Source organism: Undibacterium sp. WLHG33 (assembly GCF_049544815.1).
In the GTDB taxonomy this organism is placed as follows: Bacteria; Pseudomonadota; Gammaproteobacteria; order Burkholderiales; family Burkholderiaceae_D; genus Undibacterium.
The window spans coordinates 3,628,799-3,685,269 of the sequence record NZ_CP186697.1; the positions used below are offsets into that span (position 1 = coordinate 3,628,799).

General features: G+C 56.4%; 54 protein-coding genes and 8 pseudogenes (2 of these 62 running past the window's edge). 30 read left to right on the forward strand and 32 right to left on the reverse strand.

From position 1 onward, the window contains the following. Positions 1-1,039, forward strand: partial view of a DEAD/DEAH box helicase gene (locus ACOTSW_RS16375; protein WP_423680151.1) — the 3' portion only. 803 nt of this gene lie to the left of the window's left edge; only the last 1,039 of its 1,842 coding nucleotides appear in the window; its start codon lies off the left edge, out of view; it ends in the stop codon at positions 1,037-1,039. A gap of 47 nt (positions 1,040-1,086) precedes the next feature. Here the strand turns inward: ACOTSW_RS16375 and ACOTSW_RS16380 are convergent, their stop codons facing one another. After that, entirely contained in the window at positions 1,087-1,341 is a 255-nt protein-coding gene (locus ACOTSW_RS16380) for a hypothetical protein (protein WP_423680152.1), read from the reverse strand. A gap of 2 nt (positions 1,342-1,343) precedes the next feature. Between ACOTSW_RS16380 and ACOTSW_RS16385 the strand changes: the two genes are divergently transcribed. The 3 genes from ACOTSW_RS16385 (at position 1,344) to ACOTSW_RS16395 (ending at position 4,491) form a co-directional block, all read left to right on the forward strand. Beyond that, entirely contained in the window at positions 1,344-2,969 is a 1,626-nt protein-coding gene (locus ACOTSW_RS16385) for an ATP-binding domain-containing protein (protein WP_423680153.1), read from the forward strand. Between the two features lie 79 nt (positions 2,970-3,048). After that, entirely contained in the window at positions 3,049-3,630 is a 582-nt protein-coding gene (locus ACOTSW_RS16390; RefSeq protein WP_423680154.1) for a hypothetical protein, read from the forward strand. A gap of 588 nt (positions 3,631-4,218) precedes the next feature. Next, on the forward strand, positions 4,219-4,491 hold the full coding sequence (locus ACOTSW_RS16395) for a hypothetical protein (protein WP_423680155.1): 273 nt from the start codon (positions 4,219-4,221) through the stop codon (positions 4,489-4,491). A gap of 15 nt (positions 4,492-4,506) precedes the next feature. On the opposite strand, the gene ACOTSW_RS16400 is transcribed toward ACOTSW_RS16395, so the two are convergent. From ACOTSW_RS16400 to ACOTSW_RS16415, 4 genes and pseudogenes are all read right to left on the reverse strand, one after another. Continuing rightward, a complete protein-coding gene (locus tag ACOTSW_RS16400; RefSeq protein ID WP_423680156.1) occupies positions 4,507-5,091 on the reverse strand; it encodes a hypothetical protein in 585 nt (194 codons plus the stop codon). Positions 5,092-5,186: 95 nt separating this feature from the next. Continuing rightward, the gene (locus ACOTSW_RS16405) at positions 5,187-5,384 is read right to left on the reverse strand and encodes a hypothetical protein (RefSeq protein WP_423682354.1); all 198 of its coding nucleotides are present in this window, start codon (positions 5,382-5,384) and stop codon (positions 5,187-5,189) included. Between the two features lie 187 nt (positions 5,385-5,571). Further along, positions 5,572-7,728, reverse strand: coding sequence for a tyrosine-type recombinase/integrase (locus ACOTSW_RS16410; protein ID WP_423680157.1), 2,157 nt, complete (start codon positions 7,726-7,728; stop codon positions 5,572-5,574). Positions 7,729-7,821: 93 nt separating this feature from the next. Then, positions 7,822-7,968: pseudogene (locus ACOTSW_RS16415) on the reverse strand (type I restriction enzyme endonuclease domain-containing protein); the annotation flags it as partial. A 203-nt stretch (positions 7,969-8,171) separates the two neighbouring features. On the opposite strand from ACOTSW_RS16415, the gene ACOTSW_RS16420 reads away from it, so the two are divergent. Beyond that, positions 8,172-10,265, forward strand: a complete 2,094-nt coding sequence (locus ACOTSW_RS16420; RefSeq protein WP_423682355.1) for a type I restriction-modification system subunit M — start codon at positions 8,172-8,174, stop codon at positions 10,263-10,265. 9 nt (positions 10,266-10,274) lie between these two features. Here ACOTSW_RS16420 and ACOTSW_RS16425 read toward each other — a convergent pair whose 3' ends face one another. The 11 genes and pseudogenes from ACOTSW_RS16425 to qac form a co-directional block, all read right to left on the reverse strand. Continuing rightward, the gene (locus ACOTSW_RS16425; protein WP_423680158.1) at positions 10,275-10,781 is read right to left on the reverse strand and encodes a hypothetical protein; all 507 of its coding nucleotides are present in this window, start codon (positions 10,779-10,781) and stop codon (positions 10,275-10,277) included. Further along, complete coding sequence (locus tag ACOTSW_RS16430; RefSeq protein ID WP_423680159.1) at positions 10,778-13,144, reverse strand: DUF3141 domain-containing protein; 2,367 nt, start codon at positions 13,142-13,144, stop codon at positions 10,778-10,780. The genes ACOTSW_RS16425 and ACOTSW_RS16430 overlap by 4 nt, the downstream gene beginning before the upstream one ends. 85 nt (positions 13,145-13,229) lie before the next feature. After that, positions 13,230-13,976, reverse strand: coding sequence for an acetoacetyl-CoA reductase (gene phbB / locus ACOTSW_RS16435; RefSeq protein ID WP_423680160.1), 747 nt, complete (start codon positions 13,974-13,976; stop codon positions 13,230-13,232). Next, the gene (locus ACOTSW_RS16440) at positions 13,966-14,427 is read right to left on the reverse strand and encodes a phasin family protein (RefSeq protein ID WP_423680161.1); all 462 of its coding nucleotides are present in this window, start codon (positions 14,425-14,427) and stop codon (positions 13,966-13,968) included. The genes phbB and ACOTSW_RS16440 overlap by 11 nt, the downstream gene beginning before the upstream one ends. A 49-nt stretch (positions 14,428-14,476) precedes the next feature. Beyond that, positions 14,477-15,607, reverse strand: coding sequence for an ABC transporter permease (locus ACOTSW_RS16445; RefSeq protein ID WP_423680162.1), 1,131 nt, complete (start codon positions 15,605-15,607; stop codon positions 14,477-14,479). A 1-nt stretch (position 15,608) separates the two neighbouring features. Continuing rightward, the gene (gene rbbA, locus ACOTSW_RS16450; protein WP_423680163.1) at positions 15,609-18,371 is read right to left on the reverse strand and encodes a ribosome-associated ATPase/putative transporter RbbA; all 2,763 of its coding nucleotides are present in this window, start codon (positions 18,369-18,371) and stop codon (positions 15,609-15,611) included. Between the two features lie 3 nt (positions 18,372-18,374). Beyond that, positions 18,375-19,454 carry an HlyD family secretion protein gene (locus ACOTSW_RS16455; RefSeq protein WP_423680164.1) on the reverse strand — a complete coding sequence of 360 codons (1,080 nt, stop codon included), beginning with the start codon at positions 19,452-19,454 and terminating at the stop codon, positions 18,375-18,377. Between the two features lie 14 nt (positions 19,455-19,468). Then, a complete protein-coding gene (locus ACOTSW_RS16460) occupies positions 19,469-20,956 on the reverse strand; it encodes an efflux transporter outer membrane subunit (protein ID WP_423680165.1) in 1,488 nt (495 codons plus the stop codon). A gap of 334 nt (positions 20,957-21,290) precedes the next feature. Next, positions 21,291-21,605 (reverse strand): hypothetical protein, encoded by a 315-nt coding sequence (locus ACOTSW_RS16465; protein WP_423680166.1) that lies wholly within the window; start codon positions 21,603-21,605, stop codon positions 21,291-21,293. Between the two features lie 107 nt (positions 21,606-21,712). Continuing rightward, positions 21,713-22,369, reverse strand: a pseudogene (locus ACOTSW_RS16470) (AadA family aminoglycoside 3''-O-nucleotidyltransferase); the annotation flags it as partial. Positions 22,370-22,442: 73 nt separating this feature from the next. Then, a complete protein-coding gene (gene qac / locus ACOTSW_RS16475; protein WP_423680167.1) occupies positions 22,443-22,775 on the reverse strand; it encodes a quaternary ammonium compound efflux SMR transporter QacL in 333 nt (110 codons plus the stop codon). A 244-nt stretch (positions 22,776-23,019) separates the two neighbouring features. Here qac and intI1 point away from each other — a divergent pair. After that, positions 23,020-23,439 (forward strand): annotated as a pseudogene (gene intI1 / locus ACOTSW_RS16480) (class 1 integron integrase IntI1); the annotation flags it as partial. A gap of 52 nt (positions 23,440-23,491) precedes the next feature. On the opposite strand, the gene ACOTSW_RS16485 reads toward intI1, so the two are convergent. The 3 genes from ACOTSW_RS16485 to tetR(C) all read right to left on the reverse strand — a co-directional run bounded on the left by ACOTSW_RS16485 (position 23,492) and on the right by tetR(C) (position 25,688). After that, positions 23,492-24,196, reverse strand: a complete 705-nt coding sequence (locus tag ACOTSW_RS16485) for an IS6-like element IS26 family transposase (protein ID WP_001067855.1) — start codon at positions 24,194-24,196, stop codon at positions 23,492-23,494. Positions 24,197-24,727: 531 nt separating this feature from the next. Next, a complete protein-coding gene (locus tag ACOTSW_RS16490) occupies positions 24,728-25,042 on the reverse strand; it encodes a helix-turn-helix domain-containing protein (protein WP_061342203.1) in 315 nt (104 codons plus the stop codon). Next, positions 25,029-25,688, reverse strand: coding sequence for a tetracycline resistance transcriptional repressor TetR(C) (gene tetR(C) / locus ACOTSW_RS16495; protein WP_001038045.1), 660 nt, complete (start codon positions 25,686-25,688; stop codon positions 25,029-25,031). The genes ACOTSW_RS16490 and tetR(C) overlap by 14 nt, the downstream gene beginning before the upstream one ends. Before the next feature lie 92 nt (positions 25,689-25,780). Between tetR(C) and tet(C) the strand changes: the two genes are divergently transcribed. Continuing rightward, positions 25,781-26,971, forward strand: a complete 1,191-nt coding sequence (gene tet(C) / locus ACOTSW_RS16500) for a tetracycline efflux MFS transporter Tet(C) (protein ID WP_001297013.1) — start codon at positions 25,781-25,783, stop codon at positions 26,969-26,971. 91 nt (positions 26,972-27,062) lie between these two features. Here the strand turns inward: tet(C) and ACOTSW_RS16505 are convergent. After that, a pseudogene (locus ACOTSW_RS16505) lies at positions 27,063-27,152 on the reverse strand (type VI secretion protein); the annotation flags it as partial. Positions 27,153-27,217: 65 nt separating this feature from the next. On the opposite strand from ACOTSW_RS16505, the gene ACOTSW_RS16510 reads away from it, so the two are divergent. Both ACOTSW_RS16510 and ACOTSW_RS16515 read left to right on the forward strand, forming a co-directional pair. After that, a complete protein-coding gene (locus ACOTSW_RS16510; protein WP_009873362.1) occupies positions 27,218-27,409 on the forward strand; it encodes a hypothetical protein in 192 nt (63 codons plus the stop codon). Between the two features lie 11 nt (positions 27,410-27,420). Next, on the forward strand, positions 27,421-27,699 hold the full coding sequence (locus tag ACOTSW_RS16515; RefSeq protein ID WP_000015696.1) for a tyrosine-type recombinase/integrase: 279 nt from the start codon (positions 27,421-27,423) through the stop codon (positions 27,697-27,699). Between the two features lie 357 nt (positions 27,700-28,056). Here ACOTSW_RS16515 and ACOTSW_RS16520 read toward each other — a convergent pair whose 3' ends face one another. After that, a complete protein-coding gene (locus ACOTSW_RS16520; protein ID WP_001067855.1) occupies positions 28,057-28,761 on the reverse strand; it encodes an IS6-like element IS26 family transposase in 705 nt (234 codons plus the stop codon). A 65-nt stretch (positions 28,762-28,826) separates the two neighbouring features. Between ACOTSW_RS16520 and ACOTSW_RS16525 the strand changes: the two are divergent. The 8 genes and pseudogenes from ACOTSW_RS16525 to ACOTSW_RS16560 all read left to right on the forward strand — a co-directional run. Next, positions 28,827-29,048, forward strand: a pseudogene (locus ACOTSW_RS16525) (tyrosine-type recombinase/integrase); the annotation flags it as partial. A gap of 308 nt (positions 29,049-29,356) precedes the next feature. Next, positions 29,357-29,647 carry a nucleotidyltransferase family protein gene (locus tag ACOTSW_RS16530; protein ID WP_001247892.1) on the forward strand — a complete coding sequence of 97 codons (291 nt, stop codon included), beginning with the start codon at positions 29,357-29,359 and terminating at the stop codon, positions 29,645-29,647. Continuing rightward, positions 29,644-30,030 (forward strand): DUF86 domain-containing protein, encoded by a 387-nt coding sequence (locus tag ACOTSW_RS16535; protein WP_003100872.1) that lies wholly within the window; start codon positions 29,644-29,646, stop codon positions 30,028-30,030. Before ACOTSW_RS16530 ends, ACOTSW_RS16535 begins: the two co-directional genes overlap by 4 nt. A gap of 236 nt (positions 30,031-30,266) precedes the next feature. Then, positions 30,267-30,623, forward strand: a complete 357-nt coding sequence (locus tag ACOTSW_RS16540; RefSeq protein WP_003465043.1) for a cupin domain-containing protein — start codon at positions 30,267-30,269, stop codon at positions 30,621-30,623. 254 nt (positions 30,624-30,877) lie between these two features. Further along, complete coding sequence (locus tag ACOTSW_RS16545; protein ID WP_003100858.1) at positions 30,878-31,204, forward strand: hypothetical protein; 327 nt, start codon at positions 30,878-30,880, stop codon at positions 31,202-31,204. Continuing rightward, positions 31,201-31,701 carry a hypothetical protein gene (locus ACOTSW_RS16550; RefSeq protein ID WP_003100856.1) on the forward strand — a complete coding sequence of 167 codons (501 nt, stop codon included), beginning with the start codon at positions 31,201-31,203 and terminating at the stop codon, positions 31,699-31,701. The genes ACOTSW_RS16545 and ACOTSW_RS16550 overlap by 4 nt, the downstream gene beginning before the upstream one ends. Then, complete coding sequence (locus ACOTSW_RS16555) at positions 31,698-32,069, forward strand: hypothetical protein (protein WP_003100853.1); 372 nt, start codon at positions 31,698-31,700, stop codon at positions 32,067-32,069. Before ACOTSW_RS16550 ends, ACOTSW_RS16555 begins: the two co-directional genes overlap by 4 nt. Further along, positions 32,063-32,368, forward strand: a pseudogene (locus ACOTSW_RS16560) (recombinase family protein); the annotation flags it as partial. The gene ACOTSW_RS16555 and the pseudogene ACOTSW_RS16560, both read left to right, overlap by 7 nt. 101 nt (positions 32,369-32,469) lie before the next feature. On the opposite strand, the pseudogene ACOTSW_RS16565 reads toward ACOTSW_RS16560, so the two are convergent. The 8 genes and pseudogenes from ACOTSW_RS16565 to ACOTSW_RS16600 form a co-directional block, all read right to left on the reverse strand. Then, positions 32,470-33,027: pseudogene (locus ACOTSW_RS16565) on the reverse strand (cation diffusion facilitator family transporter); the annotation flags it as partial. Positions 33,028-33,036: 9 nt separating this feature from the next. Continuing rightward, positions 33,037-33,249: a hypothetical protein gene (locus tag ACOTSW_RS16570; protein ID WP_423680171.1), complete on the reverse strand. Its 213-nt coding sequence runs from the start codon at positions 33,247-33,249 to the stop codon at positions 33,037-33,039. A 116-nt stretch (positions 33,250-33,365) separates the two neighbouring features. After that, on the reverse strand, positions 33,366-36,533 hold the full coding sequence (locus tag ACOTSW_RS16575; RefSeq protein ID WP_423680172.1) for a CusA/CzcA family heavy metal efflux RND transporter: 3,168 nt from the start codon (positions 36,531-36,533) through the stop codon (positions 33,366-33,368). A gap of 14 nt (positions 36,534-36,547) precedes the next feature. Next, the gene (locus ACOTSW_RS16580; protein ID WP_423680173.1) at positions 36,548-37,750 is read right to left on the reverse strand and encodes an efflux RND transporter periplasmic adaptor subunit; all 1,203 of its coding nucleotides are present in this window, start codon (positions 37,748-37,750) and stop codon (positions 36,548-36,550) included. Beyond that, positions 37,747-39,066: a TolC family protein gene (locus tag ACOTSW_RS16585; protein ID WP_423680174.1), complete on the reverse strand. Its 1,320-nt coding sequence runs from the start codon at positions 39,064-39,066 to the stop codon at positions 37,747-37,749. Before ACOTSW_RS16585 ends, ACOTSW_RS16580 begins: the two co-directional genes overlap by 4 nt. 111 nt (positions 39,067-39,177) lie before the next feature. Then, positions 39,178-39,537: a hypothetical protein gene (locus ACOTSW_RS16590; protein WP_423680175.1), complete on the reverse strand. Its 360-nt coding sequence runs from the start codon at positions 39,535-39,537 to the stop codon at positions 39,178-39,180. A 171-nt stretch (positions 39,538-39,708) separates the two neighbouring features. Beyond that, the gene (locus tag ACOTSW_RS16595; protein ID WP_423680176.1) at positions 39,709-41,733 is read right to left on the reverse strand and encodes a heavy metal translocating P-type ATPase; all 2,025 of its coding nucleotides are present in this window, start codon (positions 41,731-41,733) and stop codon (positions 39,709-39,711) included. 78 nt (positions 41,734-41,811) lie between these two features. Continuing rightward, positions 41,812-42,168 (reverse strand): cobalt-zinc-cadmium resistance protein, encoded by a 357-nt coding sequence (locus ACOTSW_RS16600; protein ID WP_423680177.1) that lies wholly within the window; start codon positions 42,166-42,168, stop codon positions 41,812-41,814. Between the two features lie 566 nt (positions 42,169-42,734). On the opposite strand from ACOTSW_RS16600, the gene ACOTSW_RS16605 reads away from it, so the two are divergent. The 13 genes and pseudogenes from ACOTSW_RS16605 to ACOTSW_RS16665 all read left to right on the forward strand — a co-directional run. After that, the gene (locus ACOTSW_RS16605; protein ID WP_423680178.1) at positions 42,735-42,980 is read left to right on the forward strand and encodes a hypothetical protein; all 246 of its coding nucleotides are present in this window, start codon (positions 42,735-42,737) and stop codon (positions 42,978-42,980) included. 28 nt (positions 42,981-43,008) lie between these two features. Then, positions 43,009-43,515, forward strand: a complete 507-nt coding sequence (locus ACOTSW_RS16610; protein WP_075791081.1) for an RNA polymerase sigma factor — start codon at positions 43,009-43,011, stop codon at positions 43,513-43,515. Then, a complete protein-coding gene (locus ACOTSW_RS16615) occupies positions 43,512-44,309 on the forward strand; it encodes an anti-sigma factor family protein (protein ID WP_075791080.1) in 798 nt (265 codons plus the stop codon). Before ACOTSW_RS16610 ends, ACOTSW_RS16615 begins: the two co-directional genes overlap by 4 nt. A 157-nt stretch (positions 44,310-44,466) precedes the next feature. Further along, the gene (locus tag ACOTSW_RS16620; protein WP_374486946.1) at positions 44,467-44,802 is read left to right on the forward strand and encodes a PepSY domain-containing protein; all 336 of its coding nucleotides are present in this window, start codon (positions 44,467-44,469) and stop codon (positions 44,800-44,802) included. A 56-nt stretch (positions 44,803-44,858) separates the two neighbouring features. Then, positions 44,859-45,455: an undecaprenyl-diphosphatase gene (locus ACOTSW_RS16625; RefSeq protein ID WP_423680180.1), complete on the forward strand. Its 597-nt coding sequence runs from the start codon at positions 44,859-44,861 to the stop codon at positions 45,453-45,455. 69 nt (positions 45,456-45,524) lie between these two features. Next, complete coding sequence (locus ACOTSW_RS16630) at positions 45,525-46,307, forward strand: hypothetical protein (RefSeq protein ID WP_423680181.1); 783 nt, start codon at positions 45,525-45,527, stop codon at positions 46,305-46,307. A gap of 28 nt (positions 46,308-46,335) precedes the next feature. Further along, a complete protein-coding gene (locus tag ACOTSW_RS16635; RefSeq protein ID WP_423680182.1) occupies positions 46,336-46,788 on the forward strand; it encodes a hypothetical protein in 453 nt (150 codons plus the stop codon). 16 nt (positions 46,789-46,804) lie between these two features. Further along, entirely contained in the window at positions 46,805-47,563 is a 759-nt protein-coding gene (locus ACOTSW_RS16640) for a hypothetical protein (RefSeq protein ID WP_423680183.1), read from the forward strand. A 39-nt stretch (positions 47,564-47,602) separates the two neighbouring features. Beyond that, on the forward strand, positions 47,603-48,154 hold the full coding sequence (locus ACOTSW_RS16645) for a cytochrome b (protein WP_423680185.1): 552 nt from the start codon (positions 47,603-47,605) through the stop codon (positions 48,152-48,154). A 31-nt stretch (positions 48,155-48,185) separates the two neighbouring features. Continuing rightward, complete coding sequence (locus ACOTSW_RS16650) at positions 48,186-48,851, forward strand: response regulator transcription factor (protein WP_423680186.1); 666 nt, start codon at positions 48,186-48,188, stop codon at positions 48,849-48,851. After that, complete coding sequence (locus tag ACOTSW_RS16655; protein WP_423680187.1) at positions 48,827-50,182, forward strand: ATP-binding protein; 1,356 nt, start codon at positions 48,827-48,829, stop codon at positions 50,180-50,182. The genes ACOTSW_RS16650 and ACOTSW_RS16655 overlap by 25 nt, the downstream gene beginning before the upstream one ends. A gap of 25 nt (positions 50,183-50,207) precedes the next feature. Further along, a complete protein-coding gene (locus tag ACOTSW_RS16660; protein ID WP_054620130.1) occupies positions 50,208-50,642 on the forward strand; it encodes an EamA family transporter in 435 nt (144 codons plus the stop codon). A 142-nt stretch (positions 50,643-50,784) separates the two neighbouring features. Continuing rightward, a pseudogene (locus tag ACOTSW_RS16665) lies at positions 50,785-51,012 on the forward strand (recombinase family protein); the annotation flags it as partial. A 531-nt stretch (positions 51,013-51,543) separates the two neighbouring features. Here ACOTSW_RS16665 and ACOTSW_RS16670 read toward each other — a convergent pair. The 3 genes in view from ACOTSW_RS16670 to ACOTSW_RS16680 are tightly spaced (at most 2 nt apart) and all read right to left on the reverse strand, a layout consistent with a single transcriptional unit that may run on beyond the window. Next, the gene (locus tag ACOTSW_RS16670; RefSeq protein WP_423682356.1) at positions 51,544-54,624 is read right to left on the reverse strand and encodes a type I restriction endonuclease subunit R; all 3,081 of its coding nucleotides are present in this window, start codon (positions 54,622-54,624) and stop codon (positions 51,544-51,546) included. A gap of 2 nt (positions 54,625-54,626) precedes the next feature. Beyond that, positions 54,627-56,009 carry a restriction endonuclease subunit S gene (locus ACOTSW_RS16675; RefSeq protein WP_423680188.1) on the reverse strand — a complete coding sequence of 461 codons (1,383 nt, stop codon included), beginning with the start codon at positions 56,007-56,009 and terminating at the stop codon, positions 54,627-54,629. Beyond that, positions 55,999-56,471, reverse strand: partial view of a type I restriction-modification system subunit M gene (locus ACOTSW_RS16680; RefSeq protein WP_423680189.1) — the 3' portion only. The gene runs 1,078 nt beyond the window's last position; only the last 473 of its 1,551 coding nucleotides appear in the window; its start codon lies beyond the right edge, outside the window — the gene reads right to left on this strand; it ends in the stop codon at positions 55,999-56,001. Before ACOTSW_RS16680 ends, ACOTSW_RS16675 begins: the two co-directional genes overlap by 11 nt.

Here is a 56,471-nt window from a genome sequence, read left to right on the forward strand (position 1 = left end):
CCTTGCGAAACTATGTCAACGTCCGATTTTGGTTCTTTGCTATAACAAGACCTTAGCTACAAAACTTGGCAGCACTATTAGGCTAAAAGGATTACAGCACAAGGTTAGCGTGGTTAACTTCCACGCTTGGTGCGTTCGCCAACTGAATGCGTATCACGTTGGAACACCACCTCAGAACGAAAACAAAACCGACTTTTTTGAAGCATGCGTTGAAAGGCTCATAAAATCGGTCGACAATAAACTCATCCCGTCCGCGCAATATGATGCGGTATTAATCGATGAGGGTCATGATTTCAAGCCTGAGTGGTTCAAGCTGATTGTACAAATGATTCACCCAGAGTCGAATTCCTTACTTGTGCTCTACGATGATGCTCAATCAATTTACTCTAAAAAGAAAAAACTACGATTTTCTTTCTCAAGCGTTGGTGTGCAGGCTAAGGGGCGGACCACCATACTTAAGCTAAATTATAGAAATACAGCTGAAATTTTATCTGTGGCACGGGCATTTGCAGATGACTTACTATCGGAAAATGATGCAGAAGACGATCAAGCTCCCACGCTTCTACCAATGAGCACGGGGCGCAGGGGGCCAAAGCCGTTGTTGATCAAACTTCCATCGTTAATTGAAGAAGCAGACTATCTTGCAGAGAGGTTGATTGAAGCGAACAAAACAGGAACTGCATGGAACGATATTGCCATTATTTGCAGGCACTATTACATCGGTAACATGCTCATAGATAGGTTGAAGCGAAGAAATATTCCATATGAGTCACAAATGGGTAGAAGTAACCCGTTTAATCCCGAGAAAAACAGCGTAAAGCTGATCACAATGCATAGTAGTAAGGGACTTGAATTTCCGATGGTTTGTATTCCTGGACTTGGATCAGGCACTTTTTCTGAGGAAGATTTACAAGACGAGGCGCGCTTAATTTACGTTGCAATGACTAGGGCGACGCATGAGTTAATCATGACGCATGGTGAGTCTACTGTATTCATTGAGAAAATGCAGAAAGCCATGCAAACGCTGCAATACGTATAAAGACATTGGTTGACCACTGCATAAAAAACGATAATTAAATGTCTGATTCATTTTGATTGGTGAAAAAAAAACAATAGGTGTTTGCAGATGGACAGGCAATTTATTGACCACGCTGCTCGACCGAGATTGAATGCGAGCACAGTGGCGTTGATGCCATGAGCATCGCCTGCGATAGGGCGGCTGGCATTTAGCTGCTGACCACCTTGCACTTCAAGTTGTTTTTTCTCCAGCGTGCAATCGATAGTTGCAATCGGTAAGTGAATATGTTGATAATGGAAAATATTGCATTTTTTATTCAGCATTCATGGCCGACCTCACTCCCAGTAATCTCCCTCCCCTACGCACCGACGCCGGACGTTACCGCGAGTTAGAAGTGCTGGAGCGTCTGCGCGACTACATGCCGGCAGGATTCGAAGTCTTTCACGGCGTCGAGCTCCACTCGGTTCACGATGACCGAGACAGTTATGGCGAGATCGACCTGATCGTACTAGCGCCAGATGGCTGCCTGCTACTACTGGAAATCAAGGCCGGTCCCGTGCTCCTGCGCGATGGCGAGATCTTTAAGATCTACGCCGATGGCATCAGCGATGTGGCGCGCCAAGGCAAGTACCAGCGTAGTGCAATCCTGCATCGCTTGCGTGAAGCCAAGCTCGAAACACCATTGCTGTGCTGCTTGGTGCTACCCGATTACGATCTGGGTGACAGCCAGGTGGTGTCTATTCCGCGTGAGCGCATCATCGACGCGCCCCGCTATCCGGAGATGGTGTCGACCGTGTGTAGCTGGCTGGGAGCGGTACACAGCCAGGTCGACCGTCCTGCATTGCGCCGCCTGCTGCTCAACCAGTTCCGCGCAGTCCCGGCAGTCGATGTGCTGCGTGATCAGTTGCAGGGAACCGTGCGGCGCTTGGCCGATGGCCTTGCTACTTGGGTGCCACGCATTGGTTCGCCGTCAGGCGCCTTTCGTATTCAGGCTACGGCTGGTTCGGGCAAGACCCAGCTCGCTCTGCAACTGCTGGAGAACACTGCCGCGGCTGGCAAACATGCCAGTTACGTTTGCTACAACCGTAGCCTGGCCGACCATGTCCGCCACATCGCCACAGCGCGCGTGGAAGTGCTCAACTATCACGAACTGTGCGTCGACCATTACCGCCGCACTAATGGAGAGCCAGTCTTCAACGCGGAGGGATTCCAGGCCGTGACTCAGGCCTACCTCGACGCCAGCTCTAACTTTGCGCCTTCTCTCGACCTGCTGATCATCGATGAGGCCCAAGACTTCGACGCAGACTGGGTGGCAAGCCTGTGCAGCCGCCTTAAGCCAGGCGGACAACTGTATGTACTAGAAGACCGCGACCAGCGCCTCTACCAGCAGCGCGAATTCGAGATTGGCGACGCCGTCACCATCGATTGCCGCGACAATTTCCGCAGCCCCCGCATGATCTGCGACCTGATCAATGCACTAGCGCTGGTCAGTCCGCCCGTTCGGAGCATGAATCCGTACAAAGGCCATGTGCCCGGCATCCAGACTTATAGCTCGGACGAGCAACTGGTGGACGCTACGATCGCCGCAGTGCAAAACCTGCTGGGACGTGGATTTTCCCTGCAGGATATCGTCGTCGTGAGCGGACGCGGACGCGAAAAGTCAGTTATGACCAGGAAGACGACGCTGGGTCCTTACTCCATTAGGCATTTCACCGGCGAATACGACAGTAATGGCGAGCCGTGCTGGAGCTCGGGAAATCTGCTGGTCGAATCCGTGTATCGGTACAAAGGACAGAGTGTGCCCGCGGTCGTCATCACGGAGTTCGATTTCGCCGAGCTTGACGACACGGCGCGGCGCAAGCTGTTTGTTGCGCTAACGCGGGCACAAATGGCGGCAGAGTTGGTGTTATCAGTCACGGCAGAGCGATGTCTGGTGGCTGAACTTTCTTAATAAAATCAAGGTGTTGTCAGAGTGTAAGAAATGACAATCCCGTCAAGTCTCAGAACAATTCAATCATGGGAGTTTTAATTTGAAACTTTACAGAGCCGTCGCGCGTCAACTTTACGAAGAAGGCAAAATAATCCGGCGCAATCCAGGAAGGCGTTTACCCAGTAATATCCCCTATCTCGTCGATAATCTGCTGGAGTTCGCCCGGCCATCGGACAAGCCATCGCGCCGCCACTCAGTCTACGCCAGCCCAACACCGCAGCTTGCCTTGCAATATGCTGTGGCTGGCGGAGCGGACCGAGCAGCTTATCTTGTCTGCGAGTTGCGGTGCAAAGCACCACCGGCGATCATGCAATTGACGAGCCAGGACGCGAAACTGCACACCGATGTCCTTCATCTGCAGCAGTTCGTCAACGATCGGGTGCGCGACATGAGCATGTCGTCGATCGAGGACAAGCTCAACCTGGCGCCACTTTGTTTGCCGGGCGTATTAAAGGAAGAATTGCTGGCCGCGATGGAAAAGTCGCCCTTTTTACATTCGCTGGTCACCGACGCGGCTGAGACAGTGACTTTCTGGAATCCAGCGCCGCAAGATGTCAGCCCCGACGGTGAGTTGTTTTTCGAGCTTACCGACGACAACTATTTTACTCAACACCCAGTCTGAAGGTTGTGAGAGAAAGATGCGGCGCATTCATAAGTGAAGCGGTAAATTGACTCGGAAGGGTGAGGGATTTGGCGAGATCCCCGCCCTGACTTACGACAACTCTTTGTCTGCAAGTTGTGTGAGTAGTGTTTCAACATCGACTGGCTCGGAAAAATCTCCATCCGTCAGAAGAAGAACTTCCAGGAGCAGTTCGGGATCGAAACCATCCGCCTGATGGCTGATATTGTCAACGAGTTCTTCCTAAATATTGATCAGTGGAATCAGAGTTTTCATGTTTTGTTCCCGAGCTCGTTTCTCTGCGCTACGCAAGCGAAACGAGAGATGAGTGGCGTTAGAAATTTAATGAGCAACGACAGTAAAGCTGGATAGGCCATCTAACGCCGAATCAATTTATAGACAGTTTATTAATGTGGGCTCTAAATTGGTTTCGTACTAATTTGGGGGGGGCAGGTCAGCATCACGCCGATACAGAAATTGGCCTTGGCCGCATAGTCTCTACTTTTAGCGCCTGCTAAAAATGGGGGGGTACCGTGCGGCAATACCTCGATGTAGTACGGACAGGGTGGTCGTGCTGAATGAGGCGAAGTCGTGCATTATCACCATGCTAGTGAAGCGCAAAGACTAAATTTTCAGCAACACTCATACATTTTTTGTGTTCGTGGTAAAGTATTTGCACGGAATGCGTCAATATTTGTAGGAGATTTTGAGATGAAACGCGTTATTCAACAAATCCTGATTGCTGCGAAAGAAACACCACGAGGTATGTTTGCTCCTATCATTGGTGCTTACAAGGGTATCAAACAAGAATATAAATTGCTGGCAGAGCTTGAGGCGAAAAAAAAATCATCACACTCGATTTAGTAAGCATTTTTTGAATCAATTTAGCTTTATTTTCATTTCTGGGCGTTGATCCAGAGAGCCAATTTTCCACGAATAATCACCTAAAAGACCGAAGAATTTTGGTTGGCTGGTAGTATTGTGAGAAATCACAGTCGCATTTCTTGGAAGACTGACTTCCAATGTCCCATCTATCTTAATCCCAAGTTTGGATAATTCCTGTACATCTTTTGTGGTTAGCTTTGGAGAAGAAATAGTGATGATCCCATCGTTTGCATAAGTGACAGAGAAGAAATCCATCATTTTTAGGTTTTCACCGGCTTTTTTCTTCGCTGAGAGTTTTAACTGATAGCGACCATGTCCTAGATAGTCAGCCGACTGGACCGTTTGATTACTCTTCATCTTGTCAACGTCTGCCTTTAGCATTTCCTCATCCTTTGCTCGCAGAGAACCAGTCCGCCTTTCTTCTGCAGCAGCTAAGGCCTGCATTACCGTTCCCTCGTAGCTAAACGTGTAATTTCCATTCTTGTCAAACTCGGCCTTTGCCTTGAACGATTCTGGAATCAAGCAAGCTGATAGAAGTACGACGCAGGTGGTTACAGTTGCCAATAATTTCTTAGACAAAACATTCCCCTGATTTATAAAATAATAACAATAGCGATGATTATAATTTAATATTTTCTATTTTGACATCCTCCCCTCCCTGAAGGAAGGGACTCCTACGGCGCTACGCAGTAATTTGCGCAGTCGCTTCGGTGGGTTCCTGCTTCATCGAGCTGCCCGACTGCAGCGGCGTGATTTTCGTAACCGCAATCGATGCACAAGAATTTCGCTTGTGTTTGCCGATTGTCTTTCGATACATGAACGCAGCACGGGTAAGTGCGACTGGTATTGTGTGCCGGCACGGCCAGAAGCATGCCGCCGTTCCACGTCACCTCGTAGTCGAGTTGCCTCCTGAACTCTCTCCAGCCTTGGTCGAGAATGGCACAATTCAGGCCGGACTTCTGTTTCACGCATATTGAGGAACGCACGGCACTGGTACTGCGCCCGTGAAATCCCTGCTCAAACGGCTTTCAGCGTTGCAGCAGGGGAGAGTTGATCAGATCATTTATTTTTGACCGTTTCAGAAAACTGGTTGAATGCCTTGAATTTGTTATCCCGCTCCGTCGTCACGTAGATCGTCGTGGTGTCGATCGATGCATGACCGAATTGATCCTGGATAATCTGGACAGGAACCCCATTGGCAATCGCATGAGAACCACAGGTATGGCGTAACCAGTGTGTACTGGCTCGGTGCATGTGCCTTGCGTCTTCCTTCGATTCTTTCGCCATACAGTACGCAGCCTCAACAAAGAACGCTTTGAGGATATCGAAAATCCTGCGCGATGAAAGTGTGCGTTCCGGCTTTCTCAATTCGGTCGATTTCTCTCCATTTTCACCCGTTTCGTACAAAGTGAAGCCGGGCACCACATCGATTAAAGGGGTTTCCGGTGGCACGTCTTGATACGAAGTCATTCCACGATGAGCAAGATAGGTGTTCAATTCTTGAATAACGTTGTGACTCAAAGCGACATCACGCGGTTTAGATCCTTTGCCGATGACGTGGAGTTGATAGCCCATCTCTGACGAACCAGACAGAGGAAAACTCTGGATGTCCCCAGCCCGGGCGACCGCCATTTCTGACAGCCGCATGCCCGTTTCATACGCTAATGTCAACATGAAACGTAGCCTGAAATATCGGCTATTTTTTTCGTATGTCTCAAGGTGCTGGATTAAGAAATCCCATTGTTGCTGTGTGAATGACCTGGTTGCATCCGACTTAAACACGCCAAACTTGCTGGCCTTTACCGTCTCAAAGGGATTGCTGTCAAGGTAGCGTTGACGCACCAGTGTTTCGCACAGCATTTTGACGATCGTGATTGCCTGTTTCTGCGATGCGACGGAGAGCACGCCTGTCTTTTCGACGGAGAGATCCGGAGGCATGCCATCGAATTGTTTCAGAATTTTAGAGGGCAGGGCTTTCTTCGCGCGCACCGGATTCTCAAACGGACGCCACAGCGGGCTCCAGCGGACGGTATGTCGCTTTCCAAGCCAGTCCTGTTGTGGAATACAGTATTTGCTTGACCATGCTTCGGGTGTGAGTCGGCCCAGGTCGTTTAAGAAGCTTTTATACGCGATGCAATCGTCAGCCATCAGAGAGGAGAGGGCTTTGCCGCGTTCTAAGACAGACCACAGCAGAAATCGTTCGGCTTCTTTTCTGTAATTGCGGTAGGTGTTGGCATTGTCTTCGACGAGTTTGAGCCAGGACTGAATCGCATCATAGTCATTATTGACGCCGCTCCGGTTGCGTTCTGCACGGTTTTCCCCGACGCTGCCATCCAAAAAAGGGTTGGGCTGGAAATACTCCAATGGCACTATGCCAAACTCTTTACGGCGACTGGCTTCCATCGCTGCGACATCGAGGTCACGGTGCTTGACCATGGCGAATGTACTGACCGATTGTCCTAGATCTTTTTCATACAGCTGCAGCCATTTCACCAAGCGAGCCGCGGTCACTTCACCGACCTGATTCAAGTTCCGGTACCAGAGGCGTCCCTTCAGGTTAATCGTATTCAAGAGGTCCCCCACGGTATCAATCTGCGCGGCGATCAGCCGCTGCGCCACTGCCGGAATAATCCAGGCACCGACCGGATCATTGAGGTGCGGGGCAATCGCTACTTTGGCTTCCAGCCAGTTCAATGCTTCATTCTGCTTTTTTAAGAGGCTCGCTTTTCTTTTTTGGCGTGGATCCGGCTGGACATCACCATATTCTTCTTCGAATAGCTCGATCAAATCCGCTTCGGAATACATCTCGTATGGATCGCGTTCTTCACGATACGCCTCCAGAGAGGGAACTTCGACAGTCGAGACTGGCTTTAATTGCTCTGGTTCAATATTAATAATGCGGGCATACGCGAATTTACCGTGCCGCTTCGCGATAACAGACAGATCCTTTCGAATCCATTGCAATGTGGTGACAATTTCTTTACTCGATATCCTGGTCGTGGTGGCATTTTCTAAATAACGCTTGGCCATCTCATATTGATCGAGGCCTTCAAGGTAAGCACGGAAAAAGGCGAAATGATGCCGGCCAGCGCGCTGCAGTATCCGGTCAATAGGCGAATGGTTCTGGGACTCAGACCGGCCTGGGGCAAGTCGCTGTATGTTATCCGGATCGGTGGGCACGGCATCGTTTTCCTGATGATGGAGGTTTTGACTCATGGCGGCATTATTTCTTTGATTATTGTCGCAACGCGATTCTCACTGCAATAAATGCCCGCCTCTTTTATGTCCTTGTGAATGCGCGGACTAATGTTAACTCCATTCAGCACTTAGACTTTCCGCCTGTTGCAAGACAGTTTGAATGGCGTCTTCTTGTTGATCCGGCGAATATTTGTATTTCCGCAAAATACGCTTCATCATCAGCCGCAATTTTGCCCGGACACTTTTACGCTGCGACCAAAAGGCACGAGCCAAAGACGTAAATCATTTATCGCCAGTGAGTAAAGGGAGAGGGCACTTATTATTGGCTATGGGTTTTGTGTGGCGCATGGGTTATTATCACATTTGTTACAAAATACCAGAGTGACCCATCGTTGCCATCACTGACATCAATAAAAAATGATGTGTATCCAGCATTTTCCCGTAGCAATCTTAGCCGAATAATGACTCAAACTTCAAACAACCTTGCCTCAGATTCATGGGCCATCGCCGACCTTCTTCGTGGAGATTTCAAACAAAGTCAATATGGCCGCATCATCTTGCCGTTTTGCTTATTGCGCCGCTTAGAGTGCGTGTTGGAAGCGACGAAAGACGCGGTACTGGCCGAATACGAAAAAGTGCAGGCGATGAATTTGCCAGAAGAAGCGCAAGAAAAATTGCTCTTGCGCGCCACCAAAGTGGGCGAGCATCAACTGAGTTTTTATAACACCTCCAAGATGGATCTCTCCAAATTGGGTGAGAGCGGTATTAAGGCCAACTTAGAAAGCTATATTCAAAGTTTTTCCAAAGATGCGCGTGAGATTTTTGAATACTTCAATTTCGCCGAATTTATCGGTCAACTGAACGACGCTAATTTGCTCTACAAAGTCGTGCAAAAAGTGCGCACCATTGATCTCAGCCCCAAGGCGGTCTCGAATCACGACATGGGCTTGGTGTTTGAAGAGTTAATCCGCCGCTTCGCTGAAGGCTCGAACGAAACTGCCGGTGAGCACTTTACTCCGCGAGACATCGTGCGCCTGACGACGTCGCTGGTGTTCATGGAAGACGACGAAGCGCTGACCAAGTCAGGCATCATCCGCACCATTTATGACCCGACAGCGGGTACAGGCGGCTTTTTGTCAGCGGGCATGGAATATGTGCATGAGCTCAACCCCAATGCTGTGATGCGCGCCTATGGTCAAGAACTGAACCCCGAGAGCTACGCCATCTGTAAAGCCGATATGCTGATCAAAGGCCAAGAGGTCGGTAATATCAAACTCGGTAATACGCTCTCCAACGATCAGCTTCACGCCACTAAGTTTGACTACATGCTCTCTAATCCGCCATTCGGCGTCGATTGGAAAAAAATTGAAGACGATATCGTTAGGGAACATACAGAGAAAGGGTTTGACGGACGCTTCGGTGCTGGTTTGCCAAGGGTTTCCGATGGCTCTTTATTGTTCCTGCTGCACCTCATCAGCAAGTTGCGTGATGCCAAAGATGGTGGTGGTCGCATCGGCATTATTCTCAATGGCTCGCCTTTGTTCACAGGCGGCGCGGGTTCGGGTGAATCAGAAATACGCCGCTACATCCTCGAAGCCGATTTACTCGAAGCGATTGTCGCCTTGCCGACCGATATGTTCTACAACACCGGCATTGCGACTTATGTTTGGGTGCTGTCGAACAAAAAAGCAGCCACACGTAAAAACCAAGTGCAATTGATCAACGGCGCTAACCTCTGCGGCAAGATGCGTAAGTCTTTGGGCAGCAAGCGCAATGAAATGAGCGGTGACGACATCGCCACCATCACCAAATGCTTCGGCAATTTTGAAGTAGTGGATGCCCGTGAGCTTGATAAACCCGCAGAAGCCAAGAGTAATCGCGGTCGCCAATCGGCTAACCCGAAAACAGAGGCCGCAAAAACCTTCGCCGCCAAAATTTTCAAAACACATGAGTTTGGCTATCGCCGTATCACCATAGAACGCCCATTGCGCCAGTCTTACCAATTCTCAGACGAACGCATCGCCACACTGCGTTTTGAATCAGGTGCCTTGAACAGCGTCATGCAATGGGCTTATGCAGAGTTTGCGAATCTACCCAATGCGATCTGGAGCGATGCGCCCGATTGTGCTCATTACGGTCACCTCAGCAGCCACGAAGAAGCAATCCGTCGTTACATCAAAACCCATTTCGCCGATCTCAAAGAAAAGCAAATCAAAGACCTGCTGGACCGCAGCACATGGATCAGCACCAAAGCCATCATGCTGAAAGCCAAAGCCTTGCAAGTGCAGATCGGTACAGCACAGTGCGATGATATGAATGGCTACGAAGACGCTGTCGCGAAAGCGGCCAAGCTTGCCGCTATCAGCCTCGACGCCAAAGACAAAAAGGCGATTGAATCCGCAGTGAGTTGGAAGAACCCAGAAGCGCAAGCCGGGTTGTGTCGCAATAAGGTAGAACGGACAAAAAATGTGGCGAGAGTCCGGAAAATTAAAAAGCTAAACTATAAAACTGTTCAGCTTTGGACAAAGGCTGACCTTTGGAGGCCCAACGGATAATGCAGTCGTTTAAGAACCTTGCAGAGGGTACTTTTGATGAGGCTTTTGCGAAAATCGTCCATACCAAACTTTACCAGATCCGCTTATTGCGACACAACCGAAAATCGCCACCCCCTCCTGGCTGGTGCAGGTGCAGTCCAGCGTGACGTGATGGGTGGCCGTGTCTTTGCTGCTCACCTGCATCTGCACGGTCAGCCTGTCGCCGGGCCGAACGGCTCCGAGCAAGCGCAGGTTCTGGCTGACATATTGGGTTCCAGGCCCCGGCAGGCGTGTTCCCAGCACAGCCGAGATCAGGGCGTTTGCACAAATGGCCTCCGTGGTGCCCCGAGCGCTTGAGGACACAGCAGGTTCTGGATCCACATCACCCGATTGCAGCGCGAACATGTGGATGTCTTGCGAAGAAAACGTGCGTTCGAGGCTGGCGCTGTCGCCGATGGCGATCTCGTCGAAGGTGCGGTTGCGCAGGACATGCCATGCATCGGCAGTGGCATCGACCGGTTTGGGCGAAGTCGTCATGTGCTTTTTCCTCGCCGTGTTTGTCTTGTCTGCGGCGCGGCGGGTGTCTTGGACGCGGTTGTCTTTTGAGGCGCCTTCGGCTTTGGCGAGGAGGTCTTGGGTTTCGTGTCCGCGACCGCAGAGGGTGCGTCATGGGCAGAGGGCATAGCGGGCGCCGAAGCCGCCTGCGCCCGGCGGATCGCCTGCTCGAACAGGGTAGACACCTGCTTCAACTTGGCTTGCTCTGGTGCGGACAGCGCATCGCCGCTGCCGAGCACCTGCGCGATCATCCCCGCAACCTGTCGGATGTCATCAGGCGCTACGTTGTTCAGCAGCCCGGGGATGGCGGACACCGCGGCGTCCTCGAGGAGCCTCATGAGCAAAGCCTGGCGACGCACGAGGTGGCGGAAGGCCTGCATGTCGAAGTCGTTGCCCAGTTGGGGGCGCACCAGCTCTTCTGCGTGGCGAAAATGCCGTTCATCGGCCTCGCCACGCTCGGCCAGCACGAAGAACAGTGCCCGTATGGCTGCTTCCACCAGCCCACCGCTGTGAACGGCTCCTTCGAGGCGGGTCAATTCTTGCACCAGATACTGGCGGTGCTCGGGCGTCTCGCTGGGATGGGGTCGCGGCGGTGCATCGTCGTGCAGGCTCTGTCCAGTCATGGCCTGCACCAGCGGCAGGCTGTACAGCGTGTCAAACGCCTGTGCGTAGATCTGGTCGCGGCAATCACGGAATTGATCCAGCATCTGTTCGACGGCGGTGGAAAACTGCGCCTGCAGTTGCAGGAAAGGGTTGGCCTCGGAGACGGGCTGACGATGGTCGCGCACGTGTTGCGCAGCCTCATGTACTGCGGCGGCGAGCGGATGCCTGTCAGACCACAATTCATAGCCCATGCGCAGCGGATGCAGCTGCTCCAGCCACTTCGCACCCTGGTCCGTGACCAGGGCACGCATCCATGGCTGCACGAAGCTGCGGTAGCAAGCCAGGTTGACCTCGGAGATCCGCGCAACGGCGGCGAACCGGCGATCGTTCTCAGGGTCGGGACGGACGATCTCACGGACTTCATCGATGCTGCTGCGGCGAATCCGCGTCAGGAAGACGTCACTGGTTGGGTCTCCTTCCTGCACTGGGTCGGGATGCTCATCGATTTGCATGTGGTGAATGCCTGCCGGCAGCACGTCGATGATGTCGATGTTCGCAGCGAACTCCTGGTGCTCTTTACGCCCGACGCTGCCGGAGACGAAGATTCCCAGATGTCCGATGCTGTCATGGGTAGCGTAGACGATGGTCTGGTCATGTCCCAGCACGTCCAGGTCGTTGCGGTACAGGTCGGTGATCCAGCCCAGGGCCTGGGGCGGCGGGGTGATGTTGTCCCCATAGGAGCAGAACACCAGGATCGGCGAGCGAATATTGCGCAGGTCGATGCGCACGCCATCGGATGTCATCAGTTGGGCGGTGCTCAGCTTGTTGCCGATGAACAGGTTATCGACGATGTACTGCATCTCCACGTCATTCAGGAAGACGTGGCCGCCCCAGTACTTTTCGAACTGCAAGTAGCGCGGGCCTTCCGTGTCGACATTGGCGTACAGGTTGTACTGTTTGCTCCACAGCGTATTGGCCGGGTCCAGGTTCTCGAAGTTCTGTACCAGCCAGGCGCCGTCGAACCGACCGGCGCCCAGATCGCCGGTCAATGCCGTCAACCAACTACCGCCGGTCAGGCCGCCTGCATAGCGCATCGGCATGTCGCCCGCCCAGTACGACAGCGGCGCGCCGGCGACGATGATCGGTCCGAACAGTTCGGGCCAGACGGCAGCTGCCATCAGGATCTGCCAGCCCGCCTGGCAATTGCCGATGACCGCAGGCTTGCCGCGGCTGTCGGGGTGCAGCTCGCCGACCTTGCGCACGAAGGCCGCTTCGGCGCGCATGACGTCTTCGACGGTCTGGCCGGGAACGGGATCGGGCAGAAAGCCTACGAAGTAGCAGGGATGGCCAGCCTTGAGGGCCGCGCCGACCTCGCTATCGGGTTTGAAGCCGCCGATGCCTGGGCCGTGGCCCGCTCGTGGATCGACCACCACGAACGGTCGCTTGTGGGGATCGCTCGGCGTGTCGGCTGGCGGCAGGATACGTACGAGGCCATAGTTGACCGGCTGCGGAAGGTCCAGCCCGGACATGATGACCTCAGAGGCGAAGTCGAGTACGTTCGGCGTCTGCTCCTGCAAATGCTCCTGGTACTGGTTGCCGCGTTGGCGGCGAACGTCGGCATACAGAATGGACCGCTGCCAGGCATCCACTGCATACTCGTTTGCCATCGCCGATAGTCGCAACGGGTCCCACAGCAACTGCCCCCAAGCGGCCGTTGGTGATGTCGTGGTGTCTTGATTCATGGCGATGGGCACTCCTTCTGTGATGAAACTGAAAAATTGAATGGCAAGGGGCCGCAGGCACATCGTCTTGCTGGCCCTTCCTCACTCAGTACATGTGCTGGCCACCATTCATCGACACGTTGCTGCCGGTCATGAACCCCGCAGACTCGCTGGCGATGAATGCAACCAGTGCGGCGATTTCCTCAGGCCGTCCCAGACGACCCACGGGAATACCGGCAATCACCTGCTTGACCACCTCCTCCGACATGCTCGTCACCATCTTCGTATCCAGATACCCCGGCGAGACGGTGTTGACCGTCACGCCCTTGCGCGCCACCTCCTGCGCAAGGGCTTTAGTGAAGCCATGCATGCCGGCCTTTGCGGCGGAGTAGTTGGTCTGGCCGAACTGCCCCTTGGAGCCGTTGATCGAGGAGATGTTGACGATCCTGCCCCAGCCGCGTTCGAGCATGCCGTCAATGAATGGCCGAGTGACGTTGAATACAGAATCGAGATTGACGCGCAGGACCGCATCCCAATCGGCGTAGCTCAGCTTGCGGAACGTAGCATCACGCGTGATGCCCGCGTTGTTGACCAGAATGTCGATGTGGTGACCGTCTGCTTGAATGAGGCCGGCCAGCTCCTGGCAGGAGGCATGGTCGGCCACATCCGCGCCGTAGGCGATGAAGTTGTAACCTTCACCCGCCTGGGCTTCCAACCACGCGCCGATGCTGGCATTGCCTGGCGAGTGGACGACGATCACGGTATGGCCAGCATCGTGTAAGGCCCGGGCGATGGCCTCGCCCAGGCCACCGTTGCCGCCCGTGACCAGGGCGGTGCGTTGTTCAGCCGGCATTGCGACCACCGGTCTTGCCCGGTGCCTCCTTGTCCTGTGCCGAGGCCCACACGGCTCCCCACTGTTTGAAAATATCCTGGAACGGGAGTACCGCATCGCCCTGGCCTACGGCCTGCGTAACCGATTTCTGCCAGTCCTGAATGGCTTGCTGCAGGCCTTGAGTGAAGGTGGTCTGATTCTTGATTGCGACTTGCGTTAGTGCCTGCGCGCCACCCATCTGGTGCTGAAACTGACGCCAGAAGGCCTGCGCGGGCAGCGTGGCCAACTCCTGCCAGTTCTGGGCCTTGAGCAGGCTTTCGATCTCAGTGCCGGACTCGGCAATGTTTTCGCTGCCCGCGCGCGTGGCGTTCTCCAGCCATTGCTGGCCGTTTTCCTGCATCAGGCGCTGCAGGCGCAGTTGCAGTTCCAGGTTCGCCTTGAACAGGTTGAGGGGGATGGTTTCATTGCTCATGGTCAAACTCCTTGCTTGGGTTGAAATGCCCAATCGGGCGGTCAGACGATCAGGCCATCTGGCCGATCGTTTTGCGAAAGCGTGCCAGCGACAGGAAAAACAGCACCGCGCCGATCAAGGCCAGCGCCAGGAAGGGCTGCCACACCGTCTCCAGCCCCGCGCCCCGATAAAGGATGGCCTGGCTCAGTTCCACGAAATGGGTGGTGGGTGCGACCAGCATGATGTTCTGCACGATCTCGGGCATGCTTTCGCGTGGCGTGGTGCCACCCGAGAGCATCTGCAGCGGCATGATGGTGAGCATCATCAACATACCGAACTGCGGCATGTTGCGCGCCAGGGTGGCGAGGAAGATGCCCATCGACGTGGTGGCGAACAGACTGAGCGCCGCGCCAGCGAAGAACAGTGCAATGGAACCCTCGACTGGAACGCCCAGGACGCCGCGCACCATGAGATTGAGGGACAGGAAGGAGGCGATCAGCACGACCAGGGCCATCGACCAGACCTTGGAGAGCATGATCTGCGCGGGTGTAACCGGCATCACCAGCAGGTGCTCGATGGTGCCGTGCTCGCGCTCCCGGATCAGCGCTGCGCCGGTCAGGATGATGGACAACAGCGTGATGTGGTTGATGATCTGCACCACCGAGCCGAACCAGGCCTTGTCCAGTGCCGGGTTGAAGCGTGCGCGCAATGCCAGATCCACGGGTGGCGCGTCGGTGCCGCGGTAACGCTTGACGAACTCATTGACTTCGCCGGTGAAGATCTGCTGTATATAGCCACTGCCGGTGAAGGCCTGGCTCATGCGGGTGGCATCGACATTGAGCTGCGCGGCAGGCGATCGCCCCGCCAGCACGTCGCGCTGGAAGTTGGGCGGAATGACCAGGGCAAAGGTGTACTGCCCGGCATCCATGCCCGGATCTACGCTTCCATAGTCGATCATGGCCGGTGGCGTGAACTGCGGCGGGTAGAACGCCGAGGCAATCCGTTGGGACAGCGCCGAATTATCCTCGTCGACGATGGCGATGGGCGCGTTGTGCAGCGTCTCCGGCATGGACGTGGCCCTGGTGTAGACCGACGCGGTGAACACATAGACGATGAGTACGAGCATCATCGGATCACGCCAAAGACTCCATAGCTCCTTGACACCGAGCTGGTAGATGTTGGCCAGGTTTCGTCTGCGCATCTCAGCGCTCCTGCTTCTTGAGTAGCAAAACGGCCGCACCGAGAATCACCGGAACCGACAGCAGCATCGACCACAACGGCCCCGCCAGATCGGCCAGGCCGAGCGCTTTGCTGAACACGCCACGGCTGATGGAGATCATGTGCGTGGCGGGGTAGATCTCGCCGATGAACTTGCTGGAGCCTTCAAGCGAGGACACGGGATCGATCAGGCCGGCGAACTGGGTGGCCGGAATCAGGGTGCCGATCATGGCAAAGAACATGGCCGCGATCTGGCTGCGCGTGACGGCCGAGGCGAGCAGCCCCATGCCTGTCGCGGCGAAGGAGAAGATCAGCGCGGCCAGCGCCAGGGTCAAGAAGCTGCCCTTGACCGGCACACCGAAGATGGTGACCGCGAGCAGGCTCATCAGCAGGAAGTTCATCATGGCCAGGCCGACATAGGGCAGTTGCTTGCCAAGCAGGAACTCGATGCGCGTCACCGGCGTCACGTACAGATTGGTGATCGAGCCTGTCTCTTTCTCGCGCACCACCGCCAGCGCGGTCAGCATCGCCGGCAGCATGAGCAGCAACAGGGGAATCACGGCGGGCACCATCGCCGGCAGGCTCTTGACATCGGGGTTGTAGCGAAAGCGCGTCTCGACGCTCGCATTGCCTGCTGCGCTGGCGCCGCCGCGCTCGCTGGCCTGTACCAGCAGCCAGTGCTGGTGCATGCCCTGAACGTAGCCCTGCACGGTTTCGGCGCGCTGCGGCATGGCGCCGTCGAGCCACGCACCGATCTGCACGTTCTGGCCCCGCAACACATCGCGGGCAAAGCCAGCGGGGATTTCGATGGCCAGCGACAGTTCGCCGCTGCGCATGCGCCGGTCGAGATCCTCGTAATCGACGATAGGCGGGTGCTCTGTGAAGTAGCGCGAGCCGGCCAAGTTCAGCGTGTAGTTCTGGCTGAGCGTGGTCTGGTCGCGATCGAGCACCGCATAGCTCAGGTCCTCGACGTCCAAGGTGATGCCGAAGCCGATCGCGAACATCAGGAGCAGCGAACCGCCCAGCGCCAGGGTGGCGCGCACCGGATCGCGCTGCAGTTCCAGTGCTTCGCGCCACAGATAGCTGAGCATGCGGCGCAGGCTGAAGCCTTCAGCGTTGTGCCCGATGTGCTCAGTGTGTGTCGCTGGCGTCTGAATCGCCGTATTGGCGGCCTCGGTGGGGCCGGCGGGAGCGACCGTGCCGCCCTCCGCCTCGATGAGGTAGCCGATGAAGGCCTCTTCGAGGGTTTTAGCGCCGCGCTTCTCGACCAGCTTGGCGGGCACGTCGCTGTCGAGCACCTTGCCCGCATGCATCATTGACATGCGGTCGCAGCGTTCGGCCTCGTTCATGAAGTGGGTGGAAATGAAGACCGTCACCCGGTCGCGACGTGACAGCTCGATGAGCAGCCGCCAGAATGCATCGCGCGCTACTGGATCGACCCCGGAGGTCGGCTCGTCCAGAATCAACAGTTCGGGCTTGTGCACCATGGCGACTGCCAGCGACAGGCGCTGGCGTATGCCCAGAGGCAGGCTGGCCGGCAAGCTGTCGATGACTTCCACCAGGCCGAAGCGCTCCACCATCTCTTCGACGCGGCCCGGAATGTCCTTCGGGGGCACGCTGAACAGCTTGGCGTGCAACTCCAGGTTCTGGCGTACCGTGATTTCGCTGTAGAGCGAGAATGCCTGCGACATGTAGCCGACGCGGCGGCGGGTGTCCAAGTCATGCGGGTCCACCTCATGACCGAACAGCCAGGCTCGTCCCTCGCTCGCCGGCAGTAGCCCGGTGAGCATCTTCATCGTCGTAGACTTGCCGCAGCCGTTGGAGCCGAGGAAGCCGAAGATTTCACCGCGCCGGATGCGGAAGGACACGCTGTCGACGGCAACGAAGTCGCCAAAGCGCATGGTCAGCCCCTCGGCTTCGATGGCGATATCGTCCGCGCCGTCCTCAGGCAGAGGCGGAATGACAACCGCTTGGTGTCCGCGCTTTTTCTCTTCCGGGAGCAGGCGGATGAATGCCTCTTCCAGGTTCGGGCTGTTTGTTGTCTCCAGCAATTCCTTCGGCGTACCGGTGGCGAGGACCTTGCCGTCGTCGATGGCGGCGAGCCAGTCGAAGCGCTGTGCCTCATCCATGTAGGCGGTAGCCACGATCACGCTCATGCCGGGGCGGTCGGCGCGGATGCGCTCGATCAGATCCCAGAACTGCGCGCGCGCCAGCGGGTCCACGCCAGTCGTCGGCTCATCGAGAATCAGAAAATCCGGGTCATGAATCAGCGCGCAGCACAGGCCGAGTTTTTGCTTCATGCCCCCGGACAGCTTGCCTGCCGGGCGCTCCAGGAATTTGAACAGGCCAGTGGCCTGGGTCAGCTCATCGATGCGCTGGCGGCGCTCGGGCGCGTCATGGCCGAACAGCCGCGCGAAGAATTGCAGATTCTCCTCGACCGAGAGCGTCGGATACAGGTTTTTGCCCAGTCCCTGCGGCATGTAGGCGATGCGCGGGCATACCTGCTTGCGATGGGCCTTGCTGGCCATGTCGCCACCGAGCACCTCGACCGTGCCTTCCTGGATGATGCGCACACCGGCCAGCAACGAGAGCAGGCTGGACTTACCCACGCCGTCGGGGCCGATCAGACCGACCATCCGTCCAGCGGGGATGTCCAGGTCAATGCCATCCAGGGCAATGACGTCGCCGTAGCGCAGGCTTACCTGATGGGCACTGGCAACGGTCGCGAGCTGCGCGCTGTGGCTCATACCTTACTCCGGCACACGAACGGAGAGGTTCTGAGGCCACTCGGCCTTGGCGTCGAGCTTGACCCAGGCCACGCCGGGCAGACCGGTCTTGACCTGGTTCAGGTGCTTACGCAGCAGCTCCTGCGAGATCTGTGCGCGCACGCGAAACATCAGCTTTTGTCGCTCACTGGCGGTTTCCACCGTCTTGGGGGTGAACTGCGCTGCGCTGGCGACGAAGGAAACGGTGGCTGGAATCACATACTCGGGCGCGGCATCCAGAATGATGCGAACCTCCGAACCCAGCGCAACGCGGCCGGCCACGGTTTCGGGCAGGAAGAAGGTGATGTACACGTCCGACAGATCAAGGAGGTTCAAGACACGTCCGCCCGCTCCAAGCACCTCACCGGGTTGCGCGACACGCACCTGAACCCGTCCGTCGCGCGGAGACCGCAGTTCGCTGTCGCGGATGTCGGCTTCGATGCGGCTGATACTGGCCGTAGCGGCGGACACACTAGACTGCGCGCCGACAAGCTGCGCCCTGGCGGCTTCGACCGCGGCGCGGGCAGCGGCGGCCTGTGCCTTGCTGGCCGCGAGGGTCGCTTGGGCGCCCCGTACGCGCGCCCGGTCATCGTCCAGTTCCTGGATCGAGGCGGCTCCCTCACTCGACAGCGTGCTGGAGCGTGTCAGGCGCCGTTGCGCGGCGTCCAGTTCGGACTCGCGCTGACCAACCAGAGCCAAGGCGGCAGTCACGTCGGCTTCACGCAGCGCCACCTGTGCCTGCGCCGCGGTCACCGAATGCTCAGCCTGCTGACGCATGGCCAGGGCCTCGTCGCGCTGCGCTTCCAGCGTTTCCAGCCGCATCTTGGCCAGTGGCTGGCCGGCTGTGACGAAATCGCCTTCACGCACCAGGATGTCTTCGATGCGGCCGGGAAGCTTGGTGGCCACGTCGATCTCGGTGGCTTCGATGCGGCCATTGCCGTTGACGAATCCTTCGCCCGGGCCGCTGTCGGTAAACCTCGTCCAGCTCCACCAGGCCAGCGCGGCAACAACCGCTGCAGCGAAAGCGACCAGGAGTTTTTTCTTGAGAGAGGGGGAGATAGTCATGGGTTCGGCGTGCCTTAACGGGTTGATGGGGTGGAAGCGGGAGTCGAGGCCGCACCCTGTGCCTCGCCGGCTGCGGCGAGGGTGCCGCCGCCGAGCGCGGCATACAGCGCCACCTGGCTGGACAGCAGCGCGCGGCGCGCCTGTACCAGTTGTTGCTGTGCTCCCAGCAGATCGCGTTGGGCATCCAGCACTTCCAAGAAGGCGGCCGAGCCGTTGTCGTAGCGCAACTTGGCCAGGCGTGCGCGTTCGCTTTGCGCTTCCAGGTTGGCTCTCTGGATCGTCAACTGCTCAGCCAGCCAGTGCTTTGCGCTCAGCGCATCGGCCACCTCGCGGAAGGCCGATTGAATGGTTTTTTCGTATCCGGCGACGGCGATGTCGCGGCGCACTTCGCTCAGCTCCAGATTGGCGCGGCGGCGCCCGCCATCGAAGATGGGCAGCGACAGGGTGGGCATGAAGGTCCAGGCGCGACTGCCGGAATCGAACAAGCCATTCAAGTCGGAGCTGGCCGTGCCGAAGCTGCCGGTCAGCGCAATGCGCGGCAAGAACGCCGCGCGGGCCGCGCCGATGTGGGCATTGCTGGCACGCAATTGGTGTTCGGCGGAAATGATGTCCGGGCGACTGACCAGCAGCTCCGAAGGCAGACCGGCCCGCAGCTCAGCCAGAACCGTCGTTTCATCGAAGGGTGCCTTGGCGGGCAGCGGGCCGGGATCAGCGCCTACCAGCAGTGCCAGGGCGTGCAGTTGCGTGGTGCGAGCCTGCTCAAGCTGCGTCAGCAGCGCCTGAGCCTGGTTCAGCAAAGTTTGGACTTGAGTGAGGTCCAGCTTCGAGGTCGAGCCGACTTCAACGCGGCGCCGGAAAATGCGATAGGACTCCTCGCGGGTCGCGACGGTTTGACGGGCGATCGCCACGCGTTCGTCTATCTCGCGCAAGCCAAGATAACCGTCGGCCACCTGGGCGATCAGCGCCAGGTGGACGGCCTGGCGGGCCGCGTCGGAAGCCAGCCAGCTTTGCAGGGCGGCGTCTTCCAGGTTGCGGACCCGGCCCCACAGATCCAGCTCCCAGGTGCTCAAACCCACCTCGGCCCGATATTCGCCGCCCACCTGCGACCGGCCCGACATGTTCAGATCGCCAGGGACGCGGGCGCGTCCACCCTGGGCACCCACGCCCACGGCAGGAAATCGATCCGAGCGCTGAATGCGGAATGCGGCGCTGGCTTCCTCGACACGCAGCGCGGCCAGGCGCAGGTCGCGGTTGTTTTCCAGCGCAGTCTCGATGAGGCGTTGCAGCAGGGGGTCGGTGAAGTACGCCTGCCAGGCAAGCTCTCCCGCGTGGGCGCCGTCGGTGCCTGATCCAAGATGCGCGGGCCAGGCTTCGGGCACGGGCAATGGCGGGGTGTCTGGCGCCGGAGCGAGCGACATGCAGCCGGTCAAGACGACGGCGCTCAGGGCCAACGAGGCAGCGCGCAATCTGAACGCGGGAAACAACGGGGAAGTTGGGAGCATGGTCACGTTCCGTACAGGTATCGGGCTGAAGAGGGTCTGGTCGCAGAGGAGGGAATGGCTGCCACCCCCGCAATGCGGGGTTCGTGGCTGGTGTCCGCAGGCCCTACTTTCTTGCTTGCAAGTGCTGTCAAGCCCACTTCATCTCCTTGTTGATATGTGCATCCCCGTGTTCCCCGGCTGGTTGATAGGGCGCTCTTCCTGTGTCGTAACCCGATGTGCCGGGTTCACTCGCGCCCTGTGTTGATCTGCATTGTGAAATCTGAAAACAAACGATTGGACGGTTGCTTTCAATTATACATTACAATCCAAGAAACGCAATCAGCGGGCTCGTCGGTCATTGACGCAGGTCAATTCGAGCTGCCGGCTTGGGTTCAAGGAAGGCCCTGATTCTTGGTAGAGCCGGTGACAGGCCCATGGGAACACCCCTCAGATCTTTGAACAGAGCCTTTGAATGCCACCCAAGAAAGATGACGCGCCAGACAACAAGCGCCGCTACCTGTCCTCTGCCGCCAGGAAAGAGGAAATACTCGACGCGGCCCTGGTCGAATTGGTTGTGTCGCAATAAGCGGATCTGGTAAAGTTTGGTATGGACGATTTTCGCAAAAGCCTCATCAAAAGTACCCTCTGCAAGGTTCTTAAACGACTGCATTATCCGTTGGACTCCAAAGGTCAGCCTTTGTCCAAAGCTGAACAGTTTTATAGTTTAGCTTTTTAATTTTCCGGACTCTCGCCACATTTTTTGTCCGTTCTACCTTATTGCGACACAACCCGTTTTATTGCCCAGTCGGCAGCGACATCCTTCGGCGCGATTTTGCCGGTTATTGCGCTGTACCAAATGCGGGACAACGTAAGCACTACATTTCGCTCATCGCCGGCCCAGTCGGGCTGCGAGTTCCATAGCTTCAAGGTTTCCCTCAGCGCCTCGAATAGATCCTGTTCAGGAACCGGATCAAAGAGTTCCTCCGCCGCTGGACCTACCAAGGCAACGCTATGTTCTCTTGCTTTTGTCAGCAAGATAGCCAGATCAATGTCGATCGTGGCTGGCTCGAAGATACCTGCAAGAATGTCATTGCGCTGCCATTCTCCAAATTGCAGTTCGCGCTTAGCTGGATAACGCCACGGGATGATGTCGTCATGCACGACAAGGGTGACTTCTATAGCGCGGAGCGTCTCGCTCTCGCCAGGGAAAGCCGAAGCCTCCATAAGGTCATTGAGCAATGCTCGCCGCGTTGTTTCATCAAGCCTTACGGTCACCGTAACCAGCAAATCAATATCACTGTGTGGCTTCAGGCCGCCATCCACTGCGGAGCCGTACAAATGTACGGCCAGCAACGTCGGTTCGAGATGGCGCTCGATGACGCCAACTACCTCTGATAGTTGAGTCGATACTTCGGCGATCACCGCTTCCCTCATGATGTTTAACGCCTGAATTAAGCCGCGCCGCGAAGCGGCGTCGGCTTGAATGAATTGTTAGATGCCAACCCGGTCAATGTGCGCTGACCTTGGATAGCAGGTTTAGAACGGCGACGCCACTGAAGATAAGTCCCATGCCAATGAACGCCCAGAAGTCTAGTTTTTGGCCATGGAAAATCCAAGCAATAGCTGCCACAAGCACGATGCCAAGCCCAGCCCATACAGCGTAAGCAATACCGACCGGAATGGACTTGAGCGCGAGAGACAAGAAATAGAACGCAAGCCCGTAGCCAGCCACAACTACAACGGAAGGAACTAACCTAGTGAATCCATGGCTAGACTTCAGTGCGGATGTTGCGATTACTTCGCCAACTATTGCGATAACAAGAAAAAGCCAGCCTTTCATGATATATCTCCCAATTTGTGTAGGGCTTATTATGCACGCTTAAAAATAATAAAAGCAGACTTGACCTGATAGTTTGGCTGTGAGCAATTATGTGCTTAGTGCATCTAACTTTGTTTTAGGGCGACTGCCCTGCTGCGTAACATCGTTGCTGCTCCATAACATCAAACATCGACCCACGGCGTAACGCGCTTGCTGCTTGGATGCCCGAGGCATAGACTGTACAAAAAAACAGTCATAACAAGCCATGAAAACCGCCACTGCGCCGTTACCACCGCTGCGTTCGGTCAAGGTTCTGGACCAGTTGCGTGAGCGCATACGCTACTTGCATTACAGCTTACGAACCGAACAGGCTTATGTCCACTGGGTTCGTGCCTTCATCCGTTTCCACGGTGTGCGTCACCCGGCAACCTTGGGCAGCAGCGAAGTCGAGGCATTTCTGTCCTGGCTGGCGAACGAGCGCAAGGTTTCGGTCTCCACGCATCGTCAGGCATTGGCGGCCTTGCTGTTCTTCTACGGCAAGGTGCTGTGCACGGATCTGCCCTGGCTTCAGGAGATCGGAAGACCTCGGCCGTCGCGGCGCTTGCCGGTGGTGCTGACCCCGGATGAAGTGGTTCGCATCCTCGGTTTTCTGGAAGGCGAGCATCGTTTGTTCGCCCAGCTTCTGGGCACTGTTGCAAAGTTAGCGATGAGGCAGCCTTTTGTCTTATTCAAAGGCCTTACATTTCAAAAACTCTGCTTACCAGGCGCATTTCGCCCAGGGGATCACCATAATAAAATGCTGAGGCCTGGCCTTTGCGTAGTGCACGCATCACCTCAATACCTTTGATGGTGGCGTAAGCCGTCTTCATGGATTTAAATCCCAGCGTGGCGCCGATTATCCGTTTCAGTTTGCCATGATCGCATTCAATCACGTTGTTCCGGTACTTAATCTGTCGGTGTTCAACGTCAGACGGGCACCGGCCTTCGCGTTTGAGCAGAGCAAGCGCGCGACCATAGGCGGGCGCTTTATCCGTGTTGATGAATCGCGGGATCTGCCACTTCTTCACGTTGTTGAGGATTTTACCCAGAAACCGGTATGCAGCTTTGCTGTTACGACGGGAGGAGAGATAAAAATCGACAGTGCGGCCCCGGCTGTCGACGGCCCGGTACAGATACGCCCAGCGGCCATTGACCTTCACGTAGGTTTCATCCATGTGCCACGGGCAAAGATCGGAAGGGTTACGCCAGTACCAGCGCAGCCGTTTTTCCATTTCAGGCGCATAACGCTGAACCCAGCGGTAAATCGTGGAGTGATCGACATTCACTCCGCGTTCAGCCAGCATCTCCTGCAGCTCACGGTAACTGATGCCGTATTTGCAGTACCAGCGTACGGCCCACAGAATGATGTCACGCTGAAAATGCCGGCCTTTGAATGGGTTCATGTGCAGCTCCATCAGCAAAAGGGGATGATAAGTTTATCACCACCGACTATTTGCAACAGTGCCCATAGGCTTCATCAGCGCCTGACTGGCGAGCACGATTCCGGCCCTAGCCGCAGGATCGCGCAGGACGACCTAGTTACGAACCAGGCCGAGTGTTCCTGACATCCATCGGCACCATAGTTCTGCTTATCCGGCACGCGCGCGTCAGGGGTGTGGTGAACTACAAAGCAGACCCGTTGAGGTTATCAGTTCGATGCACAATCAGCAGCGCATAAAATATGCACAAGAACAGGAGCACCCTTCGCATTAAGCTGTGGTGGTAACAAGTAGTGCCGGGCTACCATCAGCGAGCATGATGCGCTCCCACAGCATTCGCCTTGGCAGTATGGAAGTTCCTCGCTCCAGTTCGGGCCGGTATCCACCTCGAGTGACCCCAGCCGCCCCTCATGCCAACCGAGCCCATTAAGCGCAGAGTCGGCCGCAACTATCTCGGGGACGCATAAACACGCAGCGATTTACCAAGGAGTTCGGCTAGGTCAATCCGCAATTCCCTTTGCCTGGCCGGAGATGCCGCGAGCAAACAATGTGTCCGGTCGCTACCAGATGGACTTTGTGGGCGGAGGATTGCACCAGACGCTTCAGCGCAGCGTCGTACGATGAATCGGAAGGCCCGGTAAGCAATTGAAGAACCGCTGACCACCTCCCATCCGACAATGCAAGGGTGCCCCGCTCCCAGCGCGACACGGTTGCCTGATCCACACCCATTAATTCAGCTAGGTGACTTTGCTTCATATGACGAAGCAACCGCGCCCTCCGCACCTGCCGCCCCCTGTCATTCGTCAACATTCTTCAGCACCTCAATGTCGTTCGTAGTGAGCCTCATTTTTTCAAGACCGCCGATGATGAGAGCCAGGCCTCGCTCGAATGCCGCGTCCGGACCGCCTTCGTAGACGATTTTCATCGCGCTCTGTAGGCGCGCCGGCATCGTAGACGCTGAGGTGGTCAACTGATCTTCGCCCCGCTCCTCGGCGTCTGCCTCGCTAGCTTGCTGCTCAAGAACAGCGCCGACGGTGAAGTAGCTGATTGCCATCAACGCATAGGTCGCGTCACCTGCCGAAAAGCCAGCATCGCAAAGGAAGCGAAGCTGCGCGTCGGCTTTTTCCATCTGCGGCGCGGCTGGCCGCGTCCCGGCATGAATACGCGCGCCATCGCGATAAGCGAGCAACGCCCGTCGAAAACTGCATGCATTGCCCTTCAGGAACGAACGCCAGTCGTCGTCATCCCTTGGCGTCGAATGCGTGTGATTTATCGTCAGCATGGCTTCGGCAAGTGCGTCGAGCAACGCACGCTTGTTCTTGAAATGCCAGTAGAGCGCTGGCTGTTGCACCCCGAGGCGCTCAGCCAGTCGGCGCGTCGTTAGACCTTCCATGCCCACGTCGTTAAGCAGTTCGAGCGCGGTTCGGATCACGGCCTCGCGTTGGAGCTTGTTCATTCGCGAATTCTCATGTTTGACAGCTTATCATCGATAAGCTTTAATGCGGTAGTTTATCACAGTTAAATTGCTAACGCAGTCAGGCACCGTGTATGAAATCTAACAATGCGCTCATCGTCATCCTCGGCACCGTCACCCTGGATGCTGTAGGCATAGGCTTGGTTATGCCGGTACTGCCGGGCCTCTTGCGGGATATCGTCCATTCCGACAGCATCGCCAGTCACTATGGCGTGCTGCTAGCGCTATATGCGTTGATGCAATTTCTATGCGCACCCGTTCTCGGAGCACTGTCCGACCGCTTTGGCCGCCGCCCAGTCCTGCTCGCTTCGCTACTTGGAGCCACTATCGACTACGCGATCATGGCGACCACACCCGTCCTGTGGATCCTCTACGCCGGACGCATCGTGGCCGGCATCACCGGCGCCACAGGTGCGGTTGCTGGCGCCTATATCGCCGACATCACCGATGGGGAAGATCGGGCTCGCCACTTCGGGCTCATGAGCGCTTGTTTCGGCGTGGGTATGGTGGCAGGCCCCGTGGCCGGGGGACTGTTGGGCGCCATCTCCTTGCATGCACCATTCCTTGCGGCGGCGGTGCTCAACGGCCTCAACCTACTACTGGGCTGCTTCCTAATGCAGGAGTCGCATAAGGGAGAGCGTCGACCGATGCCCTTGAGAGCCTTCAACCCAGTCAGCTCCTTCCGGTGGGCGCGGGGCATGACTATCGTCGCCGCACTTATGACTGTCTTCTTTATCATGCAACTCGTAGGACAGGTGCCGGCAGCGCTCTGGGTCATTTTCGGCGAGGACCGCTTTCGCTGGAGCGCGACGATGATCGGCCTGTCGCTTGCGGTATTCGGAATCTTGCACGCCCTCGCTCAAGCCTTCGTCACTGGTCCCGCCACCAAACGTTTCGGCGAGAAGCAGGCCATTATCGCCGGCATGGCGGCCGACGCGCTGGGCTACGTCTTGCTGGCGTTCGCGACGCGAGGCTGGATGGCCTTCCCCATTATGATTCTTCTCGCTTCCGGCGGCATCGGGATGCCCGCGTTGCAGGCCATGCTGTCCAGGCAGGTAGATGACGACCATCAGGGACAGCTTCAAGGATCGCTCGCGGCTCTTACCAGCCTAACTTCGATCATTGGACCGCTGATCGTCACGGCGATTTATGCCGCCTCGGCGAGCACATGGAACGGGTTGGCATGGATTGTAGGCGCCGCCCTATACCTTGTCTGCCTCCCCGCGTTGCGTCGCGGTGCATGGAGCCGGGCCACCTCGACCTGAATGGAAGCCGGCGGCACCTCGCTAACGGATTCACCACTCCAAGAATTGGAGCCAATCAATTCTTGCGGAGAACTGTGAATGCGCAAACCAACCCTTGGCAGAACATATCCATCGCGTCCGCCATCTCCAGCAGCCGCACGCGGCGCATCTCGGGCAGCGTTGGGTCCTGGCCACGGGTGCGCATGATCGTGCTCCTGTCGTTGAGGACCCGGCTAGGCTGGCGGGGTTGCCTTACTGGTTAGCAGAATGAATCACCGATACGCGAGCGAACGTGAAGCGACTGCTGCTGCAAAACGTCTGCGACCTGAGCAACAACATGAATGGTCTTCGGTTTCCGTGTTTCGTAAAGTCTGGAAACGCGGAAGTCCCCTACGTGCTGCTGAAGTTGCCCGCAACAGAGAGTGGAACCAACCGGTGATACCACGATACTATGACTGAGAGTCAACGCCATGAGCGGCCTCATTTCTTATTCTGAGTTACAACAGTCCGCACCGCTGCCGGTAGCTATTGACTATCCGGCTGCACTAGCCCTGCGTCAGATGGCTCTGATCCAAGGCAAACTGCCAAAATATCTGCTGGCACCGGAAGTCAGCGCCCTGCACCATTATGTTCCGGATCTGCATCGCAGGATGCTGCTGGCTACCCTGTGGAACACCTACATCTGTATTAACGAAGCGCTGGCATTGACCCTGAGTGATTTTTCTCTGGTGCCGCCTTATCACTGTTGAAGGCCACCGCTCATCACGCGTTTGCTGACATTGAGCCCTGCCGGCCGATCGGCCTGAGACTCTCAGCACAGGAGACGGCGGGTGACGAGCGTATACTTTTTCGACGCTTGGTTGCGGTCGCGCTAGGCGTGGCCGCCGACGAACCCGCTGGTGTCGCCCTTGCGGAGCAGCGCAAGGCGGACCTTGCCACGACATCCCCTCGCCCGCCGATCGTCTAAATTCGTCGAGGTTAAGAAATTCCCGCTCCGGCGAGGCCATCACCATCACCGGCGTCAGGTAGTGGACATGGCAGCAGCGCACGCAGGGGCACTGTTGCAAAGTTAGCGATGAGGCAGCCTTTTGTCTTATTCAAAGGCCTTACATTTCAAAAACTCTGCTTACCAGGCGCATTTCGCCCAGGGGATCACCATAATAAAATGCTGAGGCCTGGCCTTTGCGTAGTGCACGCATCACCTCAATACCTTTGATGGTGGCGTAAGCCGTCTTCATGGATTTAAATCCCAGCGTGGCGCCGATTATCCGTTTCAGTTTGCCATGATCGCATTCAATCACGTTGTTCCGGTACTTAATCTGTCGGTGTTCAACGTCAGACGGGCACCGGCCTTCGCGTTTGAGCAGAGCAAGCGCGCGACCATAGGCGGGCGCTTTATCCGTGTTGATGAATCGCGGGATCTGCCACTTCTTCACGTTGTTGAGGATTTTACCCAGAAACCGGTATGCAGCTTTGCTGTTACGACGGGAGGAGAGATAAAAATCGACAGTGCGGCCCCGGCTGTCGACGGCCCGGTACAGATACGCCCAGCGGCCATTGACCTTCACGTAGGTTTCATCCATGTGCCACGGGCAAAGATCGGAAGGGTTACGCCAGTACCAGCGCAGCCGTTTTTCCATTTCAGGCGCATAACGCTGAACCCAGCGGTAAATCGTGGAGTGATCGACATTCACTCCGCGTTCAGCCAGCATCTCCTGCAGCTCACGGTAACTGATGCCGTATTTGCAGTACCAGCGTACGGCCCACAGAATGATGTCACGCTGAAAATGCCGGCCTTTGAATGGGTTCATGTGCAGCTCCATCAGCAAAAGGGGATGATAAGTTTATCACCACCGACTATTTGCAACAGTGCCCCGTAGAACAAGCAGGCATCACGAAGCCCGCCACACCGCACACCCTCCGCCACTCGTTCGCGACGGCCTTGCTCCGCAGCGGTTACGACATTCGAACCGTGCAGGATCTGCTCGGCCATTCCGACGTCTCTACGACGATGATTTACACGCATGTGCTGAAAGTTGGCGGTGCCGGAGTGCGCTCACCGCTTGATGCGCTGCCGCCCCTCACTAGTGAGAGGTAGGGCAGCGCAAGTCAATCCTGGCGGATTCACTACCCCTGCGCGAAGGCCATCGGTGCCGCATCGAACGGCCGGTTGCGGAAAGTCCTCCCTGCGTCCGCTGATGGCCGGCAGCAGCCCGTCGTTGCCTGATGGATCCAACCCCTCCGCTGCTATAGTGCAGTCGGCTTCTGACGTTCAGTGCAGCCGTCTTCTGAAAACGACACCGGCGCGGCACGGGAATCAAGGCATTGCGATTCTCGAAAATAGTTCTTGAAATTCTATTCTTGATTGCATATCATCTCAACGAGTTTCGATAAGAAAGGATGCCCATGCGACCGTCTGTTGTGCTTGACATGAAGCGAAGCGCAGTGCGTGAAGCGGTAGGCCGCTTTCGCGCCGCGAACCCGCGCGTCTTCGGCTCGGTGCTGCATGGCACCGACCGGGATGGCAGCGACCTCGACCTGTTGGTCGATGCGCTGCCCGGTGCCACGTTGTTGGACTTGGGCGATTTGGAAGAAGAACTGAAATCGCTGCTCGGCGTTGACGTCGATCTGCTGACTCCCGGCGACCTGCCGCCGAAGTTCCGGGCCAAGGTGCTCGCGGAGGCGCAACCGATATGAGCGAGAACCGCCTGCCCGATTACCTCGACCACATTCAGCAGGCCGCAACCGATGCGCGCAGCTTCGTGGAAGGGATGGCCAAGGACGACTTCTTGGCCGACAAGCGCACCCAGCAGGCCGTCATCATGAGCCTGATCGTCATCGGCGAGGCGGCCACAAAGGTGATGGATGGCTACGTCGAGTTCACCCAGGCGCATGCCGACGTGCCGTGGCGCAGCATGCGCAATATGCGTAATCGCATGGCTCACGGCTATTTCGACATCAACCTCGATGTGGTGTGGGAGACGGTACAGGAATGGCTGCCGGCGTTGCTCCAGCAATTGCCCGCCGTGCGTCAGGATGCCGACGATGAAGACCGTAACGACAAAGGCATGGAGCCATGACCAATCAAGCCGCCGATGTTCGGCCCCTCTGGCGTGTTCGATCCCGCGACCTATGAGCCGCGCTCGGGCAAGACCTTCTGGATGGCCGCAACGGACGAGAGTTCGCTGGTGGGCAAGGAGGCAGCAGCCGACACGCTCATCGGCAACTGCACGACCGCACGACCAGCCTCCCGTTCAAATTCGAGTTAGAACTCATATCCAGCCTGTCTGGGGGCACTGTGAAAGAGGGATCTCCGATGACTGTTGAATCGAGAATATTTTCTGTAGCCGAGTATGTTCAGCCGTCCGAAGGCGAGCCTATTCGTTCCGTTGTGCTTGAAACCCGAGACTCAATTATCGTGGTTTGGCATGTCCATCCCGGGCAGGAAATTGCGGCTCACATTCATCCTCACGGCCAAGACACGTGGACTGTTTTGTCGGGAATGGCTGATTACTTTCAGGGCAATGGGATTGTTCGTGCCCTCAGGGAAGGTGAGATAGCCGTGGCAAGACCGGGCCAAGTGCACGGGGCGCGAAATACAGGTACCGAGCCATTTGTGTTCGTCTCGGTTGTGGCATCAGCCAATGCCGGTTTCGTATTGGCTGAGCGATAGAGCCCAATCTCTGGAGTTGGTCCAATGAGCGGTCGGGGAGATAGGTAACAGACATGCAGCGGACACGGCTGCTAAACCAGGTCGCAAACCTCCTTGCGTCGCAGCGTGCCGCAAGCGACGCGATCAATCGAATGGGGTCGGCATGAGACTGAACACCATCCAGTTCCCGACCGCGTAGCCGCCTGTCCTGCCGATCAGGTCTTGACCATCGACGCCTGGGATCAGTCCTGAATGTTCTTGGAGACCACTACGTTATGAGCCGCAGCCGCCGCAAAACACCCATCGTCGGGCACACGACCTGCGGCAGCGAGCGCGAGGACAAGAAGCTCTGGCATCAGCGCTGGCGCACCCGTGAGCGCACGGCGCTGACCAGCGCGTCGCCCGAAGCCCTGAGCGCCCATCTGCCCCTGCTGGAAAACCAGGCCAGCAGCGTCTGGTCGATGGGCAAGGATGGCCGCTCCTACTGGCCCGTCAAGCGCCAGGCCGCCACGGCGGATCGCATCGCCAATCACAAGGGACGCAACCCGCAAGAACGCGCCTCCCTGAAAAAGCGCCTGCTGCGCAAGTGGATGAGCAAATGAAGCTCTCCTTCCATCAGCACATTGCGCTGTTCTGGATGATCGGTGCTCCGGGCGTCTTCGCGCCCGTGATCGAGAACGCCAAGCGGCCCGATGCCGGCGCCGTCATGGCGTGGGGTGTCGCGATCGTGGCGGTGATGATCCTCTTCACCCCTTTGCTGCTGCGCTGTCCACCATTCCGGCGCTGGTATGGCCGGACGGATGCGCTGTCGGAGCGGCAGCGCCAGGCGCTTGCCGAGCGCGGCCTGCGCCGCTACTACCAGACCGCTTTCGATGACGGCTACGTGCCCCGCGTGATGCCCTACGTGTGGCGCATCATCTGGACGGTCGGCGGGTTGATGGCTGTGACCGCCGTACTGCCTACCAACACCGGACGGCCAGCCTTCGATGCCTTGGTGGTCTTCTCGACCTGGTATCCGATAGGCGTGATGCTGCTGGTTTTCGCGTCGAGGCCCCTTGGCCGGTTGATTCGCCAAAGAGCACAGGAGCGGCGGAAATGAGCACGTCAACCATCGAGGCGCTGGCCAGCGCCTGGGCAAGGATTGCCGAGGAAGCGGAATTCCCCGCTGACTACGAGGGGACTGCCACACCACAAGCGCATCGGGCTAGCGAAGCTATTCAGGAGCAGATTCGGGAGCGCATCGTCGCCACCAACGACATGCGGCTGTTCAGCCTGCTGCACCTGCTGGGTCAGGCGTCGCTGCGCATGGAGCAAGCGCTGTGGCCGGAGGATTACGAGCGGATGACGCGCGAGGTTGAGGAAGCCCTGCGGCAAGCCACCGACGCCAACGCCAGATCGTACACCCACGAAGAAGTGATGCAGGCGATGCAGGAACGCATCGACCGGGCGCGAGACAAGCCATGTTGATTGGCTATGCGCGCGTCTCGACGCAGGATCAGAACCTGGAGCTGCAACGCGAAGCCTTGAGCAAGGCCGGATGTAAAAAGGTCTTCGAGGACAAGGTGAGTGGCACGCGGGCAGACCGGCCTGGCTTGGCCAAGACGCTCGAAATGCTGCGCGAAGGCGATACTTTGGTCGTCTGGAAGCTCGACCGGCTGGGCCGGTCGGTCAAGCAACTGGTCGATCTGGTCGGCGATCTGCACAAGCACGGTGTCCAGTTCAGGAGCCTCACCGACTCCATCGACACCGGCACACCATCCGGGCGGGCCTCCAAAGGTCAGCCTTTGTCCAAAGCTGAACAGTTTTATAGTTTAGCTTTTTAATTTTCCGGACTCTCGCCACATTTTTTGTCCGTTCTACCTTATTGCGACACAACCGAGTCCACCCATGCCCAGCTGGTATAGCGAATGATCACGGCCCCGGCGATAACGCCTACCGACCCAAGCATGTCACTCCATACTTCGAGATAGGCACCTTTAACGTTCAGGCTCTTGTCCTTCCCACTGCCCAGCAAGCGCATGCTCACCAGATTGATCATCAGGCCAAGGGTCGCAACGATAAGCATCGCACCGGATTGAATTTCCGGAGGGTTGTTGATCCGCTGGTAAGCCTCGTACAGGATGTACATGGCAACCAGGAAGAGCAACACTGCATTGAAAGCAGCAGCCAGAATTTCGAATCGGTAATAGCCAAACGTGCGTAAGCTGTCGGCCGCGCGTTTACCGATTCGGATCGCGACCAGAGATACAGCCAATGCAGCAGCATCGGTGAACATGTGAGCGGCATCTGAAATCAGTGCCAGGCTATTGGTCAGGACTCCACCGACAACTTCCGCAATCAGGAATGTTGTTGTCAGTATGAGTGCAATCCAGAGCGGCTTTTCATTCGTGCCCTCATTGACTGCGTGTGCATGATTTGAGCTCATAGACTTTCCTTACTTCTTGTGTCGCTTGTGGCGGCGTTGGCCATGCAGCTTGGATGACGGACTGACGAGCTCCAAATGCGGCTTTTGGTGTTTCTTATTGCGCTTCTTGTAGCTGTAGTTCAGCCACCATATAAAGCCCCCCATGATCAAGATCATCACGATGGAACCGTAGACAAGGAACGTTGTTAGCTCGGCGTGCGCCGCGGATTCGCTTGAATTCATATTCACCACCTTTGAATGCCAGTTTTAGGCGTAAAGAACCCCACCGACTCGCTTTTCAGTGAGTCGGAAGAGGCGGCCGGCAATGCCGGCCGCAATCTACGAGGGGTTAGTTCGAGTTAGTGAGCAGGTTGTGCGTCATCAGGGACAACCTCCTTTTCCTCAGGATCGTTGCGATGCATCAAGCGGTACAACAGAGGCAGTACCAGCAAGGTCAGCGCCGTCGACGACAGGATGCCGCCGATGACGACAGTAGCCAGCGGACGCTGTACTTCGGCGCCCGTACCGGTAGCCAACGCCATCGGCACGAAGCCCAGCGAAGCGACCAGCGCAGTCATCAGTACGGGGCGCAGACGGGTCAAGGCTCCCGTGATCACCGCGGCGTCCACACTCATTCCTTCTTCACGCAAGGATCGGATATAGGAAATCATCACCAAGCCATTGAGGACGGCGACCCCCGACAGTGCAATGAAGCCCACCGCCGCAGAGATCGACATTGGAATGCCACGCATCGACAGCGCGATGATGCCGCCGGTCAGCGCAAACGGAATGCCGGTAAAGACCAGCAGACCATCCTTGACGTTGTTGAACATGACGAACAACAGCGTGAATACCAGGAACAGTGCAAGTGGAACGACAATCTTCAGGCGATTGGTTGCGGACTGAAGCTGTTCGAACGTACCACCCCAGGTCGTCCAATATCCAGATGGGATCTTGACGTTTTTGGCGATCGCTTGCTCCGCCTCGGGCACAAAGCTGCCGATATCACGGCCGGTGACGTTAGCGCTGATCACAATGCGGCGCTTACCGTTCTCGCGGCTGATCTGGTTTGGACCTGGAGCAAAGTCGAGCGAGGCCACTTCGCTCAGTGGAATGAACGAGGTTGTGGCGCCAGCTTGTGCCGGCAGCGATATAGGCAGGCGACGCAAAGCATCCAGGTCACTACGCAGCGTTTCTGGCAGTCGGACCAGGATATCGAAGCGGCGGTCACCTTCGAACATGATGCCGGCTTCCCGACCACCGGTGGCGATCGCGAGCGCTTCTTGTACGTCGCCGATATTCAGGCCATAACGCGCAGTCTTCTCACGATCGATTTTCACGGTCAGCATCGGTAATCCACCGGTTTGTTCCACCTTTACTTCAGTGGCACCTGGTATACGCTGCAGCACGTCGGCGATCTTCTTACCAGTCTCAGCCAAAACGTCCATATCGTCGCCATAGACTTTGACCGCAACGTCACTACGCACGCCAGAGATCAGCTCATTGAAACGCAGTTGAATAGGCTGCGAGAATTCATAGGCATTACCGACGTATTTCTCGGCTTCTTCCTTGATTTCGGCGACCAATTCATCTCGGGTTTTCTTCGGTTTAGGCCATTCCGAGTCTGGCTTGAACATGATGTATCCGTCCGAGATATTCGGTGGCATCGGGTCCGATGCAATTTCTGCGGTACCGGTACGTGCAAAGACACGATCGATTTCCGGAAATTTGGCTTTCAGGCCAGCTTCCAGCGTCTTCTGCATCTCCAGTGACTGACTCAAACTAGTGCCGGGGATGCGCAGTGCCTGAATAGAGATATCGCCTTCATTCAGGTTTGGAACAAATTCACTACCCAAACGGGTCGCTAGCAAACCGCACAGAATGATCAATACCACGGAGCCGGTAATTACGGTGGTGGCGTTGTTCATGACCTTGGTAAGCAAAGGCTCGTAACCGTTCTTCGCCATCACCATCAGGCGGTTTTCCTTCTCAGCCACACGCTTGCCAATGAACAGCGCTACGGCAGCCGGAATGAAGGTCATGGACAGAATCATGGCGCCCAGCAGTGCGGCAACCACGGCGAAGGCCATCGGATGAAACATCTTGCCTTCGACACCAGCAAGTGCAAAGATTGGCAGGTATACGACCATGATGATCAGCTGGCCGAACAGAAGCGGACGGCGAGCTTCCTTGGCTGCGGCAAACACTTCTTGGAATCGTTCACGCAGGGTGAGCTCACGCTTGAAATGCTCTTGTGCATGCGACAGGCGGCGAATGCAGTTTTCAACTATCACAACAGCGCCGTCGATGATGATGCCGAAGTCTAGCGCCCCCAGACTCATCAGGTTGGCACTTACTTTGTACGTGACCATCCCGGTAAAGGTGAAGAGCATTGCTAGCGGGATCACCATCGCAGTTATGATTGCTGCACGAATGTTACCTAGGAACAGAAACAAAATCACGATGACCAGAATTGCGCCTTCGAGCAAATTTTTCTTAACTGTTGCGATAGCTTTGTCGACCAACACCGTACGATCATAAACGGGTACGGCCTTGACTCCTGTTGGTAGGGAGCGGTTCACGGTTTCCATGCGTTTTGCAACAGCCTGGGAGACCACCCGGCTATTTTCACCGATGAGCATGAAGACGGTACCCAGCACAACCTCACGACCATTCTCTGTGGCAGCACCGGTACGCAGCTCGCGACCAATGGCAACCTCTGCGACATCACGCACACGAATTGGGACGCCTTGTACATTGTTCAGAATCGTGTTGCGAATATCATCCAGTGTGCGTACTTGTCCAGGCGCGCGGATCAGGAATTGCTCACCCTTGCGCTCAATGTAGCCGGCGCCAACGTTATTGTTGTTGCGGTCAATGGCGCCTACAACATCCTTGAGAGTTAAACCATAGGAACTCAGTTTCACAGGGTCAGGAGTGATGTGATACTCCTTGGCGTAGCCACCGATCGAGTTGATTTCAGTGACACCTTCCACCTGGCGCAGTTGCGGCTTGATGATCCAGTCCTGGATCTCTCGCAGGTCAGTCGGAGTGTACGGCGTGCCATCAGGCTTTTTTGCATTCGGCTCGCTCTCAACCGTCCACAGGTAAATTTCACCCAAGCCGGTAGAAATCGGTCCCATCATCGGTACGACACCCTGAGGCAAATTCTCCTTGGCCTCCTGGATACGCTGATTGACTAGCTGGCGCGCAAAGTAGATGTCGGTGCCATCCTTGAAGATGACGGTCACCTGCGACAAACCATAGCGCGACAGCGAGCGGGTCTGCTCCAGATTAGGAAGGCCCGCCATCACCGTCTCGATCGGGAAGGTCACGCGTTGTTCAACTTCCAGTGGCGAATAGCCACTGGCACTGGTGTTGATCTGCACCTGCACATTGGTAATGTCAGGCACAGCGTCAATCGGCAGCTTCTGATAGCTGTAGACGCCGATGGCGGCCATTGCAAGCACGGCCAGCATGACAAGCCATCGGTGTCCGATGGAAGATTGAATTATTCGTTCAAACATGGTCGGTTCCTTAGTTAGTCTTCGTGTCCGGCACTGCCTTTGCCCTGCTCAGCTTTGACCACGAAGCTATTGCTCGCGGCATACTGGCTTCCGGCCGGCAGGCCCTCTACGATCTCAACGAGCTTGCCGTCGCTGTTACCAGTTTTGACGGGCTGGACTTTGAAACCTTTTTCGACTTTCACGAAGACCACGGATTTACCGTCGATGGTCTGCACTGCATCCGCAACGACGGCGACAGGAACTTTCTTCTCACCACGCGTCATGGCTGCATTGACGAACAGACCTGGGCGCCAAGCCATATTCGGATTAGCGATGACAACGCGCGCTTTGGCGGTGCGGGTTTGCTCGCCTAGCAGATTGCCGACGTAGCTGACTTTTCCAGTGGCAGATGTATCATTAGCCGCAGAAGTGATCGTGACGGTTTCACCTACGCGGACCAATTCCAGATCCTTTGGCGTCACCACAACTTCCACCCACACGCTAGACAGATTCGAGAGCAGGAAGACGTTGGCGTCTTCTTTAACGGCTTCTCCTTGTGCGATGTGCTTTTCCAGAATGACGCCATCGAACGGTGCACGCAGCACATAGCGGTTAAGCGCGCCTTCGGCTTCGCCTGCCCCCAATGCTGCCAGCTTGGAGCGGGCGGTCTGGGCTTCGATCTCAGCTTCGCGCAGCGCAGTCTGCGCCTGGAGATAGTCCTGCTCTGCAGAGATCTTGTCTTCCCACAGTTTCTTCTCGCGCTGGTACGTGGTCTGTGCCAGGCCCAGTCGTTTTTGTGCTGCGAGCGACGCGCTACGCAGGTCTGCCAAGGCAGGGCTGGAAATCACTGCCAGAACCTGGCCTTTCTTGACGCTTTGGCCCAGGTCAGCGGCAACCGACTCAGCCACGCCAGGTGTACGCGGTACGATGTGCGCGGTGAGATCTTCGTTGAAGCGTACCTCACCCGGCAACTGAATGACGTTACCCATCGTGGCCGCTTCAGCTTTCGCGATCGTCACGCCGGCAGTCTGAATCTGCTTTGCGTTCATCAGGACCACGCCTTCTTCGCCGGCATGATCGCCGCCTTCCTTCTTCGCAGTTTCTTCTGCGTGCGGTGCTTCAGCGGCGCCACCGCCACTGTCCTTTTTCCATAACAGGATGGTTGCACCCAGTACGGCGCCAATCAGCACAATGATCAGTGCAGTTTTTTGAGATTTTTTATCAGTATTGAACATCATTTTGCATTCCTGTCAGTCGTGTAGTTGCCAACGATGGGTTCTACTGAGATATAGCGTTCCAGATCGGCAAGAGAGCGATAGCGGGCGGAGAGCGCGCTCAGATATTGAGCACGGCTTTGGAATAAGGTGCGTTGGGCATCGAGCACATCAATAAATCCAAACTTGCCCAGTTCAAAGCCAGTAACGGCCGCGTTGAATGCACTTTGTGCGGCAGGCAGGATCTCGCTGCGCATGCTCTCAATCTGTTCCTGTGCGATGGACGCCCGTTGGTGTGCGTCGGCTAAGGCTTGAGTCGCATTCAGATACGCAATCTCGGCATCGGTCTTTGCCTTATCAACTCGGCGCAGTGCGGACAGGAGGTTGCCCTGGTTGCGGTTAAAGAACGGCAGCGGTATGGCTACGCCTACAACCGTCTGAGAAACGTTAGTCTGGAAGTCCTTCTTTTTTCCCAGCGTGAGAGTCAGGTCAGGAACACGATCTGCCTTCGCCAGATTCACGCCGGCCTCTTCGCGAGCGATCTGCATGCGTGCGCGTTGCATCTGTGGCGATGCATCCAGGCGAGACTGTAGTTCAGGCAATGCAGGAATGACGGCCAGGTTGATGTCTGGCGTCACCAGGGAGCGTGCTTCAGGCTGCGTGCTGCCCCAGAATGCAGCCAGGCGGCGCCGCGCCAATGCAGCGTCGGCGACTGCTTGCGACAACTCCAGACGCGCACTGGCTTCAGCCACGCTCGATCGGGTTTGCTCCAGAGGCGAGATTTTGCCGGCTGCTACGCGGCGGCCAGCGGCATTCGTAGCCTTTCCTGCCAGGCTGAGAGACTCCTTAGCCAGCGCTACGTGCTCTTGCGCCGTAAGGGCCTCTAAATAGGCCGCAGTGACGTTTGCGCGCAGCTCTGCTGCCGCGACGTCCACATCTCCGCGCGCCAGCGCCTGATCTTGTTCAGCCAGTTTGATTCGAGCACCGCGTTTGCCGCCCATCTCAATGGGCTGGCTTAACTGGTAGGTATCAGTACGATTGCTGCGGGAGGAAGTACCTTCGCGCAGCAGCGCCAGTTCAGGATTGGGGCGTACGCCGGCTTGGACGCGCGCGCCTTCGGCGATCGCAACGCTCTGTGCGGCCGAACGCAGTTCTGGGCTGGTCGACAGGGTCATTGCGATGGCCTGTTCCAGCGTCAGCGGTGCGGAATTTGTATTTGCTGCAGGTGCCACTTCACCAATCGTGAAGGCAGCGCTCTGTTGCCCAGCAGCCTGGGTACTAAAGGGGATGAGCTGTGCCAATAGGACAGCCGCTCCCAAAACCAAATGTCGGGATTGCATGGATAACTCCGAAAATTAAAGACGAAGAAATCCGGCGGCGTGCAGCAACCTCCGCCTATTTTCAGGCATAAGTCACACTTCTAGAGAGACGAACGAATACAACCGCCGGAGTTAAGCGGCGGCTGCCCACTGAGGGCGTTCTGGAGGAGCGGTGTAAAACGAGGAGAGGATGATTTCGGTGGACACTGGAGCAGCTTCAGCGACCTGAGGATGCGAGATGCCGTCAAAGCTATCAAGCGACAAGGTGCCGTGTGCACACGAGGCGCAATGAGAATGCGCCGACGACTTCTTTGCGTCCGTCGGCTTTTCTTTCAGAATCGAAGCGACGTTGTCCGAAGGATTGGTATCGGGATGATGGCCCCAGTGATTTGCAGCTTTACCCGTCTCATGCGTGCAATAGACTGCCACCACGCTCCAGCTAAACTGCAGCGCGAGTAGAGTAATCAGCATGATGAGAGTTCGACGGACCATGCGGCGAGTATATCACGATGAATGCATTTGCATTTCTGTTGCGCTCGAATTTTTTTCTTAATCCAACAGTCTCTGTTTGCAAGTGATCTCTCAGACAGCTTGTATCTAAAGGCAATCTTGCAGTCACGTGATGATGCCACTCCTGTTTTTGAGGTGTCATCATCACCGCTTTTACGCGCTAGCTTTGTCCTTAAATGCGAGCAGCCTCAGCGCGTTGACTACCACAATGATCGTTGAACCTTCATGGAAGAGTACGGCAGTGCCGATGTTCAAGCCGAAGATCGTCGCCGGAATTAGCACTGCGACCACACCCAGGCTCACCCAAAGGTTTTGCTTGATGATTCCGCTCGTCTGGCGTGAAAGGCCAACGACGAACGGTAGCTGCGATAGATCATCGCCCATCAGCGCTACGTCGGCCGCTTCCAACGCGACGTCCGAACCTGCGGCTCCCATCGCGATGCCTACGGTCGAATTAGCCATCGCAGGCGCGTCATTGACGCCGTCGCCGACCATCGCGACCTTGCCGTGTGCTTCGCGCAGGCGCTTAATCTCTTCGACCTTCTGGTCCGGCATCAAATCGCCGCGCGCTTCAGTAAGTCCCACTGTGCGCGCAACCGAGTCTGCAACTTTCTGGTTGTCGCCAGAAATCATAATGAGCCGTTCGATGCCCAGTGCGCGCAGTTTAGTCATCACCTCGCCAGCCACCTCGCGTGGTGTATCCATGACGCCAATCACGCCAAGGTAACGGGAGCCTTTAAACACGATCATGGTAGTGCGACCGTCGCCGACCAGTTTCTCATTGGCGCTGGCAAGCGCTTCCGGCACCGCGCCGACGGAGAGTTCCGTGAACAGAATCGGCTTGGCTACATAGACCTTTTCACCACCGACATCTGCCTCGATACCGCGGCCAGTGATGCTCTTCACGTCATTGGCAGAAATCTGCTGCAGCTTGTCACCTAAGCGTTCGCGCGCGCCTGCCACCAATGCCGAAGCAAGCGGATGGTCGCTGTGAGATTCAACTGCAAGCACGACACTGAGTAGCTCTGCTTCATCTGCACCAGGCGCCGTCACAACGTCCGTCATTTTCGGTTTGCCCTCAGTGAGCGTGCCTGTTTTGTCAAAGGCGATAGAGGTGAGAGTCCCGAGGTTCTCTAGCGGCCCGCCTCCCTTGACCAGCACCCCGCTGCGGCCGGCGCGCGCAACGCCAGAGAGCACGGCGCTTGGCACGGAGATCGCCAGCGCACACGGACTGGCAGCAACGAGCACGGCCATCGCACGGTAGAAGCTATCCGCAAAAGGTTCGTCGATTACGGCGAAGGCGAACATCAGCAACACGACTAACCCCAACACCGCCGGCACAAATTTCTTCTCGAATTTATCAGTGAACTGCTGAGTTGGAGAACGCTGCGCCTCGGCTTCGGAAACCATCTGCACGACGCGAGCCATTGTCGACTGGGTGGCCAGGCGTGCAACCATGACCTCAATACTGCCGGCGCCGTTGATGGTGCCCGCAAATACGCGGTTGTTTGCAGGCGCCTTATCAAACGCAGCGATCGCTGCTCTTGCATCTGCCACGGGCTCTTTGTCGACGGGCACACTCTCGCCAGTCACCGGCGCCTGATTAACGCTGGTTGTGCCCTTGGTTACGACGCCATCGGCCGGCAACCTCTCATTCGGCTTGACCAACACAACGTCGCCAGGCTGGAGGGATTCAACAGAAACCTCCTCAGTTTTGTCGCCGCGGCGAACAATCGCAGTCTCAGGTGCGAGCTCGGCCAGCGCTTCAATAGCGCGTCGTGCGCGCCCCATAGCGAAATGCTCCAGCGAATGGCCCAGGCTGAACAGGAACAGCAGCAATGCGCCTTCCCCCCATTTCCCCAAGGCAGCGGCGCCGGCTGCAGCGACAAGCATTAACGTATCGATCTCGAAGCGCTTCGCGCGTAAGTTATCGACCGCCTCTTTGAGCGTGAAGTAACCACCGAAAATGTAGGCGGTGCAGTATAAGGCCGTGCTGAGCCAGTCCGGGCCAACCTCGGACCTCTCGCACAGCCAACCTGCTAAAACTAAAGCGCCGGCGAGCAGCGCAAATATCAGTTCCGTTTTTTCACCCAGCAGGCCGCCTTCGTGATCGTGCCCATCGTGGTTACCATCTGATTCATTTTTCGCGTCGTGTTGATGCTTTTCTGACGTTGTCATGCTTACTCCCGTACATTGCGTTGAACTCTCGGTCGACAACGCCTTTCGGCGTGGCCGTCGATGTGCGAAATTCTGAGATCAAACGAAATGCGAACGGTCTGGCTTGTGTGGGCCATCCGGGACATGGGAGGTGTAGGAGTCAGGGGGGAATGGCGGTGGCTTTGATGCTGACAGCGACAGTGCAGGAGCAAGACTGGGTTCCATGAACAAGGCAAGTACTGTCGTGTGGCAAGAGCCACAGTCGGGGTGTATCTTACTTGGCTTCTCGGTATGTTTTGGGTCAGGCGGATCGAGCTTACTCTGATGATGATGCACGTGATGACCAAAGTGCGTAGCGACGGGGCCACTCTCATGCTGGCAATACTCACCGGCCATTGCCCAGGATATCTGGAACGGCACCAGCACCAGCAGCATGATCAGTAGCACTTTTTTCATGTCGAGAAGCTTAGCATACTCTTTCCTTGGCATCAGGAGGCTTGCAAGAGAACGGGGCTTTGCCTAACCCTCCAGTTTGCTGCCAAGTGAATGTTCGCACTATGGAGCTCGCGAGTGACTTATTCCTTCCGCCACGGCGCCGACTGTTGCAAGAGAATTACATGTAATTGTTGAAAAGGTCATGTTCTGGTAAGGTGCCTATCTTCAAGATTAGTGGAGTGAAGGCATGTCACTCGTTTGGCAGAGCGAAGAAAAAAAGACGCCAGGCACGCACGTAATGATTGTAGGAGTCGGCAGCTATCCGTACTTCCCTGGGCACACCGTTGAGGGTTGTGTCGCAATAAGCGGATCTGGTAAAGTTTGGTATGGACGATTTTCGCAAAAGCCTCATCAAAAGTACCCTCTGCAAGGTTCTTAAACGACTGCATTATCCGTTGGAAACGGATAATGCAGTCGTTTAAGAACCTTGCAGAGGGTACTTTTGATGAGGCTTTTGCGAAAATCGTCCATACCAAACTTTACCAGATCCGCTTATTGCGACACAACCCGGCGGGCCGCTTGACGGCATGTACGCCGGTTCCGATGCCATTCGCGCCACCTGGGAAAAGTTCGGCAAGGCTGTCGGGCCGGCGCGCGTGACTGTGCTTGCTCTGGAGGAATCGGCGAACCCAAAGGGTGCGACGATCGTCGCCAAGGTGCAGTTCGAAGGCAAGGCACAGGTCAATGTGCGCTATGTGCTGACCTACCGCGATGGCAAGCTGGTCAACGAAACCTGGCAGATCGATCCGAAACTGACCGCAGCAGCTTATTGATTAATCGACCGATACTCCAGTGACATCCATGCCCAATTCGCGCGACCAGCTGCTGGCCTGCATTCCCCGTCTGCGCCGCTATGCGCGGGCATTGGTCGGCGATCGGGCCGGCGCCGACGACCTGGTGCAGGACACGGTCGAGCGCGGATGGGGGAGACTGGCGTCATGGGAGGGTGGTAGCGATATGCGCGCATGGTTGTTCAGCATCATGCACAACCTGCGTATCGACCAGGCGCGGCGGCCTTCAGTGCCGACGGAAGCGCTCAACGAGGAGACATCGATGGCACTAGCACCTGGCAGTCCTTCAAGCGGACTCGAACTGCGCGACATGGAAACGGCCTTGCGTGCGCTGCCAGAGGAACAGCGTGAAATCCTGCTGCTGGTGGCCTTGGAAGAAATGAGTTACGACGACGTCGCGCAAACGCTCAAGATTCCCATCGGTACGGTCATGTCGCGCCTGTCGCGCGCGCGTGAAAAAATGCGCGCGAATATGGAAGGGAGAGCGTACATCGCACCCTTGAAGGTGGTCAAATGAATACCCTACCCATCACGGAAGCCGACTTGCACGCCTTCGTCGACGGCAAGCTGCCTGCCGCGCGCCGACTCGAGGTCGACGCCTATCTGGCGCAGCGCCCGGAAGAGGCGGAGCGACTGCGCGCCTATACAGCGCAAAACGATGAACTGCGCGCGCTTTTCAATCCCGTGCTCGACGAAGCGGTGCCGGAGCGCTTAAGCGCAGCGCGACCGCGCCAGTGGCAATGGCAGCGGCTGGTAGCCGGTCTTGCCATCGCCCTGTTCAGCGGCACGACAGGGTGGCTGCTGCATGGCCAGCAGGCAGGCGAGATTCAGTACGCCCAAGGTGATTCCATGCAGGCCAGGCCGGCGCTGTACGTTGCCGGCTTGGCCCATCAGGCCGCAATCGCCCACGTTGTCTATAGCCCGGATGTCAAGCGGCCGGTGGAAATCGGGGCTGACCAGGAAGAGCAGCTAGTGGCATGGCTGTCCAAACGCCTCGGCACGGCAATTCGGCCACCCCGGCTGGGCAAACTCGGCTACGAGCTGATCGGTGGTCGCCTGCTCCCTGGCGCCCAAGGCGCGGTGGCGCAGTTCATGTACCACGACGCGACCGGGCAGCGCCTCACCTTGTACGTGTCGACCGACCAGGCGCACAACAAGGACACAGGTTTTCGCTTCGCCCAGGAGGGACCGGTGAATGTGTTTTATTGGATCGACGGCAAATTCGGCTATGCGCTGTCGGCTGGAATTAACAAGGCCGAACTGGCGCGCGTTGCCACCGCCGTGTACGACCAACTGGAGAAACCGTCATGACCTTAATGGGGTCGCCTCAGAAAACGGAAAATAAAGCACGCTAAGCCATTGCCAGCAATCTCCGACGATAACGGCGACGGCTCAGCTCAGTAGCAGCTAAGTCTGCCTGCGTAACTTCTCCACCGTGCAAATCCCTGCACTCTTCTGGAGAAGCATCATGTACCGCTACACCAAACTTTCCCTGCTGGCCATCGCCATTGCTACGACTGGCGCTGTCGCCTACGCCGCCAAGGGTGGCATGGAAAACGACGCCTTGGCGATCACCAAGGCCAAGATTCCGCTTAACCAGGCCGTCACCGTTGCCGAGCAGCACGCCAATGGCAAGGCATCGCGCGCCGAGTACGAAAACTCGAAGCAAGGCTGGGTCTATGACGTGGAAGTTGTCAGCGGGGCCAAGGTCTTCGATGTCCGGGTCGATGCCGACAAGGGCACCGTCATCTCGTCTGCCGAGGACAAGGCGGATCACGATGACGACCACGACAAGCAAGACTGACCGCCTGCCAGTGTGGCCGGATTGCGCATGACGCCGTGATCCGGCCCGGAGACTTCATGGAACACCTCAACCAAACATTTTTCCTGTGGCTCAACGCACCTGAACACCCGAACGCTCTGGTGGTGACGCTGGCCACCTTCTTTGCGGAATGGCTCATCTGGGCCGTCCCGATTCTGATCGGCATCGGCTGGCTGCGCGGCAATGTGAACACCCGCAAAGCGCTGCTGGTCGCTACCGCATCCGGCCTGCTTGGGCTGCTGACCAACCAGATCATCGGCCTGGCTTGGTCGCATCCCCGGCCTTTCATGATCGGGCTGGGTCATACGCTCATTCCCCATGTTGCCGACTCGTCATTTCCCAGCGATCACCTGACGCTGTGGTGGTCGGTTGCCTTCAGCCTTCTGCTACAGCGAGGACCGCGAAGTGTGGGCGTCACTTTGGCACTGCTTGGCCTCCCCATCGCCTGGTCGCGCATCTACCTGGGGGTTCACTTCCCGCTCGACATGCTTGGTGCCATTGCGGTCGCAGCGTTCAGTGCCGTGCTGACGTTGCACGAAGCACGCTGGTATCTGGGGCCAATCTACCGACTGGCGACCCGTATCCATTTCTTGTTGTTCGGCAAGCTGATCGCGCAGGGATGGGTGCGCGAGTGAGCCTATGGATGGGCTAAGTCTGCCTGGTCAGACTAGCGGCAATCCCTTTCACATCGGCAGGAAAACACCATGAACAATTTGCCCACGGTCAGAGCAAGCGACTGGCTCAACAAAGTCCCGGAAGTCACGCTGTCGTTCTGGATCATCAAGATCATGTCCACGACGGTGGGCGAGACAGGGGCCGACTTCCTGGCGGTCAACGCGGGCTTTGGCCAGGGCTTGACGCGCACCGTCATGGGTGCGCTGCTGGCAATCGCCCTGTTCATGCAGCTGCGTACCCGTCGCTACACCCCTTGGATTTACTGGCTCACGGTTGTGTTGGTCAGCGTGGTCGGTACCCAGATCACCGACCTGTTGACCGACGGCCTGGGCGTCAGCTTGTACATCAGCACTTCGGCGTTCGCCGTCACGCTCGCCGCGATCTTCTTTGTCTGGTATCGAGTCGAACGTACCCTGTCCATCCACGACATCGTGACGCGCCGCCGGGAGCTGTTCTATTGGTCAGCCATCCTCTGCACATTTGCGCTGGGCACCGCTGCTGGTGATCTGGCGACCGAGGCGCTGGGCTTGGGCTTTACCTGGGGGGCTGTCGCCTTTGGCGCGCTGATCGGCATCACCTATGCCGCCTGGCGCATGGGTGGCAACGCCGTGCTGACCTTCTGGATCGGCTACATCCTGACCCGACCCTTCGGCGCTGCGCTCGGCGACCTGCTGACTCAGGCCAAGACCTATGGCGGCCTCGGAATGGGGGCCATGTGGACCAGCGCCCTGTTCCTCTCAGTCATCGTCATGCTGGTGGCCGTTGCCCAGTTCAGCATGAACGCGGGCCGCTCCGCCCAGGTCACCGAGTAACCCCCTTCCCAATTTCCAAGGAGAAATCATGCCCAATACGCACTCTATCGCTCGCCTTGTCGCCGCCGTGTCGGCGGTGGCGCTCGTGGCCCTGACCACCGGCTGCTCCAAGCCTGCCGACCAAGGCCGCGCGAGCACCGCCTCTGCACCGTCTGCCAATGCCAGCACGGTATCGCCAAGCAAAGCCGCTTCCAAGCTGGGCGACTTGACCGCATTTCGCAGCATCGCCACTGACGTGGCCACCATTGTAGACAAGGGTGATCTGCCCGCCGCCAAGACCCGTATCAAGGATTTGGAGGTGGCCTGGGATTCGGCCGAGGCCGGACTGAAACCGCGCGCTGCCGACGACTGGCATGTTCTCGACAAAGCCATCGACAAGGCGTTGTCTGCGTTGCGTGCCGATACGCCAAGCCAAGCTGACTGCAAGGCTGCGATGGGTGCTCTGCTAAAAACCTTCGACTCGCTCGAAGGCAAAGCCTGACCCGTGAGCGTGCCCCATGAAAACATCCACTGAACACGCGCTGGCCAAGGTGCCAGAAGTCACGCTGGGCTTCTGGCTTATCAAGATTGCCGCCACGACGCTCGGCGAAACCGGCGGCGATGCCGTCTCCATGTCCATGAATCTGGGCTATCTGGTCGGCACGGTCATATTCGCGGCGATTTTCCTGGCTGCCGTCGTCGCGCAGGTCAAGGCCAAAGGCTTTCATCCCTTCCTGTACTGGACGACCATCATCGCCACGACCACGGTCGGCACGACGTTGGCCGATTTTGCGGATCGATCGCTGGGAATCGGGTATGCTGGAGGTTCGAGCTTGCTGCTGGCCTTGCTGCTAGGCTCGCTCTTCGTCTGGCATCGCACCCTCGGCTCCGTGTCGGTGAGCACAGTCAGCTCGCCCAAGGCAGAAGCCTTCTACTGGCTGACGATCATGTTCTCCCAGACGCTGGGCACCGCGTTGGGTGACTGGACGGCTGATACGGCGGGCCTGGGCTACACAGGTGCGGCCGTCGTGTTCAGTGGGTTGCTTGCCCTGGTTGTGGCAGCCTACTACTGGACGGGCGTGTCCCGCACACTGCTGTTTTGGGCGGCGTTCATCCTGACCCGCCCGCTGGGAGCCGTGGTCGGCGACTTTCTGGACAAGCCGCTGAGCGCTGGCGGCTTGGCGCTGAGCCGCTATTCGGCCTCGGCCGCACTGCTGGCCTTCATGGTCATCGCAGTCCTGCTGTTCAAGCAGCGGGCGGCTAAGACCGCACATTGAAAATACGGTCATCCCAGCCAATATGGAGGAAACAATGCCATGAGAAATAGTCCTGATCAATATGACAAATTAAGCAAAGCATTTCATTGGATTACGGCCGGAATTGTTGTCACAGCATTCGTGTTAGGGCCTGGCGACTTCGGGCGAATAGTTGATGGTGGAGTCGATCCAGCTACACGAAATGACATCGTGTGGCATGAATCTTTGGGTGTCGCCGTATTTGTGCTCACATTATTGCGCTTGATTTGGGCTGCGGTACGTCCGGGTGCTCCGCGACATCAGATGTCGGCATGGATGTTTGGCCTTTCCCGATTGGTGCATTTTGTGCTGTGGGCTTTACTTCTTTTGCTGCCTATTTCTGCGCTACTGGCTCTGGGAAGCGAATCTCATCCTTTGACGTTACTAGGCGGAATGCGAATTAACGTGTTCCCCTTTGTTGGGAATTCCTATTTTTCCAACCTTGCAGATTGGGGCGAGATTCACAAACTGCTTGGTGATGTCATCATATGGTTGGCAGGCATTCATGCACTAGCTGCCATATATCACCACATCAGACTAAAAGATAAGGTTCTTGTCTCGATGTTGCCGTAATGCGGCCACAATAATTTCAAGAGGAGGGGGAATGCGGGTATTGTTGGTCGAAGACGATCCCATGATAGGCGAAGCGATCCAGGGCTCATTGAAGGATGCGTCCTATGCCACCGACTGGGTGAAGGACGGGCAGACCGCCCTCACGACACTGGGTTGCCAGCACTATGACCTGGTTCTACTCGATCTGGGTCTGCCAGGCAAGGATGGGCTGGAGGTGCTGGCCAGCATCCGCGCCAAGGACAACCCGGTTCCTCTACTCATCATCACGGCGCGCGATGGCCTAGATGACCGCCTGCGTGGTTTGGACGGCGGAGCCGACGATTACGTGTCCAAGCCCTTTCAGATGGCAGAGCTGTTGGCCCGGATGCGTGCTGTTCTGCGGCGCAAAGGCGGCACGGCTACGCCAGTGCTCACCAATGGCGTGGTGTCGCTCGATCCGGCCACAAAAGAAGCCAGCGTTAACGGTGGCTCCCCGGTGCAACTGTCCAACCGGGAGTTCTCGCTGCTGCAAGCCTTGCTGGTTCGGCCGGGAGCCATCCTCTCGCGCAGCGAGCTGGAAGACCGCATCTACGGCTGGGGGGAAGAGGTCGAAAGCAACGCCGTCGAATTTCTGATCCATGCACTGCGGCGCAAGCTGGGCAGCGAGGTCATCAAGAACGTCAGGGGGGTCGGATGGATGGTCTCAAAAGACGCCTGAACGAGTCGGTTCAGCTCAAGCTGTCCTTCACCCTGTCGCTGGCCATCCTCGTGGTTGCCATCGTGGCGGGCATCTTCTCGTTCCTGTCGGCCTTCGACGAAGCCCATGAGCTACAGGACGACGTTCTACGCCAGGTGGCACAACTCATGGATCGGCAGCGCCTGTCACCGGCCCCGCCGACGACCGATGTTCGCCCCAAAGATGTCGATGAAGAATCACGCGTGATCGTCCAGTACTTGGGCGAAGCCAATCCATCTGAGGCAAGCGTGGATGCAGGCGGCACGCTTCCCTTGCCTACGACACTGGCTGATGGGTTGCACACGCTGGAGATCGGTGGCGAGTCGTTCCGCGTGCTGGTCAAAACCACGGCTGCCGGTGAACGCATCGCGGTGGCGCAGGAAGCGGGCTTCCGCAATGAAATTGCCCGCGATGGCGCGCTACGCACCGTGATGCCTTTCCTGATTCTCGTGCCAGTGCTGCTGCTGATCGTTGCTGACCTGGTGCGCAAGATGTTCCGGCCCATCGCCGCACTCTCTAAGGAGATCGACCAGCGTGCCGAGCAGGAACTGCACCCTGTCGATGACCGCCACCTTCCGGTCGAGGTGCGGCCATTCGCTGTGGCGATCAATCGGCTGCTCGCCCGTATCGGCCAGTCTATGGAGTCACAGCGCCGCTTTGTGGCGGATGCCGCGCACGAACTGCGCTCGCCGTTGACCGCACTCTCGCTGCAAGCGGAGAGACTGGCGGAGACAGAAATGTCCGGCTTGGCGCGCGAACGACTGACGGTCTTGCGCCAAGGGATCGAGCGCGGCCGAAGCCTGCTGGATCAACTCCTGACCTTGGCCAAGGCACAGTCGGCCACTGACACGCCGAAGTCGCCGATATCCGTCCAGAGCATCTACCGCCGCGTGCTGGAAGACCTCATGCCGCTGGCCGAGGCCAAGCACATCGACATCGGTGTCGAAGGTACGCAAGACGCCGAAGTGTGGGCGAGCGAACTGGACATGATTGCCCTGGTCAAAAATCTGGTCGATAACGCCATTCGCTATACACCAGAGGGTGGGCGGGTCGATCTTTCCGTAGGCATATCGGAAGGGAAAGCCGAGCTGCGTGTTCAGGATAGCGGGCCTGGCATTCCGTTGGCAGAACGGGATCGGGTTTTTGATCCCTTCTACCGCACGCTGGGCAGCGAGCAGATTGGTTCGGGCCTAGGGTTATCCATCGTCCAAACGATTGCCCATCGCATCGGCGCTGAAATACGCCTCGATTTCGTGGACGAAACTCAGCAAACCGGCTTAAAGGTTTCCGTTATCGTTCCCACGAAGCAATGACTTGAGAAAAGAAGAGTGTAGCGAATTGGTTACTTCAACTGGTTGGTTCTATTGGGCGCTGCTGTCGGCTGTGTTTGCGGCGCTGACTGCCATTTTTGCCAAGGTGGGCATTCAGGGAGTTGATTCCGATCTGGCTACCTTGATCCGAACGGCCATCATCATCGTCGTCCTGTCGGCGTTTGTCGCCTACACGGGAAAATGGGCCAACCCCTTGGAGCTGTCCCCTAAGACATGGCTTTTCCTCGGGCTGTCCGGCTTGGCCACCGGAGCGTCATGGGTGTGCTACTTCCGTGCGCTCAAGATCGGTGACGCCTCCAAGGTTGCGCCGGTCGATAAACTCAGTCTGGTCTTGGTGGCTGTGTTTGCGTTCACCTTTCTCGGCGAACGTCCATCACTCAGAGAATGGTCTGGTATTGCGATGGTCGCTGGTGGTGTTTTGTTACTGGCGTTCAAGCGCTAATGCGTCAGCTTGAGCTATACCCTAACCTGATGTCAGATGTTGAGCACAAACAACGTCAGAGTAGGGTATTAATTTATATTTATTGACACATTCAGCCAAGGGTAATAGATTTCATCCTGACATTTTTACCTTTGGAGGCATCGTGCAAGGTCAACGCATCGGCTATGTCCGCGTCAGCAGCTTCGACCAGAACCCTGATCGGCAATTGGAGCAAATCGAAGTTGGCAAGGTGTTCACCGATAAGGCTTCCGGCAAGGATACCCAACGTCCTGAACTTGAAAGGCTGCTGGCCTTCGTCCGCGAGGGCGATACCGTGGTGGTGCATAGCATGGACCGGCTGGCACGCAACCTGGATGACCTGCGCCGCATCGGGTTGTGTCGCAATAAGCGGATCTGGTAAAGTTTGGTATGGACGATTTTCGCAAAAGCCTCATCAAAAGTACCCTCTGCAAGGTTCTTAAACGACTGCATTATCCGTTGCACAATTGGCGTATGGCCTTAAATCGTTTTATGATTGAGTTTGGTGATCGCATTCAAAAATACGATCACTGACTTGTTCCGTGGCATTTACACAGAAATTCTTACAGGCTCGGCCGGTTCAAAAAATCACAGCGTTAATTGTTTTTGTATTTTTTTTGTTGGTTGCAATCTTTTGCGTTTATTCATTAGCGGTTTTCTTGCTGAGCGATAGATGTACTCCTACCTGCGCTATTACTGGAGCGACTGAATTATTGCTGATTTCGAGTATTTTTATTTGGTCCGGGAAAAAAATTGGGTTTCGAAACAAGAAAATTTGGTGTCTTTGCGATTCATTGAACTGATTGATGTTGCATTGCAAAAAAAATCGAGATTGCTAACCCGCACGTTGTGATTGACCTAACTAAAGTTAATTCGGCTAACGTCAGCTCCATTCAACACTCAGACTTTCCGCCTGCTGCAAGACGGTCTGAATCGCATCTTCTTGCTGATCTGGCGGATACTTGTACTTTCGCAAAATCCGCTTCACCATCAGCCGCAATTTTGCGCGGACGCTTTCACGCTGTGACCAATCGACACTGACATTCTGGCGGAGATTTTCGGTCAGTTCGTGAGCGATCAACTTCAGCGTTTCATCGCTGAGTTCGCGGACAGCGGATTCATTGTTGGCAAGGGCGTCATAAAACCGGATTTCATCGTCAGTCAGTCCAAGCGATTCATTGCGGTTCGCAGCTTCCTTGAACTTTTTCGCCATTTGAATCAGTTCTTCGATGACCTGTGCTGTCTCGATTGACCGGTTCTGATAGCGTTTGATGACATCAGCCAGCAAGTCAGAGAACTTCTTGTTCTGCACGACATTGCCGCCAAACTTGCTCTTGATTTCCCCTTCAAGCAAGCGTTCCAGCAGTTCAACAGCCAAATTGCGTTCTGGCAGGTTCTGCACTTCCGCCAGAAAATCATCGTCGAGCAAACCGATATTGGGTTTGTCTAGCCCGACCGCATCAAAAATATCCACGACCTGTTCGGACACCACTGCGGAGCCGATGATTTGCCGGATTGCCAGTTCGCGTTCTTCGTCGGTTTTCTTCTTGCTGCTTATTTCACGCTTGGTCAGCAGCACTTTGACGGCTTGGAAGAACGCAACCTCTTCACGCACAGCCTTTGCTTCATCCAGTGTGCAGCAGAGCGAAAATGCCTTGCTCATTGCCAAGGCATGGTCAGCCCAACGCTTCTTTCCGTCCTTGTCCGCCAGCACATAGTTGGCAGCACCGGCCAGCAGCTTGTGACCCCCTGTTAGGAAGTTGCTGTAATCAAAGCCGTGCAGCATGGCTCGCAGCACTTCCAGCTTTTCTTCAAGAACAGAGTACGCTTCGTGAGCATCGACTGTAGGACGGCCACGGCCATTGCTGGCGGTGTATTCCTTCAATGCCTGCTTGAGATCGTTGGCGATGCCGATGTAATCGACAACCAGTCCTCCTTGCTTGTCTTTAAACACCCTGTTAACCCGTGCAATGGCTTGCATCAGGTTATGACCCTTCATGGGCTTATCAACATACAGCGTATGCACACAGGGAGCATCAAAGCCAGTCAGCCACATGTCACGCACGATGACCAAGCGTAGTGGGTCAGCAGGATTCTTGAATCGCTTTTCCAGTTCCTTCTTGACCTGCTTGGAATAGATATGTGGCCGCAGCAAGGGCTTGTCGCTGGCAGAGCCAGTCATCACGATCTTGATAGCACCCTTGGCCGGATCGTCGTCATGCCAGTCTGGGCGTAGCTTGACGATTTCGTTATACAAATGAACGCAGATGTCGCGGCTCATCGCGACTACCATCGCTTTGCCGCTCTGTGCTTTAGCTCGTTCTTCAAAGTGTGCAACCAGATCAGCAGCAACTTGGCGAATGCGTGGTTCAGCACCTACAACTTTTTCCAGTGCTGCCCATTTGCTTTTCAGTTTTGACTGTTCATCGCCATCTTCATCTTCGGCAAGCTCATCGACTTCTGCATCCAGTTCGTCAAGCTGTGCCTCTTTCAGCCCAAGCTTGGCAAGGCGTGATTCGTAGAAGATGGCGACAGTTGCACCATCATCCTTGGCTTGCTGCATGTCGTAGACATGGATGTAGTCGCCAAACACAGCACGGGTATCGCGGTCTTCGCCGGAAACCGGCGTGCCGGTGAATGCTACAAATGTCGCGTTGGGCAGTGCATCACGGAGATGCTGGGCATAGCCGACCTGATAGCCTTTGTCGTCGCCCTTGAACTTTGCTTCAAAGCCGTATTGGGTGCGGTGTGCTTCATCGGCAATTACGACAATATTGCTGCGGTTGGACAGCACGGGGAAGCTATCTTCGTCTTCACCCGGCATGAACTTCTGAATCGTGGCGAACACAATGCCGCCCGATGGCCTGTTGCCCAACTTGGCTCGCAAATCACCACGGGTTTCTGCCTGCACTGGCTGCTCACGCAATAAGTCTTGAGCCAGTGAGAACACGCCGAACAACTGGCCATCCAGATCATTGCGGTCTGTGATGACAACAATGGTTGGGTTTTCCATTGCGGATTCACGCATGACTCTGGCTGCGAAGCAGGTCATGGTGATGCTCTTGCCGCTGCCTTGCGTATGCCAGACCACGCCGCCTTTATGACTGCCGCCAGGTCTTGAAGCGGACACGACTTGTTCAATGGCGGCACGGACAGCATGGAACTGGTGATAGCCAGCGATTTTCTTGATCAGGCCACCGTCATCTTCAAACAGCACGAAGAAACGCAGGTAATCGAGCAGGTATGCCGGAGCAAGCACACCACGAATCAGCGTTTCCAGTTCGTTGAACTGCCCAAGCGGGTCAATAGCGACGCCATCGATGGTTCGCCACTGCATGAAGCGTTCAGCGTCACTCGACAGTGAGCCTAACCGTGCTTCGCTGCCATCCGAAATGACCAGCACTTCGTTGTAATTGAAGACATCGGGAATCTGCTCTTTGTAAGTCTGTATCTGGTCAAATGCTTTCCAGATATCGGCGTTTTCATCGGCTGGGTTCTTCAGTTCCAACAGCACCAGCGGCAAGCCGTTGACGAACAGGATGATGTCTGGTCGGCGGGTATGCTTGGGGCCTTTGAGCGTGTATTGATTGACTGCCAGCCACTCGTTGGCAGCAACATCAACAAAATCCACCAGTCGCACAAAGTCGCCGCGTGTTTCGCCATCTTTTTGATACTGCACTGGCACGCCATTGACCAGTAAGCCGTGAAAGTGCCTGTTAGCTGACAGTAGGGCGGGAATACCTAAATCCATTACCTGCTTGAGTGCATCTTCACGGGCGGCAAGCGGAATCGCAGGATTCAACCGGTCGATTGCAACACGCAGACGCTCAATCAGCAGCGGTTGCAGATAGTTGCTGCGTTCTGGCGTTTCGCCATCAGGGGCAATTGCATAGCCATTGACATATTGGTAGCCAACTTCTTGCAGCCAGCCCAAAGCTTCGTTTTCAAGCTGTTCTTCGGTCATGCTCATGCTGCGGCCTCTTCAACGGCATCTTCAGCTTCAGTTATCCGTAGCTGACCGGAAATCAGGCGGGGAAGCAGGGCGTCACGAAGTGCTGAAAGCTGCGTTATCTGTGTTAGATGCGACCGATCAATTATTGGGCGAACGATTTCTGCGAAAGCTTCCAGTACTTCCTTCGAAGGTAGTATTACCAGCTCGCTTTCAAGGAAATGTGTAGTTTGGAAGTTTGCAATTCCGGTGCTTTGATTTTGATATTCCCAAGTTTTTCCAGCGGCGTAAATTGCAGTCATGTGCTGACTCAATACAATACCTATGTCCTTGCTGATAGGTCTCAGCAACCTACAAAAACTTGCTGGCTCAACAGGACAGTCAAATTGTGCAAGCAATTGATGTGTAATAAAAATTGATCTGCCTGTTGGTTGGTCTTTGCTGCCACCTGAAACCTCCAAGACAATATCGCTATCCACTAATTGGCGTGTATTCAGCTTCTTTTTTGATGTGTATCGAATAGGGACCCGGGCAGAGTTGCCGCTTTGCAGGTCAGGTATATCAGTTCCGCGAATGATTGCTACCTTGGTGTCGTTCTTATCATTTGACTCTTCATCGCCCCAATCGCCACCGATAGTGTGACTTAACAACTTTCCGAACGGAATGAGTTGCCATCCCTTCGGCACCAACCCCAATTCAGACTCTTCAAAGCTATCTGGAAATAATGCCGCCGTTGCTTCGTCCATGCCTTCCGGCATTTGGCCCTGCAGCTTCGCACGAACCGGATCGAAATCTACGAACCATGACTTGAACAGGGCTTGGGCAATAGATTCGAGCGTGGCGTTGGTTTCACGGAGCAGTGCAATGCGGTCGTCGAGCGCGCCTAATATCTTTCCGATTTCTATTTGTATCGCTCGTGGTGGCAAATTGATCGGCACCGCTGAGAGAATTCCAGTGTTTAGATTAGGCATCGTGGCACCTACTGCATGCCGTATAAGCCAATCCTTAATTTCTGGAAGCCTCAAGCAATATGAAATAAATCTGGCAACTGCTATAGATTCGTCACCGAGCCTTACTTTGAGGCACCCAGTGCCACAGAGCCATCCTGCTTCACGAGCGGTAATCAATGCATTTTTAGTGACATCACCACGCCGACTAAAAATGATGTCACCTGAACGCAATTTGTGTTGTGAAAGGCGTTCAACATCACTCTGATCAATCCGAGCAATTCCATTTTCAAAAATGCCACCATCGCCAATGTTTGTTGGCATGACTACTGGGATTCCCGAGTCTTTATAATCGGAGGTGTGTAATTGGCTACCGAAAGGGCCAGTTTGAATTGCACCGCCTTGACTATCGCATATTTTTCCAAGGGTGGTTGATTGCCATTCAGAACTCATACCCGAGACCTCCCAGCTTTTGGCGAATCAATGCATCCAGTTCCCCCCCCTTTGCCATTTGCTCGCCAAGCTTCTCAGTTAGCTTCTGCATCTTGTCGGCAAAGGCTTCGTCGTCGTCTTCGACTTCTTCGGCACCAACAAATCGACCTGGGGTGAGCACATGGCCGTGCTCTGCAATTTCTGTCAGCGGCACACTGCGGCAATATCCGGCGACATCTGCGTAAGCCTCTGCCGATTCACCACGCCAAGCGGCAACCGTGGATGCAATACGGTCGATCACTTCATCGGTAAATTCACACTGCACACGACTGATCATGCTGCCTAGCTTGCGAGCGTCGATGAACAGCACTTCGCCTTTGCGTGTGGTCTTTTGCTTAGCAAGGAACCACAGGCAAGCCGGAATCTGTGTGTTAAAGAAAAGCTGGCCGGGTAGTGCGATCATCACTTCGACCACATCGGCAT

Coding starts and splice junctions, on each gene's coding strand:
- ACOTSW_RS16605 (WP_423680178.1), top strand. CDS start 42,735: ATGTACGCCGGTTCCGATGCCATTCGCGCCACCTGGGAAAAGTTCGGC.
- ACOTSW_RS16455 (WP_423680164.1), bottom strand. CDS start 19,454: ATGACTATCTCCCCCTCTCTCAAGAAAAAACTCCTGGTCGCTTTCGCT.
- ACOTSW_RS16615 (WP_075791080.1), top strand. CDS start 43,512: ATGAATACCCTACCCATCACGGAAGCCGACTTGCACGCCTTCGTCGAC.
- ACOTSW_RS16485 (WP_001067855.1), bottom strand. CDS start 24,196: ATGAACCCATTCAAAGGCCGGCATTTTCAGCGTGACATCATTCTGTGG.
- ACOTSW_RS16630 (WP_423680181.1), top strand. CDS start 45,525: ATGAACAATTTGCCCACGGTCAGAGCAAGCGACTGGCTCAACAAAGTC.
- ACOTSW_RS16570 (WP_423680171.1), bottom strand. CDS start 33,249: ATGAATTCAAGCGAATCCGCGGCGCACGCCGAGCTAACAACGTTCCTT.
- ACOTSW_RS16445 (WP_423680162.1), bottom strand. CDS start 15,607: ATGCGCAGACGAAACCTGGCCAACATCTACCAGCTCGGTGTCAAGGAG.
- ACOTSW_RS16600 (WP_423680177.1), bottom strand. CDS start 42,168: ATGAAAAAAGTGCTACTGATCATGCTGCTGGTGCTGGTGCCGTTCCAG.
- ACOTSW_RS16635 (WP_423680182.1), top strand. CDS start 46,336: ATGCCCAATACGCACTCTATCGCTCGCCTTGTCGCCGCCGTGTCGGCG.
- ACOTSW_RS16595 (WP_423680176.1), bottom strand. CDS start 41,733: ATGACAACGTCAGAAAAGCATCAACACGACGCGAAAAATGAATCAGAT.
- phbB (WP_423680160.1), bottom strand. CDS start 13,976: ATGCCGGCTGAACAACGCACCGCCCTGGTCACGGGCGGCAACGGTGGC.
- ACOTSW_RS16585 (WP_423680174.1), bottom strand. CDS start 39,066: ATGCAATCCCGACATTTGGTTTTGGGAGCGGCTGTCCTATTGGCACAG.
- ACOTSW_RS16515 (WP_000015696.1), top strand. CDS start 27,421: ATGAGCGGCCTCATTTCTTATTCTGAGTTACAACAGTCCGCACCGCTG.
- ACOTSW_RS16430 (WP_423680159.1), bottom strand. CDS start 13,144: ATGAATCAAGACACCACGACATCACCAACGGCCGCTTGGGGGCAGTTG.
- ACOTSW_RS16490 (WP_061342203.1), bottom strand. CDS start 25,042: ATGTTGACGAATGACAGGGGGCGGCAGGTGCGGAGGGCGCGGTTGCTT.
- ACOTSW_RS16380 (WP_423680152.1), bottom strand. CDS start 1,341: ATGCTGAATAAAAAATGCAATATTTTCCATTATCAACATATTCACTTA.
- ACOTSW_RS16420 (WP_423682355.1), top strand. CDS start 8,172: ATGACTCAAACTTCAAACAACCTTGCCTCAGATTCATGGGCCATCGCC.
- qac (WP_423680167.1), bottom strand. CDS start 22,775: ATGAAAGGCTGGCTTTTTCTTGTTATCGCAATAGTTGGCGAAGTAATC.
- ACOTSW_RS16655 (WP_423680187.1), top strand. CDS start 48,827: ATGGATGGTCTCAAAAGACGCCTGAACGAGTCGGTTCAGCTCAAGCTG.
- ACOTSW_RS16520 (WP_001067855.1), bottom strand. CDS start 28,761: ATGAACCCATTCAAAGGCCGGCATTTTCAGCGTGACATCATTCTGTGG.
- ACOTSW_RS16610 (WP_075791081.1), top strand. CDS start 43,009: ATGCCCAATTCGCGCGACCAGCTGCTGGCCTGCATTCCCCGTCTGCGC.
- ACOTSW_RS16385 (WP_423680153.1), top strand. CDS start 1,344: ATGGCCGACCTCACTCCCAGTAATCTCCCTCCCCTACGCACCGACGCC.
- ACOTSW_RS16640 (WP_423680183.1), top strand. CDS start 46,805: ATGAAAACATCCACTGAACACGCGCTGGCCAAGGTGCCAGAAGTCACG.
- ACOTSW_RS16670 (WP_423682356.1), bottom strand. CDS start 54,624: ATGACCGAAGAACAGCTTGAAAACGAAGCTTTGGGCTGGCTGCAAGAA.
- ACOTSW_RS16440 (WP_423680161.1), bottom strand. CDS start 14,427: ATGAGCAATGAAACCATCCCCCTCAACCTGTTCAAGGCGAACCTGGAA.
- ACOTSW_RS16410 (WP_423680157.1), bottom strand. CDS start 7,728: ATGAGTCAAAACCTCCATCATCAGGAAAACGATGCCGTGCCCACCGAT.
- ACOTSW_RS16580 (WP_423680173.1), bottom strand. CDS start 37,750: ATGATGTTCAATACTGATAAAAAATCTCAAAAAACTGCACTGATCATT.
- ACOTSW_RS16510 (WP_009873362.1), top strand. CDS start 27,218: ATGAATCACCGATACGCGAGCGAACGTGAAGCGACTGCTGCTGCAAAA.
- ACOTSW_RS16530 (WP_001247892.1), top strand. CDS start 29,357: ATGCGACCGTCTGTTGTGCTTGACATGAAGCGAAGCGCAGTGCGTGAA.
- ACOTSW_RS16620 (WP_374486946.1), top strand. CDS start 44,467: ATGTACCGCTACACCAAACTTTCCCTGCTGGCCATCGCCATTGCTACG.
- ACOTSW_RS16460 (WP_423680165.1), bottom strand. CDS start 20,956: ATGCTCCCAACTTCCCCGTTGTTTCCCGCGTTCAGATTGCGCGCTGCC.
- ACOTSW_RS16540 (WP_003465043.1), top strand. CDS start 30,267: ATGACTGTTGAATCGAGAATATTTTCTGTAGCCGAGTATGTTCAGCCG.
- ACOTSW_RS16405 (WP_423682354.1), bottom strand. CDS start 5,384: ATGCTTCTGGCCGTGCCGGCACACAATACCAGTCGCACTTACCCGTGC.
- ACOTSW_RS16465 (WP_423680166.1), bottom strand. CDS start 21,605: ATGCAGTCGTTTAAGAACCTTGCAGAGGGTACTTTTGATGAGGCTTTT.
- ACOTSW_RS16625 (WP_423680180.1), top strand. CDS start 44,859: ATGGAACACCTCAACCAAACATTTTTCCTGTGGCTCAACGCACCTGAA.
- ACOTSW_RS16590 (WP_423680175.1), bottom strand. CDS start 39,537: ATGGTCCGTCGAACTCTCATCATGCTGATTACTCTACTCGCGCTGCAG.
- ACOTSW_RS16545 (WP_003100858.1), top strand. CDS start 30,878: ATGAGCCGCAGCCGCCGCAAAACACCCATCGTCGGGCACACGACCTGC.
- ACOTSW_RS16650 (WP_423680186.1), top strand. CDS start 48,186: ATGCGGGTATTGTTGGTCGAAGACGATCCCATGATAGGCGAAGCGATC.
- ACOTSW_RS16550 (WP_003100856.1), top strand. CDS start 31,201: ATGAAGCTCTCCTTCCATCAGCACATTGCGCTGTTCTGGATGATCGGT.
- ACOTSW_RS16645 (WP_423680185.1), top strand. CDS start 47,603: ATGAGAAATAGTCCTGATCAATATGACAAATTAAGCAAAGCATTTCAT.
- ACOTSW_RS16575 (WP_423680172.1), bottom strand. CDS start 36,533: ATGTTTGAACGAATAATTCAATCTTCCATCGGACACCGATGGCTTGTC.
- rbbA (WP_423680163.1), bottom strand. CDS start 18,371: ATGAGCCACAGCGCGCAGCTCGCGACCGTTGCCAGTGCCCATCAGGTA.
- ACOTSW_RS16555 (WP_003100853.1), top strand. CDS start 31,698: ATGAGCACGTCAACCATCGAGGCGCTGGCCAGCGCCTGGGCAAGGATT.
- ACOTSW_RS16675 (WP_423680188.1), bottom strand. CDS start 56,009: ATGAGTTCTGAATGGCAATCAACCACCCTTGGAAAAATATGCGATAGT.
- ACOTSW_RS16535 (WP_003100872.1), top strand. CDS start 29,644: ATGAGCGAGAACCGCCTGCCCGATTACCTCGACCACATTCAGCAGGCC.
- ACOTSW_RS16425 (WP_423680158.1), bottom strand. CDS start 10,781: ATGACGACTTCGCCCAAACCGGTCGATGCCACTGCCGATGCATGGCAT.